The organism is Paractinoplanes polyasparticus, from assembly GCF_019710575.1.
In the GTDB taxonomy this organism is placed as follows: Bacteria; Actinomycetota; Actinomycetes; order Mycobacteriales; family Micromonosporaceae; genus Actinoplanes; species Actinoplanes polyasparticus.
In genome coordinates, this window is sequence record NZ_JAHWFK010000031.1 from 169,530 (window position 1) to 225,530 (window position 56,001).

The 56,001-nt window shown below is 71.3% G+C and carries 54 protein-coding genes (2 of these 54 running past the window's edge); 39 read left to right on the forward strand and 15 right to left on the reverse strand.

What is annotated here, in order from left to right; translation table 11 throughout:
- The 4 genes from KXC43_RS27800 to KXC43_RS27815 form a co-directional block, all read left to right on the forward strand.
- Positions 1 to 601: the 3' portion of a carbohydrate ABC transporter permease gene (locus KXC43_RS27800; protein ID WP_221379104.1), read on the forward strand. The gene continues 293 nt to the left of window position 1, outside the view; the window shows 601 of its 894 coding nt (coding positions 294-894); its start codon lies off the left edge, out of view; the stop codon is at positions 599 to 601.
- Positions 598 to 2,682 (forward strand): alpha-galactosidase, encoded by a 2,085-nt coding sequence (locus tag KXC43_RS27805; protein ID WP_308129287.1) that lies wholly within the window; start codon positions 598 to 600, stop codon positions 2,680 to 2,682. The genes KXC43_RS27800 and KXC43_RS27805 overlap by 4 nt, the downstream gene beginning before the upstream one ends.
- Before the next feature lie 141 nt (positions 2,683 to 2,823).
- Entirely contained in the window at positions 2,824 to 3,231 is a 408-nt protein-coding gene (locus KXC43_RS27810) for a RidA family protein (protein WP_221379105.1), read from the forward strand.
- A gap of 127 nt (positions 3,232 to 3,358) precedes the next feature.
- The gene (locus tag KXC43_RS27815; RefSeq protein ID WP_221379106.1) at positions 3,359 to 4,837 is read left to right on the forward strand and encodes an alpha/beta hydrolase; all 1,479 of its coding nucleotides are present in this window, start codon (positions 3,359 to 3,361) and stop codon (positions 4,835 to 4,837) included.
- Positions 4,838 to 4,866: 29 nt separating this feature from the next.
- Here the strand turns inward: KXC43_RS27815 and KXC43_RS27820 are convergent, their stop codons facing one another.
- Positions 4,867 to 6,063, reverse strand: a complete 1,197-nt coding sequence (locus KXC43_RS27820; protein WP_221379107.1) for a M20 metallopeptidase family protein — start codon at positions 6,061 to 6,063, stop codon at positions 4,867 to 4,869.
- Between the two features lie 92 nt (positions 6,064 to 6,155).
- Here KXC43_RS27820 and bla point away from each other — a divergent pair, with 92 nt between their 5' ends.
- The 4 genes from bla to KXC43_RS27840 all read left to right on the forward strand — a co-directional run bounded on the left by bla (position 6,156) and on the right by KXC43_RS27840 (position 9,077).
- On the forward strand, positions 6,156 to 7,085 hold the full coding sequence (bla, locus tag KXC43_RS27825) for a class A beta-lactamase (protein WP_221379108.1): 930 nt from the start codon (positions 6,156 to 6,158) through the stop codon (positions 7,083 to 7,085).
- 167 nt (positions 7,086 to 7,252) lie between these two features.
- On the forward strand, positions 7,253 to 7,408 hold the full coding sequence (locus KXC43_RS27830) for a hypothetical protein (protein ID WP_221379109.1): 156 nt from the start codon (positions 7,253 to 7,255) through the stop codon (positions 7,406 to 7,408).
- An 8-nt stretch (positions 7,409 to 7,416) separates the two neighbouring features.
- Positions 7,417 to 8,052 carry a GOLPH3/VPS74 family protein gene (locus KXC43_RS27835; RefSeq protein WP_221379110.1) on the forward strand — a complete coding sequence of 212 codons (636 nt, stop codon included), beginning with the start codon at positions 7,417 to 7,419 and terminating at the stop codon, positions 8,050 to 8,052.
- A gap of 287 nt (positions 8,053 to 8,339) precedes the next feature.
- On the forward strand, positions 8,340 to 9,077 hold the full coding sequence (locus tag KXC43_RS27840; protein ID WP_221379111.1) for a polyamine aminopropyltransferase: 738 nt from the start codon (positions 8,340 to 8,342) through the stop codon (positions 9,075 to 9,077).
- Between the two features lie 56 nt (positions 9,078 to 9,133).
- On the opposite strand, the gene KXC43_RS27845 is transcribed toward KXC43_RS27840, so the two are convergent.
- On the reverse strand, positions 9,134 to 10,153 hold the full coding sequence (locus KXC43_RS27845; RefSeq protein ID WP_221379112.1) for a sigma-70 family RNA polymerase sigma factor: 1,020 nt from the start codon (positions 10,151 to 10,153) through the stop codon (positions 9,134 to 9,136).
- A gap of 68 nt (positions 10,154 to 10,221) precedes the next feature.
- Here KXC43_RS27845 and KXC43_RS27850 point away from each other — a divergent pair, with 68 nt between their 5' ends.
- Positions 10,222 to 11,019, forward strand: a complete 798-nt coding sequence (locus KXC43_RS27850) for an alpha/beta fold hydrolase (RefSeq protein ID WP_221379113.1) — start codon at positions 10,222 to 10,224, stop codon at positions 11,017 to 11,019.
- Between the two features lie 13 nt (positions 11,020 to 11,032).
- Here KXC43_RS27850 and KXC43_RS27855 read toward each other — a convergent pair whose 3' ends face one another.
- Positions 11,033 to 12,895, reverse strand: coding sequence for a substrate-binding and GGDEF domain-containing protein (locus KXC43_RS27855; protein ID WP_221379114.1), 1,863 nt, complete (start codon positions 12,893 to 12,895; stop codon positions 11,033 to 11,035).
- 154 nt (positions 12,896 to 13,049) lie between these two features.
- Here KXC43_RS27855 and KXC43_RS27860 point away from each other — a divergent pair, with 154 nt between their 5' ends.
- On the forward strand, positions 13,050 to 13,868 hold the full coding sequence (locus KXC43_RS27860) for a hypothetical protein (RefSeq protein WP_221379115.1): 819 nt from the start codon (positions 13,050 to 13,052) through the stop codon (positions 13,866 to 13,868).
- A gap of 32 nt (positions 13,869 to 13,900) precedes the next feature.
- Here KXC43_RS27860 and KXC43_RS27865 read toward each other — a convergent pair whose 3' ends face one another.
- Together KXC43_RS27865 and KXC43_RS27870 are read right to left on the reverse strand one after the other, a co-directional pair.
- Entirely contained in the window at positions 13,901 to 14,737 is an 837-nt protein-coding gene (locus KXC43_RS27865) for a molybdate ABC transporter substrate-binding protein (RefSeq protein WP_221379116.1), read from the reverse strand.
- Between the two features lie 89 nt (positions 14,738 to 14,826).
- A complete protein-coding gene (locus KXC43_RS27870) occupies positions 14,827 to 15,543 on the reverse strand; it encodes a lytic polysaccharide monooxygenase (RefSeq protein ID WP_221379117.1) in 717 nt (238 codons plus the stop codon).
- Between the two features lie 260 nt (positions 15,544 to 15,803).
- Here KXC43_RS27870 and KXC43_RS27875 point away from each other — a divergent pair, with 260 nt between their 5' ends.
- The 6 genes from KXC43_RS27875 (at position 15,804) to KXC43_RS27900 (ending at position 20,438) form a co-directional block, all read left to right on the forward strand.
- Positions 15,804 to 16,565 carry a methyltransferase domain-containing protein gene (locus tag KXC43_RS27875; protein ID WP_221379118.1) on the forward strand — a complete coding sequence of 254 codons (762 nt, stop codon included), beginning with the start codon at positions 15,804 to 15,806 and terminating at the stop codon, positions 16,563 to 16,565.
- Positions 16,566 to 16,706: 141 nt separating this feature from the next.
- A complete protein-coding gene (locus KXC43_RS27880; protein ID WP_221379119.1) occupies positions 16,707 to 17,696 on the forward strand; it encodes a metal ABC transporter substrate-binding protein in 990 nt (329 codons plus the stop codon).
- 1 nt (position 17,697) lies between these two features.
- Positions 17,698 to 18,450: a metal ABC transporter ATP-binding protein gene (locus tag KXC43_RS27885; protein WP_221379120.1), complete on the forward strand. Its 753-nt coding sequence runs from the start codon at positions 17,698 to 17,700 to the stop codon at positions 18,448 to 18,450.
- Positions 18,447 to 19,328 (forward strand): metal ABC transporter permease, encoded by an 882-nt coding sequence (locus KXC43_RS27890; RefSeq protein WP_221379121.1) that lies wholly within the window; start codon positions 18,447 to 18,449, stop codon positions 19,326 to 19,328. The genes KXC43_RS27885 and KXC43_RS27890 overlap by 4 nt, the downstream gene beginning before the upstream one ends.
- Complete coding sequence (locus KXC43_RS27895) at positions 19,312 to 20,151, forward strand: metal ABC transporter permease (protein WP_221379122.1); 840 nt, start codon at positions 19,312 to 19,314, stop codon at positions 20,149 to 20,151. Before KXC43_RS27890 ends, KXC43_RS27895 begins: the two co-directional genes overlap by 17 nt.
- Complete coding sequence (locus KXC43_RS27900) at positions 20,148 to 20,438, forward strand: ArsR/SmtB family transcription factor (protein ID WP_221379305.1); 291 nt, start codon at positions 20,148 to 20,150, stop codon at positions 20,436 to 20,438. Before KXC43_RS27895 ends, KXC43_RS27900 begins: the two co-directional genes overlap by 4 nt.
- 7 nt (positions 20,439 to 20,445) lie before the next feature.
- Here the strand turns inward: KXC43_RS27900 and KXC43_RS27905 are convergent, their stop codons facing one another.
- Together KXC43_RS27905 and KXC43_RS27910 are read right to left on the reverse strand one after the other, a co-directional pair.
- A complete protein-coding gene (locus tag KXC43_RS27905; RefSeq protein WP_221379123.1) occupies positions 20,446 to 21,477 on the reverse strand; it encodes a GTP-binding protein in 1,032 nt (343 codons plus the stop codon).
- Entirely contained in the window at positions 21,474 to 22,703 is a 1,230-nt protein-coding gene (locus KXC43_RS27910) for a CobW family GTP-binding protein (RefSeq protein WP_221379124.1), read from the reverse strand. Before KXC43_RS27910 ends, KXC43_RS27905 begins: the two co-directional genes overlap by 4 nt.
- Before the next feature lie 143 nt (positions 22,704 to 22,846).
- Between KXC43_RS27910 and KXC43_RS27915 the strand changes: the two genes are divergently transcribed.
- The 4 genes from KXC43_RS27915 (at position 22,847) to KXC43_RS27930 (ending at position 26,082) form a co-directional block, all read left to right on the forward strand.
- Positions 22,847 to 23,719, forward strand: a complete 873-nt coding sequence (locus KXC43_RS27915) for an endo alpha-1,4 polygalactosaminidase (RefSeq protein WP_221379125.1) — start codon at positions 22,847 to 22,849, stop codon at positions 23,717 to 23,719.
- 12 nt (positions 23,720 to 23,731) lie between these two features.
- The gene (locus tag KXC43_RS27920; RefSeq protein ID WP_221379126.1) at positions 23,732 to 24,298 is read left to right on the forward strand and encodes a SigE family RNA polymerase sigma factor; all 567 of its coding nucleotides are present in this window, start codon (positions 23,732 to 23,734) and stop codon (positions 24,296 to 24,298) included.
- Positions 24,291 to 25,241 (forward strand): hypothetical protein, encoded by a 951-nt coding sequence (locus tag KXC43_RS27925; protein ID WP_221379127.1) that lies wholly within the window; start codon positions 24,291 to 24,293, stop codon positions 25,239 to 25,241. Before KXC43_RS27920 ends, KXC43_RS27925 begins: the two co-directional genes overlap by 8 nt.
- Positions 25,242 to 25,302: 61 nt before the next feature.
- Positions 25,303 to 26,082, forward strand: a complete 780-nt coding sequence (locus KXC43_RS27930; RefSeq protein WP_221379128.1) for an SAM-dependent methyltransferase — start codon at positions 25,303 to 25,305, stop codon at positions 26,080 to 26,082.
- 6 nt (positions 26,083 to 26,088) lie between these two features.
- Here the strand turns inward: KXC43_RS27930 and KXC43_RS27935 are convergent, their stop codons facing one another.
- On the reverse strand, positions 26,089 to 26,625 hold the full coding sequence (locus tag KXC43_RS27935) for a GNAT family N-acetyltransferase (protein ID WP_221379129.1): 537 nt from the start codon (positions 26,623 to 26,625) through the stop codon (positions 26,089 to 26,091).
- Positions 26,626 to 26,918: 293 nt separating this feature from the next.
- Between KXC43_RS27935 and KXC43_RS27940 the strand changes: the two genes are divergently transcribed.
- Complete coding sequence (locus tag KXC43_RS27940) at positions 26,919 to 28,568, forward strand: hypothetical protein (RefSeq protein WP_221379130.1); 1,650 nt, start codon at positions 26,919 to 26,921, stop codon at positions 28,566 to 28,568.
- A 180-nt stretch (positions 28,569 to 28,748) separates the two neighbouring features.
- Here KXC43_RS27940 and KXC43_RS27945 read toward each other — a convergent pair whose 3' ends face one another.
- Positions 28,749 to 30,389, reverse strand: a complete 1,641-nt coding sequence (locus KXC43_RS27945) for a GGDEF domain-containing protein (RefSeq protein ID WP_255644925.1) — start codon at positions 30,387 to 30,389, stop codon at positions 28,749 to 28,751.
- Between the two features lie 29 nt (positions 30,390 to 30,418).
- Between KXC43_RS27945 and KXC43_RS27950 the strand changes: the two genes are divergently transcribed.
- Positions 30,419 to 31,090 (forward strand): hypothetical protein, encoded by a 672-nt coding sequence (locus KXC43_RS27950; RefSeq protein ID WP_221379131.1) that lies wholly within the window; start codon positions 30,419 to 30,421, stop codon positions 31,088 to 31,090.
- A 54-nt stretch (positions 31,091 to 31,144) separates the two neighbouring features.
- Here KXC43_RS27950 and KXC43_RS27955 read toward each other — a convergent pair whose 3' ends face one another.
- Positions 31,145 to 32,587, reverse strand: coding sequence for a family 43 glycosylhydrolase (locus KXC43_RS27955; protein ID WP_255644926.1), 1,443 nt, complete (start codon positions 32,585 to 32,587; stop codon positions 31,145 to 31,147).
- A 190-nt stretch (positions 32,588 to 32,777) separates the two neighbouring features.
- Here KXC43_RS27955 and KXC43_RS27960 point away from each other — a divergent pair, with 190 nt between their 5' ends.
- From KXC43_RS27960 to KXC43_RS27990, 7 genes are all read left to right on the forward strand, one after another.
- Entirely contained in the window at positions 32,778 to 33,134 is a 357-nt protein-coding gene (locus tag KXC43_RS27960; RefSeq protein WP_308129288.1) for a PadR family transcriptional regulator, read from the forward strand.
- Positions 33,131 to 33,595 (forward strand): hypothetical protein, encoded by a 465-nt coding sequence (locus KXC43_RS51335; protein WP_255644927.1) that lies wholly within the window; start codon positions 33,131 to 33,133, stop codon positions 33,593 to 33,595. Before KXC43_RS27960 ends, KXC43_RS51335 begins: the two co-directional genes overlap by 4 nt.
- 49 nt (positions 33,596 to 33,644) lie before the next feature.
- Positions 33,645 to 34,751 (forward strand): DICT sensory domain-containing protein, encoded by a 1,107-nt coding sequence (locus KXC43_RS27970; protein ID WP_221379133.1) that lies wholly within the window; start codon positions 33,645 to 33,647, stop codon positions 34,749 to 34,751.
- Between the two features lie 116 nt (positions 34,752 to 34,867).
- Positions 34,868 to 35,842, forward strand: coding sequence for a glycosyltransferase family 2 protein (locus KXC43_RS27975; protein WP_221379134.1), 975 nt, complete (start codon positions 34,868 to 34,870; stop codon positions 35,840 to 35,842).
- Positions 35,839 to 37,038, forward strand: coding sequence for a mannosyltransferase family protein (locus KXC43_RS27980; protein ID WP_221379135.1), 1,200 nt, complete (start codon positions 35,839 to 35,841; stop codon positions 37,036 to 37,038). The genes KXC43_RS27975 and KXC43_RS27980 overlap by 4 nt, the downstream gene beginning before the upstream one ends.
- Before the next feature lie 48 nt (positions 37,039 to 37,086).
- Positions 37,087 to 37,749: a response regulator transcription factor gene (locus tag KXC43_RS27985; RefSeq protein ID WP_221379293.1), complete on the forward strand. Its 663-nt coding sequence runs from the start codon at positions 37,087 to 37,089 to the stop codon at positions 37,747 to 37,749.
- Positions 37,746 to 38,798 carry a sensor histidine kinase gene (locus KXC43_RS27990; protein WP_221379136.1) on the forward strand — a complete coding sequence of 351 codons (1,053 nt, stop codon included), beginning with the start codon at positions 37,746 to 37,748 and terminating at the stop codon, positions 38,796 to 38,798. The genes KXC43_RS27985 and KXC43_RS27990 overlap by 4 nt, the downstream gene beginning before the upstream one ends.
- 16 nt (positions 38,799 to 38,814) lie before the next feature.
- Here the strand turns inward: KXC43_RS27990 and KXC43_RS27995 are convergent, their stop codons facing one another.
- A complete protein-coding gene (locus tag KXC43_RS27995; RefSeq protein ID WP_221379137.1) occupies positions 38,815 to 39,891 on the reverse strand; it encodes a zinc-dependent alcohol dehydrogenase in 1,077 nt (358 codons plus the stop codon).
- Complete coding sequence (locus KXC43_RS28000) at positions 39,884 to 40,843, reverse strand: Gfo/Idh/MocA family protein (protein WP_221379138.1); 960 nt, start codon at positions 40,841 to 40,843, stop codon at positions 39,884 to 39,886. Before KXC43_RS28000 ends, KXC43_RS27995 begins: the two co-directional genes overlap by 8 nt.
- Before the next feature lie 261 nt (positions 40,844 to 41,104).
- Between KXC43_RS28000 and KXC43_RS28005 the strand changes: the two genes are divergently transcribed.
- The 4 genes from KXC43_RS28005 to KXC43_RS28020 all read left to right on the forward strand — a co-directional run bounded on the left by KXC43_RS28005 (position 41,105) and on the right by KXC43_RS28020 (position 44,758).
- Complete coding sequence (locus tag KXC43_RS28005; RefSeq protein WP_438870917.1) at positions 41,105 to 42,019, forward strand: glucosyl-3-phosphoglycerate synthase; 915 nt, start codon at positions 41,105 to 41,107, stop codon at positions 42,017 to 42,019.
- Positions 42,016 to 43,122, forward strand: coding sequence for a glycosyltransferase (locus tag KXC43_RS28010; protein ID WP_221379140.1), 1,107 nt, complete (start codon positions 42,016 to 42,018; stop codon positions 43,120 to 43,122). The genes KXC43_RS28005 and KXC43_RS28010 overlap by 4 nt, the downstream gene beginning before the upstream one ends.
- Before the next feature lie 204 nt (positions 43,123 to 43,326).
- The gene (locus tag KXC43_RS28015) at positions 43,327 to 44,034 is read left to right on the forward strand and encodes an alpha/beta fold hydrolase (RefSeq protein WP_221379141.1); all 708 of its coding nucleotides are present in this window, start codon (positions 43,327 to 43,329) and stop codon (positions 44,032 to 44,034) included.
- A 76-nt stretch (positions 44,035 to 44,110) separates the two neighbouring features.
- The gene (locus KXC43_RS28020; protein WP_221379142.1) at positions 44,111 to 44,758 is read left to right on the forward strand and encodes a trimeric intracellular cation channel family protein; all 648 of its coding nucleotides are present in this window, start codon (positions 44,111 to 44,113) and stop codon (positions 44,756 to 44,758) included.
- Between the two features lie 17 nt (positions 44,759 to 44,775).
- Here KXC43_RS28020 and KXC43_RS28025 read toward each other — a convergent pair whose 3' ends face one another.
- Entirely contained in the window at positions 44,776 to 45,258 is a 483-nt protein-coding gene (locus KXC43_RS28025; RefSeq protein WP_221379143.1) for a sigma-70 family RNA polymerase sigma factor, read from the reverse strand.
- An 809-nt stretch (positions 45,259 to 46,067) separates the two neighbouring features.
- Between KXC43_RS28025 and KXC43_RS28030 the strand changes: the two genes are divergently transcribed.
- Complete coding sequence (locus tag KXC43_RS28030) at positions 46,068 to 46,313, forward strand: alpha/beta fold hydrolase (RefSeq protein WP_221379144.1); 246 nt, start codon at positions 46,068 to 46,070, stop codon at positions 46,311 to 46,313.
- Between the two features lie 394 nt (positions 46,314 to 46,707).
- A complete protein-coding gene (locus tag KXC43_RS28035; protein WP_221379145.1) occupies positions 46,708 to 48,537 on the forward strand; it encodes a carboxylesterase/lipase family protein in 1,830 nt (609 codons plus the stop codon).
- A 27-nt stretch (positions 48,538 to 48,564) separates the two neighbouring features.
- Here the strand turns inward: KXC43_RS28035 and KXC43_RS28040 are convergent, their stop codons facing one another.
- Positions 48,565 to 48,939: a nuclear transport factor 2 family protein gene (locus KXC43_RS28040; RefSeq protein WP_221379146.1), complete on the reverse strand. Its 375-nt coding sequence runs from the start codon at positions 48,937 to 48,939 to the stop codon at positions 48,565 to 48,567.
- A 204-nt stretch (positions 48,940 to 49,143) separates the two neighbouring features.
- Here KXC43_RS28040 and KXC43_RS28045 point away from each other — a divergent pair, with 204 nt between their 5' ends.
- Positions 49,144 to 51,966: an AfsR/SARP family transcriptional regulator gene (locus tag KXC43_RS28045; protein WP_221379147.1), complete on the forward strand. Its 2,823-nt coding sequence runs from the start codon at positions 49,144 to 49,146 to the stop codon at positions 51,964 to 51,966.
- 3 nt (positions 51,967 to 51,969) lie between these two features.
- On the opposite strand, the gene KXC43_RS28050 is transcribed toward KXC43_RS28045, so the two are convergent.
- Entirely contained in the window at positions 51,970 to 52,323 is a 354-nt protein-coding gene (locus tag KXC43_RS28050; protein WP_221379148.1) for a winged helix-turn-helix transcriptional regulator, read from the reverse strand.
- Positions 52,324 to 52,407: 84 nt separating this feature from the next.
- Here KXC43_RS28050 and KXC43_RS28055 point away from each other — a divergent pair, with 84 nt between their 5' ends.
- From KXC43_RS28055 to KXC43_RS28065, 3 genes are all read left to right on the forward strand, one after another.
- Positions 52,408 to 53,298, forward strand: coding sequence for a pirin family protein (locus KXC43_RS28055; RefSeq protein ID WP_221379149.1), 891 nt, complete (start codon positions 52,408 to 52,410; stop codon positions 53,296 to 53,298).
- A gap of 43 nt (positions 53,299 to 53,341) precedes the next feature.
- Complete coding sequence (locus tag KXC43_RS28060) at positions 53,342 to 54,019, forward strand: GntR family transcriptional regulator (RefSeq protein WP_221379150.1); 678 nt, start codon at positions 53,342 to 53,344, stop codon at positions 54,017 to 54,019.
- Positions 54,020 to 54,126: 107 nt separating this feature from the next.
- Positions 54,127 to 56,001, forward strand: partial view of an ATP-binding protein gene (locus tag KXC43_RS28065; protein ID WP_221379151.1) — the 5' portion only. The gene runs 276 nt beyond the window's last position; 1,875 of the gene's 2,151 nt are visible here — the first part of the coding sequence; its start codon is at positions 54,127 to 54,129; its stop codon lies beyond the right edge, outside the window.

The window sequence follows — 56,001 nt, forward strand, 5'->3', positions numbered from 1 at the left end:
CACCGTCGGCGCGGTCGTCCTGACCCTGCTGACCAACTCGATGGTCGCCTACGCCATCGCCCGCAACATGAACCGGCGCCTCTTCAAGGGCCTCTACTTTTACTTCGTCTCCGCGCTGTTCGTGCCGTTCCCGATCATCATGCTGCCCGTCGCCAAGGAGACGGCGATTCTGCAGCTGGACAACCGGGTCGGACTGATCCTGCTGTACGTGGTGTACGGCCTGGCCTTCAACATCTTCATCTTCACCGCCTACATCAACAGCATCCCGCGGGCGCTCGAGGAGGCCGCCGCCATCGACGGCGCGTCCACCTGGGCGATCTTCTGGCGGGTCATCTTCCCGCTGCTCGCGCCGATGAACGCCACCGTCGGCATCCTGACCTGCCTGTGGGCCTGGAACGACTTCCTGCTGCCGCTGGTCATCCTCTCCGATCCCGGGTCGGCGACGTTGCCGCTGGTGCAGTACGTCTTCCAGAGCCAGTTCCAGACCAACTATCCGGCCGCGTTCGCCAGCTACCTGATGGCGATGGCCCCCCTGCTCATCGTGTACGTGTTCGCCCAGCGCTGGGTCATCTCCGGAGTCACCCGCGGGGCGGTCAAGTGAAGGCGCACCTCATCGGGATGGCCGGCGGCACCGGCATGGTGCTGACCGAGCAACCCGGCCGGCTGCCGGCCGTCGTCTGGTGCGGCGTGGTCGATCCGGCGGTCACCGCCGACGACCTGGCCGCGCTGGCTCCGGCCGGCCTGCCGCTGCTGCCGGAAGGCTCGCACGTCTGGTACGGACGCGCGGGCCTGTCCGGCCACCGCGGCAACGCCGAACCGGGAGCGTGGTCCAGCTGGTTCGTGCCGGTGTCGATGCGTGTCACCGCGGACAGCGCGACGATCGAAGCCACCGACGAGAACGCCGGCCTCGCTCTGGTCACCGCGGTGCAGTCGGTGCCCGGCGGCCTTCTCAGGATCCGGCACACTCTCACCAACACCGGCTCCACCGACTACCTGCTCGAGGACCTCGACGTGGTCGTGCCCGTGCCGGATCACGCCGTCGAGTCCCTCGACTTCACCGGCCGCTGGGCCCGCGAACGGATCCCCCAGCGACGGCCCGTCACGGACGGGCTGTGGCTGCGGGAGAACCGTCGCGGCAAGACGGGCTTCGACGCGGCGACCGTGCTCATCGCCGGCACACCGGGATTCGGCTTCGGGCACGGCCAGGTGTGGGGCGTCCACGTGGCCTGGAGCGGCAACCACCGGCACCGGCTGGAACGCGTCCCGCTCGCCAAGAACAGCCCGACCGTCACCGCCGTCGGCGGGGGAGAACTGCTGCTTCCGGGCGAGATGACGCTCGGCCCGGGCGAGAGTTACTCGACGCCGTGGGTGTACGTCGGAGCCGCCGGCGACGGGCTCGACGGGCTCGCCGCCCGGTTCCACGGCTGTCTGCGGTCGGCACCCGCTCACCCGCGGACCGAACGACCGGTGACCCTGAACGTGTGGGAAGCGGTCTACTTCGACCACCGCCTCCCGGTGCTGCGCGACCTGGCGGACCGGGCGGCAGCGATCGGTGTGGAACGCTTCGTCCTCGACGACGGCTGGTTCGGCGGGCGCCGCCACGACCGCGCCGGACTCGGCGACTGGACGGTGGCGCCCGAGATCTGGCCGGACGGCCTCACCCCGATCGCCGACCACGTCCGCGCCCTCGGCATGCAGTTCGGGCTGTGGTTCGAGCCCGAGATGGTCAACGCCGACTCCGAGTTGTTCCGGGCCCACCCCGACTGGATCCTGGCCACCGGCGGCCGCATCCCGGTGGAGGAGCGGCACCAGCAGATCCTCGACCTCACCCGGCCCGGCGCCTATCGGCACGTCCTCGACCAGATGACCGCCGTGCTGAGCGAATATCCGATCGACTACGTCAAGTGGGACCACAACCGTGACGCTGTCGACGCCGGCTCCCTCTCCGTGGGCGGCCGGCCCGCCGTGCACGCCCAGACCGCGGCGTTCTATCGACTGCTCGACGAGTTGCGTGCCCGCTTCCCCGCCGTCGAGTGGGAGAGCTGCGCCTCCGGAGGCGGCCGCATCGATCTCGAGGTGCTGCAACGCGCGCAACGGGTGTGGACGTCCGACCAGAACGACGCCCTGGCCCGCCAGGCCATCCAGCGGTGGACCGCCCAACTGGTGCCGCCCGAGTATCTGGGCGCGCACGTCAGCTCGCCCCGGTCCCACCAGACCGGTCGTACCCTGCCGTTGGCCTTCCGCGCGGGCACCGCCCTGTTCGGTCACTTCGGCATCGAGTGGGACCTCACCGCGGCCACCGACGACGACCTCGCCGGCCTTGCCGGCTGGATCGACGTCTACAAGACGAACCGTGGCCTGCTGCACACCGGACGAACCGTCCGGCTCGACGCCGTCGTCGAGGACGCGTGGACGTACGGCGTGGTCGCGCCGGACGGATCGGCCGCCATCATGGCGTACGCCCAGCTCGACGAGCTCCCGCACGAGCCGCCGCGATTCCGGATCCCGGGCCTGAGCCGGTCGGCGCGGTACTCGATCGAACGGATCGACCCGGCCGCGTGGCCCTCCTACGAACCGCCGGCGGCCTCCGTCAGCGGTGCGGCCCTGGCCGATGTCGGCCTTCCCGGGCCACCCCCGGCGCCGCTGTCCATCGTCGTCCTCCGGCTCGTGGCCCAGAGCTGAGGCGGCGGCCCTGGCTTGACTGTGTTCCTAGGACAGGGGTTGCACTCGGAGCGGCGTCGGCAGCGACGCCGCGATCACCGCAGCGAAGGCCGTCAGCCGGCGCACCGGTGATTGCCCGTAACCCAGCTCCAGGGGGATCGCATGAGCGTGGAATTCCTGCATCCGGAAGGGTTGCTCAAGCAGACCGACTACTCGCCGGTGGCGGTGGGAACCGGATCCCGGTTGGTCCTGCTCGCAGGCCAGGCCGGCGTCACCCCGGACTTCAAGCCCGCGGCACCGGATCTGGCCGGACAGGTGCACGCCGCCCTGCGCAACGTCATCATCGGCGTCCGAGGCGCGGGCGGGGACGTCGGTGACCTCGCCCGGCTGACCTTCTACATTGTGGACTGGGCGCCGGAGAAGTGGGACGCGGTGCTGTCCGGCATCACCCGTGCGCAGGGGGACGAGGGGCTGCCCGCCCCGGCTCCGCCCATCTCCATCATCGGCGTCCAGGCTCTGTTCACGCCCGAGTTCTTTGTGGAGATCGAGGCCACCGCCGTCCTCGACTGAGGCCGGGCTGCTCGCCGCTCGACCGAGACACAGCGGTGTGCGTACGCCGGTCGGCTCTTGACTGTGTTCCGGCGACACGGTGTCGCATCTCTACCGAATGCTGACGAACGACTGCAGGAGGTTGGACATGTACCGAAAACGTGGCGCCGTTCTGGTCGGGGTGGTCGCCCTGCTGGGCGCGTTTGTCGCGGTCGGGCCGTCGGCGCTGGCGCGGGAAGCCGCACCCGAGCTGACGTGGGAGGCGTGCCCGGCCGATGTCGTGATGCCGGCGCCGGTTCCGGTGCAATGCGCGAAAGTGCCGGTGCCGCTGGATCACCGCGACCCGGACGGCGAGCAGATCGAGATCATGATCTCGAAGATCGCCAGCACGAACCCGGCCAAGCGGCGCGGCATCCTGCTGCTCAACCCGGGCGGGCCGGGCGGCATCGGGATCGACCAGGGCGCCTTCCTGGTCAGCCGGGGCCTGCCGACCACCGTGTCGGACGCGTACGACCTGATCGGCATGGACACCCGCGGCGTCGGGCATTCGACGCGGGTGAGCTGCGGCTTCGCTATCGAGGACCCTTACTGGGCCAACATTCCGCCGTACGCGGTGAACGACGCCGCCGTGACCCGGCAGGCCGTGATCGCCAGGCAGGTGGCCGACAAGTGCGCCGCCAACGACAAGGACGGCCGGCTGCGCCACATCAGCACGGCCAATACTGCGCGCGACCTGGACCGGGTGCGTGCCGCGCTCGGTGAGAAGAAGGCCAGCTTCTACGGAGCGTCCTGGGGCTCGGCGCTCGGCGCGGCGTACGTCTCGCTGTTCCCGAAGACCACCGACCGGATCGTTCTCGACAGCATTGTCGGCGACACCCACCTCGACCAGGCGGGCTTGCGCCGCTACGGGCTCGGCTTCGAGGAGACGTTCCCCCATTTCGCCCGGTGGGTGGCGGCCCGGCACGACGCGTACGGCCTGGGCCGGACGCCGCAACAGGTCCGCCGGAACTTCCTGCAGACCGCCGAACGGCTCGATCAGACGCCCGCGCCCGACGGGGCTGACGGTGCCGTCTTCCGGTACCTGATCTTCGCCCGCATCTTCAGCGAGCTGCAGTACGGGCAGGCCGCACGCTTCTGGCAGACGTATGCCAACCCCGCCACCGGCCCGGCCACGAAGGCGGCGGAGACGCCGAACCCCCAGGACAACAACTACACGGCGTATCTGGCGACCACCTGCAACGACGTCGACTGGCCCGAGGACGTGGCGACCTACCGCCGGGCCGTCGCCGAGGACCGCAAGCGGTACCCGCTGTACGGCGCCGCGACCGCCAACATCATGCCCTGCGCCTACTGGAAGTACGAGCCGTACGAGCCCCCGGTGAAAATCGACAACAACGGCCCCGCCAACATCCTGATCCTGCAGAACCGCCTCGACCCGGTCACCCCGTGGGCGGGCGGAAAGCTGCTGCGCGACAAGTTCGGCCCGCGCGCCAAGCTGGTGACCGCGCAGGAGAGTGGACACGGCGTCTTCATGACCCACACCAACGCCTGCGCCCTCAACATCACCTCAGACTGGCTGGTCGAAGGGAAGATGCCGGCCCGGGACCTGTCCTGCCGAGCCGGCTGAGCACTCGTACGGGGGCCGCCTCCCGGTCGTCAGCTCGACGGCCGGGAGGCGGCGAGCCGGTGGGTCAGCAGGCCGGCCATGGCCCGTACGCCGTGACCGATCGCGCGTTCGTCGGCGGCGAAGTCGGGGGCGTGCGGCGCGCCGTTGATCCCCGTTTCGGTGTCGGCGACGCCGAGATAGAGCATCGCGCCCGGCGCCTCGTTGAGGAACAGGGCGAAATCCTCGCAGTTGAAGGGCCACGATGCCCGGGCCCAGACGACGGACTCCGGACCCAGCGCCGTCGTCAGGTACCGGCCGGCCGCCGTGCTGAGCTCGGCCGAGTTCACCATGGCGGGAAACGGGTCGACCGGGTGCTCGACGTGCCCGCCTGCTGCCACCGCGATCCGCTCGATCCGCGCGCGCAGCTCCGGAAGCCGTTCCTGCGGCCAGACCCGCAGCAGAATCTCGGCGGCGGGATGCCCATCGGCTGTCCGCGCGGTCCAGTGGGCGACGCACACGGATCCCTGGTCGGTCGCGGCGATCTGTGGCGCCACCAACGTTCGGAAGCGCGCGTGGTATTCGTCGATGCTGCGGGGGAACTCGACGGTGCCGAGCGCGGCCACCTCGGACGCGACGGCGGCGGCAATCGAGTCGTCACCACCCGGCAGCACTATCCGGACGTGGTCGAGCCCGGGCAGGCCGTATCCCGGCGAGACCGCGATGGTGCCGGCGGGGAAGGGGCTGCAGTGGACCGCGTAGAACTCGCGCGGCGCGAGTCGTTGCACCAGGCCGGTTTCGAGCATCGCGCGTGCGCCCCGCAGGGGTTCCTCGGCCGGCTGGAAGACGAACACCAACCGGCCCCGTACGGGCTCGGATCCCCGAGCCAGCGTCCGGGCGACGCCGACGCCGATCGCGGTGTGCAGGTCGTGTCCGCACAGGTGCTCGACGCCGGGGACGCGCGAGGCGAAGCCCTCGTCGAAGACCCGGCCCGACCGCGGGATGGGCAGCACGTTCGTACGCGCGTCGACGGCGTCCATGTCCGCCCGGTACGCCACCGCCGGACCGTCCGCGGAACCGTCGAGCACCGCGACGACTCCGTGCCCGCCGACGCCGGTCGTCACCTCGAGCCCGGCCGCGCGCAACTGCTCCGCGACCAGCCCGGCCGTCTCCCGCTCGGCGCCCGCCAGCTCGGGGTGACGATGGATCTGGCGGCGGAGTGCGATCAGTTCCTCGTCGAGTTCCGTCACCGGCAGATCATGCCCTCCACCGTTGATCGGCCGCATCACCAATTCGCGGGCCGGCCGGCCACGCGTTCTGCCGAAGCGGCATGCTCGAAGACATGAACCATGACAACCGGCGCCCGGTCGTCGGCGTTCTTCTTCTCGTTCTGGCCGGCGCGCTGCTGAGCGCCTGCGGCGTGGAGGCGGCGGATTCCCCGCCCATGCCGTCGAGCTCCCCGTCGCCGCCCGCGGTGGCAGCCTCCGACACCCGGCCCTTCCGGGAGCTCGAACGGCGATTCGGCGCGCGCCTGGGCGTTTACGCGATCGACACGGGAACCGGCCGCACGGCCGGCTATCGCGCGGACGAGCGCTTCGCGCACGCGTCGACCTTCAAGGCACTGCTGGCCGGGGTGTTGCTTCGCCGCCTGTCCGGCGCCGACCTGCGACGCGTCGTGAGATACACCGAAGCCGACCTGCTGGAGTGGGCGCCCATCACCTCGAAGCACGTGGCCACCGGGATGACGGTCGACGCCCTGATCGCCGCCGCGGTGCAGCACAGCGACAACACGGCCGCCAATCTGCTGCTGGAGCGGGTCGGTGGACCCAAGGGACTGCAGCGTGAACTGCGAAAGATCGGCGACGACACCACCGATGTGAGCCGGAACGAGCCGGCGCTGAACGAGGCTGTCCCGGGCGACAAGCGGGACACGAGCACGCCGCGGGCGCTCGGCGCCGACCTGCAGCGGCTCGTCCTCGGCGACGTGCTGCCCGAGCCGCGGCGGCGGAAGATGACCGACCTGCTGGTCGGTAACACGACCGGTGACCCGTACATCCGTGCCGGCGTGCCGTCCGGGTGGAAGGTCGGCGACAAGACCGGCAGCGGGGGATACGGCACCCGGAACGACATCGCCGTGGTCTGGCCCACCAACGGTAGTCCCCTCGTCATCGCCATCCAGTCGGACCGCGGCGCGCCCGACGCGTCCTCGGCCGACACCCTGATCGCCGAGGCGACCAAGGCCGTCATCACGACCCTGAAAGGCCCTCGATAGGTTGGTTCCGCCGCTCGCGGCGAAGCTGTTCCCGGGCCGGGGCGCCGTCGCGCAGGATGACGGCGGTGTCGGTGCGCCTGTGCGAACTCCCCGGCCGGCTTGACCCTGTTCCGGGGACACAGTGTCGACTGGGTTGACTCGCGTATCCCGCCCATCGAGGAACTGCCGTGGATCTCCTGACCCAGACATTCGACACCGTCGCGCTGCTCTCGGGTCTGCTCGGCGCTGGGTACCCGCTCATCGCCGGCATCGCCGCCGCTTCGAGCAGATTTCCCCTGATCGCGCCCCTGCTCGGGGCCCTGCTCGTGACCGTGCTCGCCTGATGCCGCCCATGCCGTTGCCGCATCAGCTCTACCTGCTGAGTCATCAGCCCGCGAAGGGCCGGCTCGACGATGACAGCGACGCCGTCCGGGGATCGCTGCTCTGCGGGGCCGCGGTCGCCGAGCTGTGTCTGGGAGGGTGGCTGCGCGACCGCGGCGGCAAGGCCGAGCGGACGGCCAAGACAGTGCCGGCGAACCTCGACCCCTTCCTGGCCGGGGTGCTCGGCGACGTTCCGCCGGATCGCCCCCGCCGCTGGTTCGACCTGCTGGAACAGCGATGGGTGACGGCCCCGGAAGCCGTCCAGGACGGGCTTGTCGCGGCCGGAGTCATCACTGTCGGGCACCACCAGATCGTGGGACCTTTCCGTACGAAGCGAATCGCCCTGACCGACCCCGAGCCGGCACAGGCGCTGCGCGACCGGGTACGCCAGGCAGCCCGCCGTGCCGCCGGCTCGGTGCCGCCGCCCATCGAAGAGGCCGTGCTGGCCGTCCTGGCGATCGAGGGCAACGTGAGCACGGTGTTCGGATGGCGTGACCTGTGGCGGCACAAGCTCGCGGTGCGCGAGCTGAAGAACCGGGTCGACCACGAGCTGCCGGGCCTGCGCTCGGCTCTGATCCCGTCGATCGCTCTGCGCCGGGCCGGGTGAAAGGCCGACGTTCGCGAGCGCTTCGGCGTGCTCGAGTCGACCGTCGACGCGCCGGCCCGGGTCAACATCGTCCTGGTGGTCAGCGGCACGCTCGGGTAGCTCGGAGCGCGCCCTACGCCCGCGGTACAACCGCTGGCTGGACACGGGGGCAGGCTGAGGTCGGCATGTTGGGGGCGGCTGGTCCGAGCATGCTCGGGCGGCGCGACTATGGTCGGACATGTCGCGTTCACCGAACATCCGGCCGTTTCCGCCGGCGCGATTCCACGACGCGCCGAGAGGACACCCCGATGCACCCACGATTCGCGGAACTGGGGTGGGCGCCCACCAGCATCGGCGAGATCAGCCTGCGCCGGCGGCTCGACCCGATCACCAGAACCGAGGTGTACGAGGTCAAGCTCGACGACGAGTACCTGATGTCGAGCCTGTTCACCGTGGCCGAGGAGGAACTGGCCCGGCTCACCCTGGCGGCCCTGCCCGACGCCCCGCTGGAGGTCGTCGTCGGCGGTCTGGGCCTCGGCTACACCGCCCGCGCCGCTCTCGCCGACGACCGGGTCCGGTCGCTGACGGTGGTCGAGGCGCTGGCCCCGGTGATCGACTGGCACCGCCGGGAGTTGCTGCCGGAGGCCCGCAGCCTCACCACCGACCGGCGCACCACGCTGCTCGAAGGCGACTTCTTCGCTCTGCTGCGCGACGGCACGGGATTCGACCCCGCCACCCCCGGCCGCCGGTTCGACGCGATCCTGGTCGACATCGACCATTCCCCGGTCAACGTGCTGAACCCGGCCCATGCCGACCTCTACACTCCCGCCGGCCTGGCCCGGCTCGGCCAGCGCCTGCGTCCGGGCGGCGCCTTCGGCCTGTGGTCGGACGACGCCCCCGACGACGCGTTCCTCGCCGTCCTGCACGAGTCGTTCGCCACGGCAACCGCTCATGTGGTGCCGTTCGACAATCCGCTGACCGCCGGCACGTCCGCCAACACCGTCTACGTCGCCACGGGACCTGCCGACACCGGCCCGCTCGGCTGAACGGGGTCGTCGCCGGGGCGGCGGAGCAGGCCGGAACCGGTAGCGACGGGCCGACCTCACGCCGGCGGGGGCAGGGTGAGCGGCAGTCCGAGAGCCACGAAATGCTCGGGCCCGATGAACGAGGTGACCGCGCAGACCTGCGGGCCGCGCAGCGTGAGGACGTCGATCGACCAGGCCTGGAACGTTCCCGCCGACTCCTGCCGGAGGTAGCCGCCGACTGCCGGCTGGCCGTTGGCGCTGATCGGTTCCGAGTGGCGCCACTCGCCGCAACCGGTGAGCGGCACGCGGACGGCGAAGTCGGTGACCGCCGGCAGACCCGCGTACCAGTGCGGCAGCGGTGGCATCGACCAGGTGACGTCCTCGGTGAGCAGGGAGACCAGCAGGTCCGTGTCGCCCGACTCGAGGGCCCGGACGAAGGTCACCACCGTCTCGCGCAGCTGTGCGTCACCGACCTGCCGCAACGTCCGTTGCTGGCTCACCGGCGGCACGCGCGCCGACACCACCGCGCGGGCCCGGGCCAGCGCCGAGTTCACCGACGAGGGCGACGTGTCCATCATCGTGGCGATCTCGCCGGCCGAGAACCCGAGCACGTCGAAGAGCACCAGCGCGGCCCGCTGATTGCCCGGCAGGTGCTGGAGCATCGCGACGAACGCGAGCTCGACCGCTTCGCGCTGTTCGTAGCGCGCCTCCGGCGCTGCGGTTCCCTCGGTCAGACCCAGGTCCCCGTACGGTCCCAGCCAGGCCGTCTCGACCGAGGGCGCATCGTCGACGACCGTACGGGTGCTGGCCGGTCCCAGGTCCATCGGGAGCGCCCGCCGCGAGCGCGACTCGGCAGCGTCCAGGCAGACCCGGGTCGCCACCGTGTACAGCCAGGATCGCAACGAGCTGCGCCCTTCGAAGCCGGTCAGCCCGCGCCAGGCCCGCAGCAGCGCCTCCTGCAGGGCGTCGTCGGCGTCGTGGGCCGAGCCGAGCATCCGGTAGCAGTGCGCGTGCAGCTCGCGGCGGAGCGGCTGGACCAGAGCCGCGAAGGCGTCGTCGTCGCCCGTCCGGGCCTGCTCGAGAAAATCTTGGCTCACACCGACGATTCTGCCCGGTCGCGGCCGTCACTACCTCCGACGATGGTTCCGACCAGGGAGGACTCCCCATGACCGAGCTCAGCCGCCCCGACGCCGACCTCTACTACGAGCTGCGCGGCGACGGCCCGCTCGTGGTGCTGGCGGGCGCGCCGATGACCGCCGAGGCCTTCACCGGCCTGGCCGGCCTGCTCGCGGTCGACCACAGCGTGCTGACCACCGACCCGCGCGGCATCGGCCGCAGCTCGGTCCACGACCGCGAGGCGCCGTCGACACCGCAGGAGCGCGCGGCCGACCTGGCCGCCCTGATCGACCACGTGGGACGGGGCCCGGCGACGCTGGTGCTGGGCTCCAGCGGCGGGGCCGTGAGCGTGCTCGCGCTGGCCGAGGCGTACCCGGAAAGCGCGGTCACGATGGTCGCGCACGAACCGCCCCTGCTGGAGATCCTGCCCGACCGCGACGCCCTGTGGGCCGGCACCGAACAGATGCTGGCGACCTTCGAGACCGGCGACCGGCGGGCCACCTTCCGCAAGTTCATGGAGGTCGCGAACCTGCAATTGCCGGACGAGGTGGTCGAGATGATGGCCGGCGGCGAGCCAGGCGGCAAGGAGCTGGCCGACGAGGCGTTCCAGTACCGGAACATGTATCGCGGCACGGTCGGCTTCCGGCCCGACATCGAGCGGCTGACCTCGGCGCCCACGCGGGTGCTGATCGGCCTGGGCGAGGACTCGGCGGGCGAACTCTGTGACCGCACCTCGCGGGCCCTCGCCACAATGCTCGGCAGCGAGCCGGTGATGTTCCCGGGCGGCCATGTCGGCTTCGCCGAGAACCCGGCCGCCTTCGAGCCGCAGCTGCGCAAGCTCTTGTGACGCGGAGACGACGTCAGCGCCGGGGCGTGCCCGACCCCGCCTCGACGCCGGTGCGCCGGGCCTTCGCGCGGTACATGGCCGTGTCCGCCTCGCGAACCAGGGCCGCCGCGTCGGCGAGGGGGGTGCGGTGTGCCCGGGCCACGCCGATGCTCGCCGTGACCACCAGCTGCCGTCCGTCCGGCCGGTGCGGGCGGTTCAGCGCGGACAGCAGCCGCCGGGCGGTCGCCTCCGGCGTGTGGTCGTCGTCGAGCGCGTCCAGCAGGACGAGGAACTCGTCGCCCCCGAAACGGCCCGCGGTGCCGTGACGGCCGAGCTCGGCCCGCAGCCGGCCGGCGACCTCGACCAGGATCTGGTCGCCGACGTCGTGCCCGTACGTGTCGTTGATCTGTTTGAAGTCGTTCAGATCCACGAAGAGCACGGCCACCTCGGGGCCGCGCTCGATCGCGGCCGCCAGCAGCTGCAGGAAGTGGGTGCGGTTGGGCAGGCCGGTGAGGTGGTCGTGGAGGGCGCTGGCCCGCAACTTCTCCTCCTGATCGCGGAGGGTGTGCAGCACGGCCTGGTAGTCCAGCGCGACCGTCAGCAGCGCCGCCCACTGGTTGATCGGCTCGCGCCCGGTGGCCGCCTGCAGGTCTACCCGGTCGACCGTGGCGAGCAGTCCCCAGTCACGGTTGCCCACCCGGACCGGCACGACGAAGGTCAGCGAGCCGGGCTCGGCGCGCGCCTCGTCCAGGATCTCCACCGGGGGGAATCCACTGGCCGTGACCGGCGGCAGCGGCGTGGAGGACGCCGGGGAGGACGCGGAACGATCGAAGTGACCGGCAATCTCGAGACCGGGTTCGCCGGGGGTCCACAGCCCGAGACAACCGGCCCGGGCCGAGGTGCGGCGCAGCCAGCCCAGCTGCCGGGGATCCTCCTCGTGACTGCGCAACAGGTCGAGGCTGATGTCGTACTGACTGCTGAGCGAGCGCTGCAGCCGGGTGCGCTCCCGGTACTGCGACTTCCCCTCGGCCCGCAGCGCGGCCGCACCGACCGACGAGGGACAGCCGCAGGACTCCCGCACCACGAGCTCCGTCGCGACCTCGTGGCGCACCGGTGGCTCCCCGGCGCCCTCGATCGCCGCCAGCAGCACCCGTGCGGCGGTGGCGCCGACGTCGAACAGCGGCTGCCGCACGGTGGTCAGGCGGGGCTCGGTGAACGACGCGTCCGAGAGGTCGTCGAAGCCGACGACGGCCTGGTCCTCGGGCAGCCGGCAGCCGGCGTCGGTGAGCACCCGGAGGATGCCTATCGCGTTCAGGTCGGTGCCGGCAACGACCGCGGTGGACGGCAACCCGGCGCCGAGCATCGTGCGGGCCGCCCCGGCGCCGCCGGCCTCCTGATTGTCGGCGGCCTCGAAGATGAGGTCCGGATCCGGCTCGATGCCGTGGGCCCGCAGCGTCCGGCGGTAGGTCTCGCACCGCTCCTGCTGGTCCAGCGCGCCCAGGAAGCCGGCGAACGCGATCCGCCGGTGCCCGTGCCGGATCAGGTGCTCGACTGCGGCCTGCACCCCGACCCGGTTGTCGGGGAAGACGGTCGGGCAGTCCAGCTCGGGGAACTCATGGCTGATGACGACGATCGGGCGGCCGCCGGCCTGGATCTCCCGCAGGTACTTGGCGCTCGCCGCGTTCACGATGACGACGAAGCCGGCGGCGTGGTCACAGGCCAGCGGGTGCGGCGGGTGGGGCGGCTCGGTCAACTCCAGCTGGTCGGTGCCCGCGTCCAGGGTCTGCACGGCGACCACCGCGGCGCCGGCGTCGGCCGCGGCCCGCGCGATCCCCTCGATCAGGCCGCCGAAATACCATCCGCCCAGGAACGGGGAAAGAACACCCAGGACGGCCATCGTGCCCCCTCCGCGCCATCGCGTCGATAGATGACCATACCGTCGCCCGCCCACGCGGTTGCAGGCTGTGCTCCACCGAAAGCCTCAAGCCCCGGCATCGGTCGCCGAACAATTGTTCGCCCGGCGCGAGTGAGGCGTGGGACGCTCCTATGTGATGCAGAACCTTCCGTACGAATCCGCGTGGCCGGACGAGTGGACCGGCCGGCCACGCTCCGGGCTGCTGCTGTTCAGCGCCGTCTTCATGGGCCTGCTCACGGTGGGCGCCGCGGCCGGCGTCGTCTCGGAGCTGAGGCGCGGCAACGCGGCAGGCGCTCTCATCTTCGTCGCGATGACCGTCTACCTCGGCCACCTCGCGGCGATCGGCCTCCACTCGTACGGCGGAGGCCGCCATCGCCGTGACACGAGCGGCGTACGCCAGGGGGCCGAAGGCCTGATTTTCCGCTACGGCGCTCTGCCCACCTACCTGATCGGCGCCTTCCTCGCGTTGACCACCGTCGCGCTCGCGGGCATGGCCGTCGTCTCCGCTGCCCAAGCGTCCGCGTCGGGCGTCGTCATCTGCGTCGTGCTCACCGTCCTGGCGATCCTCATGCTCGTCTTCCTGGTCGTGTTCCTCCGGCTGGCACCGGGCCAGGTAGTCATCGGCCCGGACGGCTTCCATCACCGCGGCCTCACCTTCACGCACTTCGTGCCGTGGGAAGCCGTGAACGACGTGGCGGCGCTCTGGGCGCACTCGCCGGTCGTCTTCGTCCGTACGATCGGCTCGTCGGCGACGGTCACCCGCAACTACCTGGGCCGCGACACGGCCGGTCCGCAAGCCCTGTCGCCGTTCGACACCATCAGCGGCCGCTGGCTCGCCGCCGATCCCGCGCTGCTGCTCCGGGCGCTGGCCTACTACATCGTCCACCCGGCCGACCGCCCGGAACTGAGCACCCCAGCCGCACTGCACCGCATCGTGGGCGACCTGCAGGTCTGACCCGGCCGGCGGCGAATCGGTGGCCGGCGGTCTCAGGCGGGGGACAGGCCGGCGTCGGCGAAGATGTGGCGGGCCAGGGCGGAGCTCAGGAACGACACCAGGGCGTCCGCGCCCACGGTGTTGACGCCGGTGCTGGGCCGGACAGCGGTGTACACGTCGGCCAGGAGGACTGCCTGCTCGAAGTCGACCGTCCGCAGGTCGTGGCCCGCCGCTACGACTTCCGTGCGGTAGGCCAGAGCCGCGTCGGCGGCGCCCGAACTGACCCGGGCCAGGGCGGTGGCCGCGTCGGGTTCGACGCTCGCCGGCCGTACGTCGACGGCGGCCGCGGCGAGGGCCGCGCGGCTGCCGCGGCCGCACGGGGTGGCCTCGGCGCACAGCGCCACCTTCGCGTTCCGCAGGTCGCCGATCGCGCCGATCCGGTCGCGGGTGCGAGGCACGGCGATGACGATCGGGTTGCGGGCCACGACGGCGGGGGTGCCGCGATCGTGCGCGGCGGTGACCATGCCGGTGGCGGCTGCGTCGGCGGAGAGGAAGACGTCGACGGGCATGCCGTGCAGGACGTGCTGGGCGTGTTCCAGGCCGGCGCCGTATTCGACGGTCACCCGGGCGCCGGGGAACGCCTCCTCGAACTTCGGAATGAGCCGGGTCAGCGTGTCGCGCAACGGATCGGCGGCGTGCACGACGATGACGCCGGCGGGTGCGCCCGACGGTGGTGGGCCGGCGCTGTGCTGGTGATGGTGCGCCGCCGGGGTGGACGGCGGTGTCGATGCGGGGCCGGGCGCGGACGCCAGGGGCGCGGCGGGACCGGAGCACGCCGACAGACCGAACGTGACAGCGACGGCGGCGAGGGTGAGGCTGCGAGGTGTCATCGGACTCCGCTCGGCCGGTGCCGTCCGGCCCGGACGAATCCGGGCCGGACGGCGGCTTGCGTGCTGATCAGCGCGGGCGCCCGTACTGATCAGCAGGCGCCCTTGTCCTGCCAGGCGCCCCACTCGCCGGTGGTTCCGGGCTCCTCGCCCTGGCTCCAGTAGCGCGCGGTCCAGGCGCGGCCGCGGTGTGAGACGTTCATGCCGCCGGTGTAGACCGCCGACGCGCTCCAGGCCGCCCCGCAACTGGTGGGCGGGTTAGTCGGCGGGGTGGTGGGCGGGTTGGCGCCGCCCCCGCCGACGTTGACGTCGACGCAGGCGTAGAACGCCATCGGGGTGTCGAAGATGTTCCAGACGGCGAGGATCTTGTGCCGTCCGCCCGGCAGACCGGTCAGCTGGTGGCTGAGCACCTGTGGCGGCTGGGCGTTGCCGTTGGTGAACGTCTGGTGGAGCCGGCCGTCCACGTAGTACTGCCAGTTCTGGGTGCGGTGCATGGCGGTGTTGCGCCAGGTGAACGCCGTCGAGCTGCCGATCGAGGTGACCCGCCAGCCCTTGTTGTCGTCGTTGAGCACGGTGTACGAGCTGCCGCCACTGCAGCTCAGCGAACCCTTGGTCGCTTCGACGCTCTGCGGCTCGTACTGGATGGAACCGCAGTTGGCGACCGCGCCGGTGGCGCACTGGTCCTGACGGCTCGGGGGACTGGTGATCCAGCCATGGGCGCTGGCCGGGCTCGCGGGGGCAATGACGGCGACGAGTGGGGCGATGAGGACGGCGGCCGCAAGCGCGGCCAGTCTTCGCTTCAGGCTCATGTCGCTCCCTTCGGGGGATACGCGGAGCATCGTCCCATCAGCGAACGTCAATACAGTTAACTTTGTCAACAGTTTCACTACACGGTGTTCACCAGCCTCGACAAATGCTGCCAGGGTCAGATCGCCAGCCGCGACGGGCGCTCACCGAGACGCGCGGTCGCGCGGCGATCCGGAGGCCCTAACGAAAACGACTTCCGTTACAGTGGCGCGTACGGTGACCGCGCCGGCGGCTCCGCCCGACACCATCACCGAGGTTGCCGATGACGTCCACGTCCCAGGACTCCACTGTTGCCACCCCGCTCGCGGTCCAGCGTGCCCAGTACTGGCGCCGCTCCTGGGACGAGGTCATGAGCGCCTGCCTACCCGGTCTGGGCAGCTTCGAGGAGACGCTGATCGCGGCGGCCGAGGCGGCTCTCGGCGGTGCGCCGCGTGGCGTCCTCGACCTCGGGGGCGGGCCCGGGCTGCTGGCTGAGCGTCTGGCGGCGCGGTGGCCCCGGGCCGAGGTGCGCCTGCTCGACCTCGACCCGGTGCTGTTGCTGCTCGCCCGGGCGGCCGCTCCGGCCGGTGTCACGGTCCACCGCGGCGACCTGACGGGCGCGGACTGGCCGGGCGACGTGACCGGCGACGCTCCGGTCGATCTGGTCACCGTCGTCATGACGATCCACTATCTGCCCGAGGACCAGGCCCGAGCGCTCTACCGCCGGGCCCGGGCGGTGCTGCGTCCCGGCGGGGTGCTGGTGGTGGCCGATCTCATGCCGATCGAAGAGCTGCCGTCGGTCAATCCGGTGGCCGACGAGGCCGCGGCCGGTCTGGCCTGGACCCGGTGGTGGGAAAGGCTGCGCGCCGAGCCGATCTTCGGACCGTGGATGCGGCAGCGGGAGGCGTTGTTCGCAGGCCGGGCGCCGGCCGAGTTCACGCCGGGGCAGGCGTGGCACTGCGAGGCGGCGCGCGAAGCGGGCTTTCGCGAGGCCGGCGTCGTCTGGCGTCGCGGCCCGCACGCGGCGGTGTGCGCAATCGTCTGAGGCGGTCGCGGGGAATGGCATGCAAGCAGATATGCGAAATTGATGATACGTCGCGGTGATGCACAGATTGTCATCTCGCTATTAGACGATCATTTCTGAAAACGATTATCGTTCTGCTCCTCAGCGACAGGAGTCGAATCGATGAAACACCGCCCACGCATATTCTGGATCGCGGCCGCCGCGGCGACCGCCACCGTCCTCGCCGGCTGCGGATCCGGCGACGGCGACGCAGTTCAGGCGAGTTCGGCGGCGTCCGGCAGCACACCGCTGGCGGTGGTCGCCACGACCCCCGAGGTGGCCGATTTCGTCCGTAACATCGGCGGTTCCGACGTATCCGTGACGCAGATCATCAAGCCGAATGTCGACCCGCACGATTTCGAGCCGACGCCGGCCGACATTCAGGCCATCGCCTCGGCCAAGGTCGTCGTCAAGAGCGGCGCCGGGCTCGAGGAATGGCTCGACCGCACGATCGAGGCCGCCGGATTCCAAGGCGCCGTCGTCGATTCGAGCCAGGGCGTGAAACTGCGCGAGGGCGGTCACCACGAGGGGGAGGAGCACGCCGAGGAGGAAGGCGAGGAGCACGCCGAGGAGCACGACCCGCACATCTGGCACAACCCGCAGAACGCCAAGATCATGGTGACCAACATCGAGAAGGGTCTCGCGGCCGCCGACGCGGCCAAGGCCGGCGCGTTCGCCAAGAACCTCAGCACGTACGCGGCCCAGATCGACAAGCTGGACGCCGACAACGAGGCGGCGTTCGCCGAGCTGCCCGCCGCGGACCGCAAGCTCGTCACCAACCACGACGCTTTCGGCTACTACGTCGACCGGTACAAGCTGGAGTTCGTCGGCTCGGTCATCCCCAGCCTCGACACCTCGGCCGAGCTCTCGGCCAAGCAGCTGAGCGACCTCGTCGCGCGGATCAGGTCGACCGGCACGAAGGCGATCTTCACGGAGAGCTCGCTGCCGCCCAGGACCGCCGAGGCCATCGCCAAGCAGGCCGGCGTCAAGGTGATCGGTGGTGAGGACGCGTTGTTCGGCGACAGCCTGGGCGAGCCGGGCACCCCCGAGGGCACCTATCTGGGGGCCGAGCGGCACAACACCGAGGTCATCGTCTCGGCCCTGGGCGGCTGACATGCAGACCGCTCTGCGGTACGCGGCGGTGAGTGTCGGCTACGACCGTACGCCGGTGCTCACCGACGTCGACCTCGACCTGCGGCCGGGGCAGCGCCTGGCGCTGGTCGGCCCGAACGGCGCGGGCAAGTCCACGCTGATCAAGTCGGTGCTCGGTCTGGCGCCGATCCTGGCCGGGCAGGCCTCCGTGCTGGGCGCCGATCCCGCCGCGGCTCGCGGCCGGGCCGGATACGTGCCGCAGACCGACACGCTCGACGCCGACTTCCCGGTCAGCGTCCGGCAGGTCGTCATGATGGGTCGTTACCGGCGCATCGGCTGGTGGCGGCCCGCCCGGGCCGCCGACCGTCGCGCAGTCGCCGAAGCTCTGGAGCGGGTGGGACTGGCCGACCGGGCCGGGCATCGCTTCGGCACCCTGTCCGGCGGTCAGCGGCAGCGGGTGCTGCTCGCCCGTGCCATCGCCGCCGAGCCCCGGCTGCTGCTGCTCGACGAGCCGTTCAACGGTGTCGACGCGGTCAGCCAGGAGGCGATCGTCGCCGTGCTGCGGCAGCTGAGCGCCGAGGGCGCCGCCCTGGTGCTCAGCACCCACGATCTCGGTGTGGCCCGCGACCTGGCCGACCTGGTGTGCCTGATCAACGGGCGGCAGTGGGCGGTCGGCCCACCGGCCGGGACGCTCACCGCGGACAAGCTGCGGATGACGTACGGCGGCCACGCGGTGGACCTGCCCGACGGCCGGATGATGCTGGTCGAGCCGTGATCGAACCGTTCACGCTGCCGTTCATGGGCCGGGCTCTGATCGAGATCGTGCTGCTCGCCCTGATCTGCGGTCCGGTCAGCGTGTTTGTCTACGCCCGTCGCCTGGCCTTCGTCTCCGACGCGCTGACGCACACCGTATTCCCGGGCGTGGTCATCGGTTTCGTCGCGGGCGGGCTGGACGGGCTCTTCGTCGGCGCGCTGGTCGCCGGGCTCCTGACGGCGGTGGTGCTGACCGTCCTCACCCGGGGCAACCGGGTGTCCGACGACGCGGCGACCGCGGTCGTGCTCACCGCGATGTTCTCGGTCGGCGTCGTACTGGTCTCGCGCCGCACCTCGTACACCTCCGATCTCACCGCCTTCCTGTTCGGGCGCCTGCTCACCGTGACGCCGCGGCAGATCGCCGAGACCGCGGTCGTCGCCGTCGTGGTCCTGGTCGCCCTGCTCATCGGCGCCCGGGCTCTGCTGTTCCGCACGTTCGACCCGGCCGGGTCCGCGGCCGCCGGTTTCCGCGTCGGGTGGCTCGACCTGTGGCTCAACGTCGTCGTGGCCCTGGTCGTGGTGGCCGCCGTCCGCGCCGTCGGCACGATCCTGGTGGTCGCCCTGCTGATCGTTCCGGCTGCGGCGGCCCGGATGGTGACCGACCGGCTGGTGGCGATGGCCGTCATCGGGACGCTCCTGATCGCCGGGGCGGGTTGTGCGGGACTCCTGGCCAGCTGGACCGCCTCGCTGCACTACGGCGTCGCCCTGACCTCCGCCTCCTCGATCGTCCTGTTGCTGGTCGCCGTTTACCTGCTGCTGATTCCCGTACGTCTGCTGCGCACCCGGCGTGGCGGGCCGCCCGTTCCGGAGAGGAACTCCGCTCATGAGCTGGTGGGATGACGCCCTGCACCGGGCCACCGCCGAGGTGGTCCTGGCCGGAGCCCTGGCCGGCCTGGTCGGCGTGCAGGTCGTCCTGCGCCGGTTGTCGTTCTTCACGATGGCGCTCACCCACGCCACCTTTCCCGGTGTCGTGCTCGCCTCCATCATCGGCGTCAACATCCTGCTCGGCGGCGTCGTGGCCGGCGGCATCGTCGCGCTCGGCGTGGCGGCGCTGACCCGTCGCCGCGGTCAGGACGCCTCGGCCGCCACCGGGGTCCTGCTGTCGGCCGGGTTCGCACTCGGCGCGGCGCTCGTGGCCACGCAGAGCGGCTTCAGTCGCGACCTGTCCTCCTTCCTGGTCGGATCGATCCTGACCGTCGGCCCGCCGGACCTGGTCACCACCGCCGTCGCGCTGATCGTCGTCGCCGGGGTGCTCGCCGTCGGCGCTCGTCCACTCATGAGCATCGGTTTCGACCGCACCGGAGCTCAGGCGGCCGGGATGCGCGTCGGCGCATGGGACATTGTTCTGCTGCTCACCATCCAGATCGCGGTGGTCACCATGGTTCCGGCGGTGGGCACGATCCTCGCCGTGTCGCTGATCGTCGCGCCCGCCGCGGCGGCCCGGTTGTGGTCGGACCGCCTGCCGATCGTCGCCGGGCTGTCCGTGGGTTTCGCCGTGGGCAGCGGGCTGGCCGGTCTGTGGGCCTCGAGCCGATGGGACGTCGCGGCCGGCGCGAGCATCTCGCTCACCGCGACGGCCGTGCTGGCGGTCTCCTGGCTGCTCGCCCGGGTGCGGACCGCTCCTGGCCGGCTTGCTGTCGACGGCGCCGGAGCGCACCCGTGACGGGCATCAACCGAGTCGCGCTCGCCAAGGCCGTCGAGGCCCTGCAGGGCATGGCCTACGAGCACCGCCTGCACATCCTCATCCTGCTGCGGGCCGGTGAGGCCACGCCCACGGAACTGGCCGTGGCTGTCCCGGCGCACTCCACCGCTGTGTCGCATCATCTGCGCCACCTGATCCACGCCGGCCTGGTTCGCCGCCGCCGCGAGGGTCGGCAGGTGTTCTATTCACTGCCGGACGAGGCCACCGGCCGGCTCGTCGACGACGTCCTGCGGTACGCCGCCGAATAGGGCCTCGTCACTGCGGCTTCTCCTCGGTGGCGACGAGCCGGAAGCACCGTGCGAACGGGTCCGGCAGGCCGGTCCAGGAGTCCCAGCCGTCGGCCAGTTCGGCGTCGGTGAGCAGGCAGCGGGTGAGCGCGCGGTGAATGCCGACCGGGTCGATGTCGATGCCGACGAAGGCCAGGTGCTGACCGCGGTCGTCGTAGTAGGGGTCCCAGTCGACGGCGGCCGCCAGCCACCGCTCCTCCTCGACGTCGTCCCGGAACTCGTCCGGGGCGGCGGCGAGCCACCCGCTGTGCGCGCCGATGCTCAGGCTGTCGGCCGACTCCCAGGTCATCACGACGTCCGGACGGCCGGCGAGCCAGAAGGTGCCGCGCGACCGCAGGACCCCCTCGGTGATCTCGTCCAGCGCGTCGTGCAGCCGGCCGGGATGAAACGGCCGGCGGGCCTGGAACACGAACGACACCACGCCGTATTCGGCCGGAGGGTGGTGAACTCCCGGCGCCCGCCCGCGAAGGCCTCTCGTGACCGCGGCGACCGGCTCCGTGCGTCCGGCCGTGGACAGGCGTCCGGCCGTGGACAGGCAGAGGTCCTCGACGCTCGAGTGCCCCGACCACGGAGCGATCCGGCGCAGGAGCGTCCGCAGCTGCTCGGTCTCCCATTCGTCGTCCCCTTCGAGCCGCCCCGCGAGTACGACGGTGTCGGCCTGCTCGATCTGCCGGGCCACCAGCGCGCCGATGCTGCGCTCGTCGTCGTCCGCTCGGTGCAGGCCCACGGCTCGCAGGGCCCGGTCGTCGGTGAGTCCGTCGAGCAGCAGGTCGGCCGGCACGACGGTGACGATGTGCGGGGCGCTGCCGGCTCCACCGGCGGTGCGGATCTGATCCGGCTCGTATCCCTCCGGCGCCACCGTCAGCAGAATCCGGCCCGACGCGGCGAGCGGGTGATCGGCGAGCAGGCGGTCGGCCACCTCGGTGGTGGCATGGGCCCAGAAGCCGCACAGCACGACCGCCGGCACAGCACGCTTCCCAGTGCTGATCCGCCAGGTCACGACGCGGCTCCCCGGGAGGCCACCGCCGGCTCCGGCTCGCTGCCGGCCGGGAAGAACCCGGCGAAGGGATCGGGCAGGGCGTGCCAACTGTCTGCCCCGTCGGCGATCTCGGCGTCGGTGAGCAGGCAGCGCCGGAGCGTCGCGGTCATCGCATCCACGTCGAGGTCGAACCCGACGAAGGACAGCGCGGTGGTGCGATCGCCGTAGTAGGGATCCCAGTTCGCGTCGGCGGCCAGCCGGCGCATGTCGCTCGCCTCGCCCCAGCGTTCGCGGGGCAGGCACGCCAGCCACCGGCCGAGGTTGCCGAGCCGCAGCCCGCTGCCGGACGACTCCCAGCCGATGGCCGCATCGGGCTGGGTGGCGATCCACAGATGGCCGCGGCCGCGCAGGGCTTCGCTCGTCAGATCGTCCAGGGCGTCGTGCAGGCGCCGCGGGTGGAACGGCCGCCGGCTGTGGAACAGCATCGCGTTCACGCTGTGCTCGCCGGCCGGGTCGTGGATGCCGATCGGATAGCCCTCCAGTGCCCGCCCGAGCATGCCGGGCACGGTGGAATCGTGCCGGCCGGTGCGCAACAGGCGGGCGGCGAGGGCGGTGCAGTCGACCATGGGGGAGTCCCCGATGCGGACGTGCGCCGCCCAGGGGGCGAGCCGATGCAGCAGAGCGGTGAGGCGGTCACGCTCCAGGACGTCGATCTCCGGGCTGCTCCAGACGACGATCGTGTCGGCGAACTCGAGCTGGCGGCCGACCACGTCGGCGACCGCGCGATCGTCGTTGGCGGCGGCGTGCCGGTCGCGGTCTCGCAGACCGTGGGTGCTGGTCAGGTCGTCGAGCAGGCCGGCCGCCTCGACCACGGTGACGAAGGAGTCGAGACGCACCGCGCCGGACATCGCACACGCCGCGGCGACCGCTTCGGGCTCGACGGCCGGGGGCAGCGCCAGGAGCAGATCGCTGCCGGGGCGCCGGCGGCTCAGCCGCGCCAGTGTCGGTATGACGTCCTCCCGCAGCGTGCAGGACACGCAACCGTGCACCAGCTCGGTGCTGTCGTCCTCGAGGATCTGATCCGAGGTGCGCACGGTGCGGCGGACGACTCCGTCGCGGACGCCGGTGAGGTCGTGGGCGACGAGGATCAGCGTGGGATCGGTGACCAGCAGGCTGCGGGCCACAGCGTCAGTGGCCGCGGGTGAGAACCCGGCGAGCACCGTGACGCGGGGTCGGGAGTCGGTCATGCCTCCATCTTGTTGGAAATGGTTTTCATTGTAAAGTCACCGGGGCGAGGCGAACGTCAGGAAAAGATCGCGGTCGGCGGCAGCAGCAGCGGAGGCCCACCACGTTGAGGTAGTGGAGTTGTCGCCGAAATGAGGAGTCGTCCATGTCTGTCCCCCACGGACGCCATCGGGTCAAGGCGCTGGCCGTCGCGGCCGTCGCGGTCGTCCTCGCCGGTATCGGCATCGGCGCCGCCCATGCGGCCACCGACCGGGCCCGGCCCGAGCCCGGAAAGGCCGCGGCGCCCGGCTGGACGGCGCCACCCCCGAACGCGACCTTCGACTATCAGATCGGCTCGCCGTACACCCCGCCCGCCGGCGTCACCGTGGTGAGCCGCGACTACACCGCGGCCGCCGCGCCGGGCATCTACAACATCTGCTACATCAACGCCTTCCAGACCCAGGGCGCAGGCAGCGGCGAGGCCTCCCAGGGCTGGTGGGAGTCGAAGGGCCTGGTGCTCAAGGACCGCAACGGCAACCCGGTCGAGGACGAGGACTGGGGCGAGTACCTGCTCGACTTCTCGACGGCGGCCAAGCGGACGGCGCTGACCACGGCCGTCGGCGGATTCATGGACAAGTGCGCCGGTAAGGGATTCAAGGCCGTCGAGCTCGACAACCTGGACTCGTTCTCGCGCTCGAACGGCCTCCTGAAGCAGGCCGACGCGATCACCTACGCCAAGCTGCTGGCCGACGCCGCGCACAGCCGGGGCCTGGCCACCGGCCAGAAGAACTTCGTCGAGCTGAGCGCGGCGAACATCAGGACGATCGGCTTCGACTTCGCCGTGGTCGAGCAGTGCGGCGAGTACGACGAGTGCGACGTGGTCACCGCCCGGTACGGCGCCCGGGTCATCGTGATCGAATACTCCAGCGCGGGCTTCCGCACGGCGTGCTCGGAGTTCGGCAGTAAGTTGTCCATCGTCCTGCGCGACGTCAACGTGACCGCCCCCGGTTCGAGCTCGTACAAGTACAAGACCTGCTGAGCAATCATCCTCATGCCGCTACCCCGTCAGATCCCCGGAGCCCCGGCGCGGGCTCCGGTGATCTCCGACGCCCGTACCGGCTCGCCCGACAGCTTCGACGAGTTCGTGCAGACGCGGGGGTGGGCCCTGCTGCGGTTCGCCTACGTGCTGTCCGGTGACTCGTACCTCGGCGAGGATCTCGTTCAGGAGGTGCTCGCCCGGATGCACCGGCGCTGGCCCAAGGTCGCCGCGATGGACAGCCCCGAGGCGTACGTGCGGACGGCGATCGTGCGGCAGTTCCTGTCCTGGCGGCGCCGGCGATCCGCGGGGGAGTCGATTCTCGCCGAGGTGCCCGAGCCGTCCGCCGCCGACGAGCCGCAGCATCACGTTGTCGTCCGGGACCAGATGTGGCGGCTGCTGGCCGGTCTGCCACGCTCGCAACGGGCCGTCCTCGTCCTGCGGTTCTACTGCGACCTTCCCGACGACGAGATCGCCGCCCTGCTGAACTGCGGCGAGTCCACCGTACGGTCGCAGGCCTCCCGGGCGCTCGCGAAGATGCGCATCATGTTGGCCGGGAAGGGGGCGCGGGGCGATGGATGACCTGGACCGGATGCTCGCCGGCTCGCTGCACGACGCGGCCGGCCGCGCGCCGTCGCCGGAAGGCCTGTTGAACGCCGTACGCCGCCGGTCCGACCGCTATCGCCGCCGCCGGGTCGCCGCCCAGTTGTCCGCGCTGGCGGCCGTGGCCGCGCTCGGCATCCCGGCCGGAATCGTGCTCGCGAACCGGCCCGCCCCCCTGCCGGCGACGGCGACCCGTGAAGTCGTGCGGCTGGCCGCCGGGTTCCAGCCACCGGCGTTCCCCTACACGCTGCCACCGACCGTCGGCATGAAGGCGCCCATCGTCACGCTGCGGGACGGTGACCTGGTGGCCTCGTTCGAAGCGACCGATCAGCGCGACCACGCCGACACCACGGTCACCGTCACGAGCGGGAAACCGGCATTCGGCACGGCCGCCGCCGAGACGCCGGTTCAGGTGCGGGGGCGCAACGGCCGATTGCGTACGGTCGACGTCCGGCCGGCCGCGCAGCTCACCCTGTACTGGCAGGAGTCCGGACGGTGGATCCAGCTCGCCACCGACGACACCTACACCCCGCAGGAGGTCGTGGCCCGGGCCGACGCGCTGTCCTCCGCGTCCATCGCCGTGCCGCCCCCGTTCCGGCTCGACTACAGCCCGGCCGGCATGGTGGCGGACACGATCTCCCCGTCGACGATGAGCTTCCGCCCGGCCGGCGCGCCACCGGGCTCCGCCGCCTTCACGGTGGTGCTGCGCAAACCCCGCCCGCTCACCGGCGCCGATCGTACCGTCGCCGGGCACGACGCACGGCTCACCCGCGACGCCGGCGCCGTACGCCTGGCCGTCGACGTGACCGACTGGGAAGCGACCCTGGAGATCACCGTCGGTGCGGAACTGACCATCAGCGACGACGACCTGGTGCGCTTCGCCGCCGGCGTACACATTCTGAATCGGTCCGATCCGGAGTGAGCCCGGCCCGGCCGGCGGTGCCTATGATCTCTGTCTGACGGCCACCCCATCGAAGGGCTTCATGATGACCGAACCGAGCATCGACACGAGCCGGCCGAGCAGCGCGAGGGTGTGGAACTACCTGCTGAACGGCAAGGACAACTTCGCCGTCGACCGCGAGCTGGGCGAGGCGCTGCGCTCGGCGAACCCGGCGATCGCCGCCGTCGCCCAGGCCCAGCGCAGGTTCCTCGTGGAGGCGGTCACGCTCTTCGCCGGTGAGGCGGGCATCCGTCAATTTCTGGACATCGGCACCGGCCTGCCGACGGCCAACAACACTCACGAGGTCGCGCAGCGGGTGGCGCCCGAATCCCGGGTCGTGTACGTCGACAACGATCCCCTCGTGCTGGTGCACGCCCGCGCGCTCCTGACGAGTTCCCCCGAGGGCGAGACGGCCTACGTCGACTCCGATGTGGAGGACCCCGAGCGGATCCTCCGCGAGGCGGCCGGCACGCTGGACTTCAGCCGGCCGGTGGCGCTGACCATGATCGGCATCCTGGGCAACGTCGCCGACTATGCGCAGGCGCGCTCCATCGTCGCCCGCCTCCTCGAGGCCGTGCCGTCGGGCAGCTACCTGGCCGTGAGCGACGGCACGAGCACCAGCGCGCAGAGCGTGGAGAGTCAGCGCGTGGCCAAGCAGAGCGGCCATCCGTACAACCTGCGCACCCCGGAGGAGATCGGCGGCTACTTCGAGGGCCTGGAACTGCTGGAGCCGGGCGTGGTGCCGACCTCGCTGTGGCGGCCACAGCCGGGAACGGAACCGGAGGCCCTCGACGTGTACTGCGCGGTCGGCCGCAAGCCCTGACGGTCGCTACGGGCGCCAGATCCAATTCCGCCGTACGTACATGGGCTTCAGCCCGGCCCGCAGCATGTTCTCGTAGGACGGGTTGAACTGCCCCTCGGCCGGCTGCCCGGTCTCGCCGACGACGAACCGGCAGCCGAGTTCGCGCGCCTTCCTGAGCCGGGCTGCGACGAGCGCCCGCTGCCCGCCGCGCCGCTGGAAGTCCGGCAGAACGGCACCGGAGTTGAGCGAGCACACCTCGCCGTCGACGTAGAGGGCGGCGCCACCGACCACGGTGTCGCCGGCCAGAGCGGCGTACGCGAGGAACTGGGGGTGACCGGCACTCGCCTGCATTATGCCGGCGGTGACCGGCTCGGCGAAGCCGAAACCCAGCGCCTTGTTCCAGTAACCGGTCACGTCGTTGCGCATCGACAGCACCACGCCGCCGCCCACCCGGTGGGTGGTGATCCCGAGCAATTCGCGGTCGGCGGCCGGGGCGCCGGCTTCGTACAGGTACATGAACTCGGCTTCGATGCCTTCGGCGCGAGCGGTCGACAGGGTGTCCATGCTGACCAATACGTGCGCCGGCGGCGATTTTTCGAAGCCGTGCCTGTGGAATCGGTCACCACTGTTCCCCGGCGGACGAGTACCAGCACGAGCGCGCCGGCCGGCTCCTCGCCGGGGCAGCCGCGACACAGGTCGGATTGATACCCTCCGACTCCAGGTGGTTACCGGAGAAAACCTCACGATCGCTCCGGTGGTCGTCATCATCAATGGAATCATCGCCGGCCTGAGCCGGCTCGCACAGCCGACGAGTTGGCATAGGGCGATCGGCCCGACAAAACGACCGAAAGCGCCTCATGAATACGGTGTACGGGGGAACGGCACGGACGCTGGGTGCGGTGGCGGCCGTGCTCGCGGCGCTGGCCACGATCGTCGTGGCCAGCCTGTCGAACCTGAACGGCGACGTCCGGTACGTCCTCGGCGGGCTCGAGACGGCCGGCAAGGGCGGCGTCGGCATCTGGGATGTCTTCGTCTCGCGGCCGCTCGCCTACAAACTGGTGATGGCGGCGCTCGACAAGCCCGTCGCGGGGCCCTCGTCGGACTCGACGCACCTGGTGATCCGGCTCGAGACGTATGCCGTGGTCATCCTCGTCACCGCGGTGCTGTTCCTGGGTGTGCGGCGGGTCGCCGGACGGGCGGCGGCGGCCGGGATCGCGGGCGCCACGGGCCTGGCACTGCTCATCGCTCCGCCCTGGCATTTCCTCGAGCCCGACTGGGTCGCCGTGCTCCTCGCGGTGCTGGCGGTCGGTGCGGCCTGCGTGCCCAAGTGGCCGTGGCTCGGGGCGCTGTTGGCCGGTCCGGCCGCGATGCTGGTCGTGGCGGTCAAGGCTTCCACCTTCCCCATCGCGCTGGTGGCGCTGATCGTCATCGGCGTGTTCGACCGGCGCCGTGCCGCCTGGGCGACGCTGTCCACGGTGGTCTGGGTGGCGGTCTGGTACGTGGTGAGCAGGCACTTCCTGCCGTGGGAATGGACCTGGCTGGAGGACTTGGCGTACCTCGTGCACGCCGAGCCGCAGCGGATCTACTGGGACGAACTGGTCAAGCTGCAAGTCGCGATCGGCGACGCGGCGGTGCTCAGCCCGGTCCTGGCGCTGTTCCCGGCGGCCGCGGCGGCGCTCATCCAGCGCGAGACCGGCCGCCGGCGGTGGGCCGGAGCGGTGGTCGCGGTGGTCGCGTTCCTGCTGACGCTGGCGCCCGCGTACGGGCAGGGCGAGTTCTTCATGTACCACTTCGCCGCGACCGTCGTGCTCGCGGCGGGGGTATCAGGCGCTGCCTTCGCGCTCTGCCCCGGTTTCCGGCTGCCGCTGGCCGTCATAGCGGTCGTCGTCAGCGGCATCAGCCTCTTTCTGGTCCGCCAGCCCGACTCGTGGCGACTGGAGAACGCCACGCCGGTGATCTGGGCGTACGAGATCGGCGCGCTGGTCCTGGCCGTCGTCGCCTGGTTCCTCGCCGGCCGGGCGCGGTTGTCGCTGCCGTGGTCCGCCGGCGTGGTCGTCCTCTGCTTCGCGCTGCTTCCGCCCGTGCTGCAGGGCTCCCCGTACGCGTTCAGCACCTACAACCACAGCGCCCTCAACGGCCGATCGCCCGATGCGGCGCTGGTCGAACTCGGCCGGCGGCTCGGCCCGGACACCCCGGTGCTGTACCTGACGTACGGCACCGTGAACCACGCCATGGGCAACCCGACGACCTGCCGGTACCCGTCGCCGATCTGGTTGCAGCGCGGGGCCGGGGACGACCGGATGCGCGCCCGCCCCAGCTACGCCGACAATCTGCGCTGCCTGACCGAGGACAGCAACGCCCGGTACCTGGTCGTGCAGACCAACTGGTACAGCCGCCCGAAGGCGGCCCCCGACGTGCAGGCGCTGCTCAACGAGCGGTTCGACTGCTCCGCGGCGGCTCAGATTCCGGCCCCGCCGCCGGTCATCGTCTGCCCGGCCCGGCGCTGACTCCTCAGGCGGTGCGGTCGGCAGCCGGGCGGGGCCAGCGGGCGGCTCGGCCCATATCACGTCGAGCGTCAGGGCGGCGGGGTTGGCGCCGGTGGTGACCTGCACGGTGGACCGGCTGGGAGTGGCGGTGCCTGCCATGGCGGTCAACATTCAGTTGATCGGGCTATCGGTAACCTGCCGTCAGGACGTGGCCGGGCTCAGTTCGCCCGATGCGGCCGACGGCTCCCGGCCCGGGCGGTCGTCGCTGCTGAGCACCCAGGTGCCCCGGCCTCGACGCTTGGCCTCGTACATCGCCGCATCGGCCTCGCGCAGCAGGCCGGCCGTGCTCTGCGGGCCGGTTCCGCGATGCGCGGCGATGCCGACACTGGCCCCGACGGCCAGGTCCGTGCCGTGAAAGGCGACCGGCATGGCCATGTCCCGCAGCACCCGCCCGGCCAACTGGGTCGCTTCCCCGGCCGGCAGGCCCGGGCACAACAGCACGAACTCGTCGCCACCGAGCCGGGCCACCACGTCGGTGTCGCGGACGACGCCCGACAGACGGTCGGCCACGGTGGTCAGGACCGCGTCGCCGGCTTCGTGCCCGTACCTGTCGTTGATCTCCTTGAAGCCGTCGAGATCGAGATAGAGAACCGCCACCGGAGCGCCCGGAGCCGACAGCACCCGGTCGAGGCGTTCGCCCAGCACCGCCCGGTTCGCCAGCCCGGTCAGCGGGTCGTGCTGCGCCTGGTACGCCATCCGGGCCTGAGCGCGCTCCTGCTCGCGCACAGCGATCGTGAACCGGGCCAGCACGAAGGCCGCACACAGGGTCGTGGCCAGCAGCGCGGCGATCTCGGCCCGGCCGAAACCGGCGTGCATCAGCGTGAGCGTGGGCGCGGTCATCAGCGCCAGGCCGAGGAACAGCACCCGGGCCGGGTGCAGGCTCGCCGTGGCGTCGCCGGGAGTCGTCAGCTCGGCGCGCCGGGGATGCAGACAGGCGGCGACCAGCCCGGCGTTGCCCAGCAGGATGAGGGGGCCGATCCGCTCGACGACGCTGTAGTCGAGCACGTACGGCAGGGCGTTGTAGCCGATGTCGATGGCCAGGTAGAGCAGCACGGCGCCGAGCAGCAGGCGGGTCGGTGCGGCGCGCGTGCCCGGCGAGAGCGCGACGAAGAGGATCCCGGCCAGCAGCACGACGTCGCAGACCGGATACAGGACCGGCACGACCGTCTCCAGGACCGGGTAGCCCAGCCCGAGCGTCGGCTCGATGAGGAACTGCCATGCCGCCGCCGCGGCCGCGATCGTCATGGCCAGCGCGTCGAGCACCCCGCCTCGCAGCCGGCCGGGTGCGCGGCGGCGGGCCATCAGCGTCAGCGCCACCGCCATCAGCGGATATCCGGCCAGCCAGAAGGCGTCAGCGAGCCCGACGCTCGGCACGGCTGCGAAGACGTAGTAGTACACCAGCTCGATCGCGTCACCGGTGAACCACAACGTCTGGGCCAGCGCGATCAGCAACCAGGGCCGGCGGGCCGGGCCCGGCGGCAACCGCAGGGCCGCCCACCATGCCACCGAGCAGACGCCGAGATAGACCGCGGCGTAGAACAGGTCGCCGGGCTTGCTGCCGTAGCCGGCCACACTCGCCGCCACGGCGGCGATGACACCGGTCAGGAAAATCCATGTCGCACGTACGCCCATGGCCGGTCCGTCGGCGTCCGGCCCACGCACCTGAGGCGATGTGATCCGGACGTCGCCACCGCGGAGCCCGGTGAACGGAAGCACGGTCTCGACGGCGCAACCGACCGGCACCCACGGCGCAACTGTGCTGCACCGGTGGAACCCGAACATGGGTTTCTCCACGACCCAGGAGTTCTGTCATGCGCATGCGCCGCCTCGCAGTCGTCGTTGCCCTGGCGACGGCCGCCACCGTTCCCGCCGCCTTGCCCGCGCTCGCCGCGTCCGCGAAACAAGGCTCGGCAGCCGCCGCTTCCAAGCCGACGGCCAAGCCGACCGCCAAGCCCACGGCCAAGCCCACCGCTAAGCCTTCCAAGCCCAGTGCCAAGCCGACCGCCAAGCCTTCCAAGCCGACTGCCAAGCCTTCCAAGCCTTCCAAGCCGACTGCCAAGCCGACGGTCAAGCCGACGGTCAAGCCGACGGTCAAGCCGGCCAAGGTCGCCTTCGCCGCCAACGGCATCGTCACCGCCGTGGCCGGCGACAAGGTCACGATCGCCGTCAAGGGCGGCACCAGCGACGTCAAGGGACGCACCGTCACGGTCACCGTGCCGGCCAGTGCCCGGGTGATCGTCAAGGGTGGCCGCAAGAGTGTCGTCGCCATCGCCGTCGGATTCAAGATCACCGTGACTGGCGTCCGGACCGGCGCTGTCTACACCGCCGTCAAGGTCCAGACCTCGGGCAAGGCGGCCAAGCCGGCTCCCGTTGTCACGCCGAGCCCCGTCGTCACGCCGAGTCCGTCGGACGCGCCCGGCTCGGACGACGCCCCGGCCGACCAGCCGGCCCCCGAGCCCACCGACGTGCCGGTGGCATCCTGACGTACCCCCGGACCTGACCAGCAACGCGATGCGTCACCGGGCGGGAGGGAAGCCTCACCGCCCGGTGATCGCGAAGCCGTCGAAAGCGGCGGCGGCGTTGTAGACGCGCACTCCGGATGAGCCGGCGGCGTAGGTGCCGTCGGTGACCGTGATTCTCGGGTTGGTCATGTCGTTGACGAAGACCTTCAGCGACGTGCCCACCGCCTCGACACGCAGGTGGTACCGCGTGCCGGGGGTGACGGTCAGGGACGCGGCGCCCAGCCGGGTCCAGTTGTTGTTCGCCTTGCCCAGGACGACCTGGCCCGCCGGCGAGATGCCCGCGTAGTAGCCGCGGTAGCTGTCGGCGCCGACGGCGGGGGAGGTCGCCCGGAAGACCAGGCCGGCGTCGCCACCGGTCGAGGTGACCGTGACGTCGGCGTCGTAGACCGCGTTCGCGTGATTGTCGGTCAGCAGCGACTTGCCGCCGTAGGAGTGCTGGGCCCGGTACTGCCCGCCGGTGGCCGTCCAGGAGCCGCCGTAGGTCTTCCAGCCGATCGCGTTGTTGTCGTCGAAGTTGTCCTTGACGAGCATGGCGACCCGTTGAATGGTGCCGTCGGCGTTGAAGTTCATCCGGTCGTACGCCAGGTAGCGCGCGTTGCCGTCGGTCTCGCCCAGCGGACGGCGGTGGTAGAAGGTGTACCAGGTCCCGGTGCCCGGAATGTTGAGGACCGAGTTGTGGCCCGCGCCGCGCGCGACCGTGGCGTCCTGCGCGAGGATCCGGTCGAGGCGCTGGAACGGGCCGATCGGGGAGTCGGACATCGCGTACGCGACGGAGTAGTCCGGACCGGTCCAGCCGCCCTCGGACCACATCAGGTAGTATTTGCCGTTGCGCTTGAGCATCTGCGGTCCCTCGACGTACCCGGCCGGGGTGATCTCCTTGTAGACGCTGCCGTCCGCGAATGTGCCGAGGCTCGTCATGTCGCTGTTCAGCCGGGCGACGTTGGCGTGGCCGTGGCCGCCGTAGTAGATGTACGCCTGCCCGTCGTCGTCGATGAACACGTCCTGGTCGATCGGCTGCGCGCCGTTGACGAACCGGTCGATGAGCGGCCGGCCGATGGCATCCACGTACGGACCCTCCGGCCGGTCCGCGACCGCGACGCCGATGCCACCGAGCTCGGCGTTGTTCTGGATGTCGTTCGCCGCGAAGTAGAGGTAGTACCGGCCGTCGCGCTGGATCGGCGCGGGCGCCCAGACCGCCTCCTTCGCCCACGAGACGTTCGCGGTGGTCAACACGTTCGGGTGCCGGGTCCACGTGACGAGGTCGGCGGAGGAGAAGGCGTCCAGGTACGTCTGCTCGGCGTAGCTGCGCGAGGCGGTGGGGAAGACCCAGTACCGATCGTTGTAGATCGCCACGTCCGGGTCGGCGTACCGGCCGTCGACGAAGGGATTGCCCGCCTCGGCCGTCGTGTAGGTGGGCGGGGCCGCCACGGGGGCGGGCGCGACGAGCAGGGCGACCAAGACTGCGGCGACTGTGTGCACGGCTATCCCATCGACGTATCCCGATGAATGGTGAGGATTGTTTACTTGTGTTCGGCCGTGTGGTCAAGGGATCCGGCACGAACTTTGGTCTCTGCCGTCAAAAGAACGTCACCTGTCGGCGAAAGTGCCCGTTCTTGACGTTGGGAAGATATCTTCCTAATCTCAGGAGGTGCCGCCACGCAAACCGGGAACCCTGCTGCCGCTCGAGGCAGACGTCCTCACCGCCGCGATGTCGAATCACCGTGCCGGGCAGGCGGCGTTCCATGGCTTCGGTCTCGCGCGGATGATCCAGGAACAGAGCGGGGCCCGCTCGCTCACCGCGCACGGCACGTTGTACAAGGCCCTGAACCGGCTCGAGGAGCTCGGCCTGCTGACTTCCGACTGGGAGGATCCGGCCGGGGCTCCCACCGGTCGCCCGCGGCGGCGGCTGTACCAGCTCACCGCTCAGGGCATGCACGTCGCCGACCGGGTCGTCGCCGACCGGACGGCGGGACGAATCCCGCGGTTCGCGCCGGGGCCGGCATGACGACGCGCCTGGCTGATCGCGCCGCTCACCTGGTGGTCCGGTGGGTGCGGTGCTACACGCGGCAGCTGCCGGTCGCGGTCGCCGAGCGCCGGCTCGACGAGATCCGTTGCGACCTGCACGACCACCTCGCGTACGAACAGGCCCGCGGCGCACGGGACGGGCGCATCGCCCTCAGTGTCCTGTCCCGCATGGCTCGTGGCCTGCCCGCCGACGCCATCTGGCGCGGCCGCATCCGACCCTGGACAGGAGACATCGTGAAATCCTTCGCCGCCGTCCTCGCCGCCGGTCTCGCTCTCGCCGCCGTCGGTGTGCTCGCCATCCTGTACGGCAGCGGTGACGACTCGCCAGGACTCGTGCTCATCGGCGTCCTGCTCATCGTCGGAGCCTTCGCCATCGGCGTGCGCACCGGTCATCGGCGCGGGCAGGGCGTCAGCCGCCGCCGAAACGCTGAGCACTCCTGAGCCGAACGGTCGGGATGCGGTGACGGGTCAGTGACCCTAGGCTGCTGCCGTGCCCGATGCCCCGGCCCCGCAGCGGCTGACCAAGAGAACCCTCGTCACCATCTCCCACGCGCTGGAACGGGCGGCGCTCGCGGCCGCCGAGGACGGGCCGATGGTGGTGTTCGCGTTGTTCCAGCGGCTGCCGTACTTCGAACGCGAACGCCAGGTCTACGAGCGGATCGCGAGCCGGGCCGCGGCGACGGTGGTGGGCCTGGTCGCGGCGCAGGCGCCACAGCTGCCCGCCGGCACGTATCCGGTGCTGCTCGACGAGAAGGAAGAACTGGCGCGGGAGTGGTCTGTCGTCGTGCTGACGCCCAGGTTCGGCGCGGTGCTGGTGGCCCGCGACCTCGAGGAGTTCCAGGCGGGCGCCGCGACGCTCGAAAGTGGACGGCTCTTCGAGGGTCGTTCGAGCTTCCGCCGGGACGAGGCGTTGCACGAGGCGCTCCGGCTGCGGCATCAGCTCGGCGACCGGCTGTCGCCACAGGCTCTGTTCGCAGTGGACGGTGTGGTCGCCCGGGTGCGTGACCTGCCGGCGACGCCGGGCGAGAGCCGGACCGATGCGGCCCTCCAGCTGTTCGCCGCCCGGGCCGAGCAGGACCACACCCGCCTGCGGTCCGGTGCGCACCGTGCCGGGCCGGACGCACAGCGGGAGTCCGGCGGGCACGTCGACCCGGCGGACAGCCCGGCGATGCGGCAGTGGACGGGCGCGACCGGTGTCACGGCCTCCGGTGTGCTCGCGGTGGCGGTGCTGGCCGTCCGGGTCAGGCACGCGGAAAGCCAGGAAGGCCCGATCGGGCGTACGGCCACCCGGCAGCAGCAGGCTGCCATCGAGCTGCTGCTGGCCCGGTTGCGGCCGGCGGACAGGGCGACCAGGACCGGCCCGGACGACTTCCGGCTGTACCTGCCGGCGCTCGGGACCGAGGAGGCGGTGGCCTTCGCGTACGGGCTCATCGCCGATTTCCAAGCCGCCGAAGCGCGCAGCGCGTTTCTCTCCGCAACGGTGACCGTCGCACTGACCGTCACCCGCCGTCGGCCACTGCCCGAGGACGAGCTGCAGCAGGCCCTGGAGTGGGCCGTTACCCGCAAGGCTCCGGTGGTGACCGTCGCGGAGGAGTGAGCACGGCCCCTAGCTGCGTGAACTCCCGGATTCGTGCCACCCGGCCCGGCCTTATCCCGGCCTTATCGCCCCTCGATCACCGTGTTTGTCGTGAACTTCGCGACCGAGGGAGCCGCATGAGCGTCGATGTCACACCGTTGCTGTCGGTAGTTGTCCCCGTCTTCAACGAGCAGGATGTGCTGCCGCTGTTCGCCCAGCGGCTGCGTCCCGTGCTCGACGGCCTCGACGGGTCCTACGAGGTGCTGACCGTCGACGACGGCAGTCATGACGCCACGCCGGCCGTGCTGGAACGGATGCGCCGCGTCTGGCCGCAGCTGCGGATCGTGCGGCTGCGTCGCAACGCGGGCCACCAGAACGCGCTCACCGCGGGCCTGCACTGCGCCCGCGGCCGGTACGTGGTCAGCATCGACGTCGACCTGCAGGACCCGCCCGAGGTCATCGCCGACATGCTGACGCTGGCCCGTACCTCGAATCTCGATGTCGTGCACGGTGTGCGGACCGATCGCAGCACCGACAGCCTGTTCAAGCGGGGGACGGCGGGGTTGTACTACCGGCTGGTCCGGCGGGTGGTCGGAGCCTCTGTGCCGCACAACGCCGGGGACTTCCGCCTGCTCAGCCGCACCGCCGTGGACGCCCTGACCGAGCTGCCGGAGCATCGGCCGGTCTACCGTCTGCTCGTGCCGTGGCTGGGCCTGCCGAGCGGCGAGGTGCCGTACGCCCGGGAGAAGCGCGCGGCCGGCCGCTCCAAGTATCCGCTGGCCAAGATGGTCCGCCTGGCGCTCGACAGCATCACCGGGTTCTCGGCCGCTCCGCTGCGGGTCGCGACCTGGCTGGGCTGTGCGGGCATCGCCCTCTGCGTCGTGCTGGGCGCGGCTGTTCTCGCGGCGTACCTGTGGGGCAGCGTCGTGCCCGGGTGGACGTCGATGTTTGTCGCCCTGGTCTTCCTCGGCGCCCTGCAGCTGCTGTGCCTGGGGCTGCTCGGGGAGTACGTGGCTCGCATCTTCACGTCGATCCAGGGCCGGCCCGCGTACGTCGTGACCTTCGATTCCGCCGTGACGGGCGCCCGCCGCCCGGCCGGGATGCCGTCGTGACCCTCCTCGCCGTCGCCGCCGATCCGGAGCTGGATCTACCGGCGAATGTCCGTGTCCGCCGTCCGTGGCGTTCGGCGTGGCTGGCCGCGCTCGCGGTGTGGTCGACCTCGGTCGTGGTGCATCTGGCGGTGAGCGCCCTCGCGTGGCTGACCTACCGGGGAAACGGCCCGGCTCCCGACCTGTGGTCGATCGCTCTGAGCTGGAACGGGTGGGACGCCGGCCACTACGTGCGGATCGCCGAGAACGGCTACCACCTGGGCCCCGGATTTCGGGCGTTCTTCCCGCTGTACCCGATGCTGATCCACGTGCTCGACCCGTTGCTGCCGGGCGGCGGCGTGGTCAGCGCCCTGGTGGTGGCCCACGCCGCCGCGTTCGGCGCCCTCGCCGTGCTGTACCGGCTGGCCGACTACGAGTTCGGGCCGCGAGTCGCCCAGCGGGCCGCCTGGTACCTGGCCGCCTTTCCGATGGGGTTCTTCCTGTTCCTCGGCTACAACGAGTCGCTGTTCCTGCTGCTGATGGTGGGTGCGCTGTATGCCGGGCGTCGCGGGCACTGGTGGCTGGCCGGCACGCTGGGCGCCCTGTCGTCGGCCACCCGGCTGTTCGGTGTCCTGCTGATCGCCCCGCTGGCCGTGGAGTACCTGCGCCAGGCCGGCTGGCGGCCGGGCCGAATTCGGCCGGACGTGCTGGGACTGGCCCTGGTGCCGCTCGGGGTGGCCGGCTACAGCCTCTACTGCCTGGTCGAACTGGGCAATCCGCTCCAGTTCAGCGTCGCCCAGGACCAGTGGGGGCGCCGATACACGTTTCCGGGCGAGGCGTGGCTGATCTCGGTCCGGCAGGTCGCCGGGCACGGGCCGCTCGACAAGGCCACCCTCGGCGCGGTTCTGGAGGCCGGCACGATCCTGATCGCCGTGGTGCTGCTGATCCTGTGCGTCAAGGGCCCGTTCAAGTTCCGGCCCGACCAGAGGTATCTGGTGGCGCAGGCCGGGACCACCCTCGTCATGCTGATGTCGACCGAGGTCGGGGGCCGCTCGATGCAGTCGTCGGCGCGCTACGCGATGGAGGCCGTGGCGATCTTCCTGGTGCTGGCCCGCATGGGCGCCAACCAGATGGCCGACCGGGCGATCCTCATGACCGGGGCGGCCCTGCAGGCCGTCTTCCTGGTCGTCTTCATGGCCGGCACCTTCCTGGTGGCTTAGCGGGTGACCTTATCGCCGCCTTATCCCGATCATGGCAGCATGGCCCGCGTGCGAGTACTGGTGGCGGACGACGAGCGGCTGCTGGCCGACACGATCGCGGTCGGTCTGCGGCGCGTGGCCATGGCGGTCGACGTGGCCTACGACGGCGGGCAGGCGATCGAGAAGATCCAGGTCAATCGGTACGACGTCGCGGTGCTCGACCGGGACATGCCCGCGGAGACCGGCGACGACGTCTGCCGCTGGATAACCGAGCACCGGCCGGCGACGCGGGTGCTGCTGCTCACCGCGGCGTGCGGCGTCTACGACCGGGTCGAGGGGCTCGGACTGGGCGCGGACGACTACCTGACCAAGCCGTTCGCCTTCGCCGAGCTGGTCGCCCGGGTGCAGGCGCTGGCCCGCCGCACGGCCCCGGCCCTGCCGCCCGTCCTCGAACGCGACGGGATCGTGCTGGACGTGGCGACCCGCACCGCGAGCCGCGACGGCCACCCGCTGGCGCTGACCAACAAGGAATTCGGCGTGCTGCACACGCTGATGCGCGCGCAGGGGCAGGCGGTCACCACCGAGGACCTGCTCGAGCAGGTGTGGGACGAGCATGCCGATCCGTTCTCCAACGTCGTCCGGGTGACCGTCTCCACGCTGCGCCGCAAGCTCGGCGAACCGTCGGTCGTGCAGACCGTCCCGCGGGCCGGCTACCGCATCGGGCTGCAATGACGGGACTGCGTGCTCGTCTGGCCGGTGCGGTGTTCGCCACGGTCACCTTCGTTTTCGTGGCCGATTTCCTCTACTGGAAGTTGCCCTGGCAGCCGCCGAGCTACGACCCGTGCGGCACCGACATCAACGGCCTGGCCTGCCGGATCACCCGCAAGATCCCGGTGTTGGACCTGAGCCGGTACGGCATCGTGCTGGCGGTGTCGATCCTGCTGGTGCCCCTGCTGGTCTGGTGGGTGCTGGCGCCCCTGCGCCGGATGCTGCCGGCCATCGCCCAGGCGGGCCCGCAGAACCTCGGCCACCGGATCCGCCCGGGCCGCGGGCGGGACGAGGTCAAGCGGCTGGGCCGGGCGCTCGACACGATGATGGACGGCATCGCCGCCGGGTACGAGGGCCAGCGCAGCTTCGCCGCGAACGCCTCCCACGAGCTGCGCACCCCGCTGGCCCTGCAGCGCACGCTGATCGAGGTCGGCATGGCCGAGCCGCTCACACCGGAGCAGTCGGCCCTGCTCGCGAGTCAGCTGCTGGAGACCAACGCCCGCAACGAGCGCCTCATCGAGGGCCTGCTGGTGCTGAGCCAGGCCGATCAGGGCCTCTCCGCGCGGACTCCGCAGCCCCTCGACCGCATCGTTGCCGACGTGGTCGACGCGCACGCCCGGGCCGCCGCGGACGCCGACGTGAAGATCACCTCCGAGATCGGCCGGTACGAGGTCTTCGGCGACGGTGTGCTGCTGGAGCGCCTGGTCCGCAACCTCGTCCACAACGCGATCAAGTACAACCGTCCCGGCGGCACGGTGATCGTCACGGTCGGCGCGCCCGGCGTCGCGCTCACCGTGGAGAACAGCGGCCCGCTGGTCCCGGCCGAGGACGTGGCCCGGCTGTTCGAGCCGTTCACCCGCCTCGCCACCGGGCGCATCGATCACAGCGGCGGCAGCGGGCTCGGGCTGGCGATAGCCCGTTCGATCGTCCGGGCCCACGGCGGCACGATCACGGCGACGGCGCAGGCTGACGGCGGTCTGAGCGTCCGCGTCAGCCTGCACCGGGCAGCGTGACGGCCGACCCCTCCGATCAGAACTCCAACACGGCCTGAAGCTCCTGCCGCTTGCGTGCGGCGAGGTCGGTGAGCAGCTGGGGTCCCTCGTCGAACGGCACCACCGCGGTGACCAGATGCTTCCGGATCACTCCGCCGTAGGCGTCCAGGAGGTCGATCGTCTCGGCCGACAGGCGTTCCCGGTCCCACGACGCCGCAAGCCCGCGGGGGACCCGGCCGATCTGGGCGCAGCGCACGGCCAGGCCGTTGTGGTGGAACTCCTCGCCGAGCCGGAGCTCGTCGGCTCCGCCCTGATAGAAGGCCAGATCGATCACGGTGCCTTGCGGGCGCAGCAGCCGCAGAGCCAGCTGCAGGGACGCTGCCTGTCCCCGGCACTGGAAGACCACGTCGGCCCCGCGGTCGTCGGCGGTGTGCCGCCAGGCGGTCTTCAGCGTCACCGCCGGGTCGCCGGCCTCCGGGTCCAGCGTCTCGAGCCCCAGCGCCGCCGCGACCTCGCGTCGCGCCGGCGTCGGGTCGATCACGACCACCGACGCGGCGCCGTGCCGGCGGGCGAACAGCGCCGTCAGCAGGCCGACCACGCCGGCGCCGGTCACCACGACACGCCGGCCGGCGACCCCGTCGCCGAGTCCGCGTACCGCCGGTCCGTGCACCTCGGCCGCCGCATGCAGCAGTCCGTTGGCGCAGATCGGGCCCATGTGGGCCACGTAGATGCCCAGCAGCGGGTCCAGGCCGGAGGGCAGCGGGACGACGCGGTCCCGCAGCGGGTCACCGGTCCAGCCGGTTCGATGCCCGTACGTCATCGCCACGACGGCGCCCTCGGTGACCGCCGGGGTGTGGCTCTCGACGACCTGACCGACCTCCATGTAGCCCAGCCGCCGCACCGGATAGGCCGACGCCGGTGAGCCGCCGAACAACCCCAGCACCGGGTCGAAGCCCTCGTGCAGCGCCGGATTGGTGCCCTTCACGAAACTCAGCTCGGTGCCCGCCGAGATGCCGCTGTAGAGCGTGCGTACCCGGAAGGGCCCGTCCGCCACGGGCTCGTCGACGATCTCGAGCCGGCCCGGCCCGGCGACGATCAGGTTGCGGTCAGACATCGACGCTCCGGCCCGAGGCGGCCGACGCGGCCACGGCCAGCGCCAGCTCATGGGTGCGCAGCGCCTCGGCGTACGGCACGCGGATGTCCTGCTCCTCGCCGCGGACGGCACGGATGAATGCCGCGTCGACCGCCACCCGGGCCGACTCCGGGTCACTGTCGACGGTGGTGATGTCGTCGCCGGAACGGATCGTCAGCTTGTCCTCGGCCACGGAGAGTGCGAGGCCGTCGGCGTAGATCTCCAGCCCGGCGCGTTCCTTCCAGCCGAGCACACAGGTCGCGGCGAGTGTGCCGATCGCGCCGCCGGCGAAGCGCAGGGTGGCCACGGTCGAGCCGTCGATGTCGGCACCCGGCACGGACGGGGGAGTGCCGCTGCCCACGGCGCTGACCTGGGTGACCTCGCCGACCAGGTACCTCGCCAGATCGAGCACGTGGGCGGCCTGCTCCACCACCGGTCCGCCGGAACGGTCGCGGTGGGGCCACCAGCCGACCGGCGGCACCTTGTCGAGCCACGCGCCGGTGACCAGGCGTACGTCGCGGTCGGCGAGCAAAGTGCGAGCCTTGTCGACAATGGCCAGATATCGCCAATGGTGACCAACGGCTGTGAGGACATTACTTTCCGCGATTTGCTTGGCCAGACTGACCGCAATGTCGTGATCAAGGGAAATGGGCTTTTCCACGAAGAGAGGAATTCCGGCCGCGATCACGGCTTGTTCGGCCGGCCCGTGCGCGAACGGCGGCACACACACGTAGACCGCGTCGACCCCCTCCGACAGCAGCGCTTCGACGTCCGGGAAGACCTTCGTCCCGTACGTCGAAGCCAGGCTCTCGGCCGCGGCCGGCACGACGTCAGTCACGCCGGTCACCTGCGCATCCGGCAATTGTGAGAGCACTCGCGCGTGACGCTGCGCGACCCCGCCCGCGCCGACCAGTCCAACCCGTGCCACCGCCATTGATCCTCCAGTTGTGGAAAGGCACCCGACGTGCCGACAACTCCCCGATCGGCCCCCGCCGAAACCTCAGACCGAATTCGTGCACACAGCCGTCGCCTGATCGCCATCTTCGATCAAGGTTGAGCGCGCCCGGACCGGGAAATTCCGGATCTCCATTCACGGACCTTCGGGGGTTTCATGCAGCAGGTGAGCGCGTTGCCCGTGGTCGAGGCCTGGGCGACCTACCGCACCAGCAGTGCGGCACAGTGGACGGCAGGACAGCTGGCCCGTCGTAAGAACGGCACCAAGGTCAGCGTCGTCATCCCGGCTCGCAACGAGCAGGCGACCGTCGGCGACATCGTCGGTGTCATCCGGCGTGCCCTGGTCGAGCGGGTGACACTGGTCGACGAGATCATCGTGGTCGATTCCCGTTCGACCGACGGCACCGCCGAGGTCGCCCGCGCGGCCGGCGCCCGCGTGGTCGCTCAGGACGAGATCACCCGCGACCTGCCGCGGATGGAGGGCAAGGGCGACGCGCTCTGGGCCGGGCTGGCCGCCAGCTCCGGCGACGTCGTCGCGTTCGTCGACGGAGACCTGCGCGACTTCTCCCCGGACTTCGTGACCGGGCTGCTCGGCCCGCTGCTCTCCGACCGTACGGTCGAATTCGTCAAGGGCTTCTACCATCGGCCGCTGGTCAGGTCCGAAGGCGTCGAGGTGGACGGCGGCGGCCGGGTCACCGAACTCAGCGCCCGCCCGCTGATCAACCTGTTCTGGCCGGAGCTGGCCGGTTTCGTCCAGCCCCTGGCGGGCGAGTACGCGGGCCGCCGCGCCACTCTCGAGCGCATTCCGTTCGTCTCCGGCTACGGCGTCGAGATCGCCATGCTCATCGACCTGCTCGACCTCATCGGCCTGGACGCGCTGGCCCAGGTCGACCTGGGCGAGCGGCACCACCGGCATCAGAGCATCGACGCCCTGGGGCGGATGTCCGCGCAGATCATGGTGACCGCCTGGAGCCGGCTGCACCGCCGCGGCCTGGTCACCGAGCCGCTGCCGCCGACCACCCTGCTCACCCAGTTCCAGCGCGGCGCCGGCGAAGGGCTGCCGCACCTGAACCGCGACATCGTGGTGACCGACGTGGGCGTCGACGAGAGGCCGCCTCTGGTCTCCCTGCCGCGACATGCGGTGCGCGCCGCATGAGGGTTCTGGTCAACGCCGGGCCGTGGCTTCCCGTGCCGCCGCGCGGTTACGGGGGAATCGAGAACGTGGTCGCCACGCTCGTGCCGGAGCTGCGCGAGCTCGGCGTCGAGGTGGTCCTGGCGACGGTCGCCGACAGCGAGCTGGCGGTCGACGAGCGGCTCGCGGTCTTCCCACGCGGGCAGTTCCCGCTGCTGCAACGGCCGTACAACCAGGTCTGTGGTGTCGTGCCGGCGCATCAGAACGCTGTTCTGCGCCGGGTCGCGGCCGGCGACATCGACCTGGTGCACGACCATGTCGAGGCGGCCGGCCTGACCACCCTCGCCGCTCTGGGGCTCCCCTCCCTGCACACGCTCCACTGGGACCTGCAGAAGCACCCCGCGCTGTACGGGACGTTCGACAGTCACGTCCGGGTCAACGGCGTCTCCGCCGATCAGTTGAGCCACGCCCCGGAGGCGCTGCGGCGGCACTCGGTCGGGCACGTGCACCTGGCCACCCCGCTCGCCGTCGGGGCGGACCGCAGGCAAGCGGTGCCCAAGGAGGCGTACGCGGTGGTTCTGGGTCGCATCACCGCGGGCAAGGGTCAGGATCTCGCCGCCCGGCTGGCCCACGAGCACCGGTTCGATCTGGTGCTCGCCGGCCCGGTCGGCCCCTGCCACAACCCGGAGGACCTGGCCGCCGCCGACCAGCAGAACCCGGACGTCGTGTTCTGGCGGGAGAAGGTCGCGCCGTACGTGGACGGCACTCGGGTCCGCTGGATCGGCTCGGTCATGGGCAAAGCCCGCGACGAGCTGGTAGCCGGCGCGCGGGTGGCGTTGTTCCCGTTGCGCTGGAACGAGCCGGGCGGGACGGCCGTGGTCGAATCGCTCGCCCTGGGTACGCCGGTGGTCGGCATCGCCCGCGGCTGCCTGCCGGAACTGGTCGAGCACGGCCGCACCGGTCTGCTCACCGCCGACGAGGACCAACTCGGCGAGCTGATCGAGGCCGCGGACGCTCTCGACGAGCGCGAGTGCCGCGAGGAAGCGGCCCGCCGCTTCACCCCGGCGGTGATGGCGGCCCAGTATCTGGGGATCTACGAGCGCTTGATCGAGCGGCGACCCGTGTAAGTCGCGGGCCCGGTCCGGCTCGAACGGATCCTCGAGAGAGGTGAACTTCGAGCCGCCGGGCCCGTCGACCATGGTGTGACCCCGTGACCGCTGCTGGGACCTTGTTCGGTCGTGCAGCGTGAAATATATTGCATATCGGAGGGGACACTTTCGGATCGCTCGGTCCGCACCGCGAGGCGGCGCGGCAACGAAGGGACGAGTCTCATGAGCACCACCGGGCAAGAGATCAAGAACGTCGTGCTCGTGCACGGCGCGTTCGCGGACGGTTCGGGCTGGCGCGGGGTGTACGACAATCTGACGGCTCGGGGCTACCGGGTCACGATCGTGCAGAACCCGCTCACCTCGCTCGAGGACGACGTCGCGGCGACCACGCGGGTGCTCGACCGGCTGGACGGCCCGGCGATTCTCGTCGGCCACTCCTGGGGCGGCACCGTCATCACCGAGGCGGGCGTCCACCCCAAGGTCGTCGGCCTGGTCTACGTGTCGGCGCTCGCGCCTGACGCCGGTGAGACCACCGCCCAGCAGTACGAGGGATTCGCGGCGACGCCCGACTTCGTCATCGACGTGGCCGAGGACGGGTACGGCTTCCTCAACCCCGACAAGTTCAAGGCCGGCTTCGCCGCGGACGCGAGCGACGTCGACGCGGCCTTCCTCCGCGACTCGCAGGTGCCCGTCAACATGGCGGCGTTCGGCACAGCGGTGAAGAACGCCGCCTGGCACGACAAGCCGAGCTGGGCTGCCATCGCGACCGACGACCGGGCGTTCGACCAGGCGATGCTGCAGCACATGGCCAAGCGCATCGGCGCGCAGGTCACCAGCGTCCCGGCCAGTCACGCCCTGTTCCTGACCCAGTCCGGGGCTGTCTCCGACGTGATCGTGACCGCCGCGCAGAACGCGGCCGGCGCTCGCTGACACACCGACCACCCGACCCGGGCCGGCTCGCACATGCCCCGTGAGCCGGCCCCGAGCCTTGCCGGAGTGTGACCGCATGTCCATCACGCCGTTCCAGGTGGCGCTGTGGATCGAGCTCCTCGCGGCGGGACTCGGTGGCCTGCAGGGGGCCCTGTTCGCGGCGGGGGAGAGGCACCGCCGCATCGACGTGTTCGGCGTCATGGTGATCGGGCTCGCCGTGTCGCTCGGGGGAAGCCTGCTACGCGACATCGTGCTCGATCAGCGGCCGGTCGTGATCTGGATGAACTGGTACCTGCTGGTGGCGGCGGCCTCAGCGATCATCGGCATGCTGTCGCAGCCGGTGTTCGCGCGAGCGGACTGGCTGATCACCGTGCTCGACGCCGTCGTCATGGGACTGTTCGGCGCGATCGGGGCGTCCAAGGCCTTGTCCCTGGGCGTCGGTGAAGCCGGGGCGCTGGTCGTCGGCGTCATCGGAGCCATCGGAGGCGGCATGCTGCGCGACGTCATCATGAACCTGCCGATCTCGTTCCTGCAGGTCGGCACGCTCTATGCCGTCGCCGCCGGGGCCGGAGCCGGCACGTTCGTCCTGCTCGCCACGTTCGGCACACCGACCCCGATCGCAGGCCTGGTCTGCGTGGCCGTGACCACGGCCGTGCGCCTGGCCGCCGTTCGCTTCGGCTGGACCTTTCCCGAGCAGCGTGCGGTGGGCCCTCGTACCCCGTAGACCGCCCGCGCGGCGGCTCAGCTGTTCATCAGCGCATTGCGCAGATGCCGGACGCCGTAATGCGCGCGAGATTTCACGGTGCCCACGGGAAGGCCGAGCCGGTCGGCCACCTCGTCGACGGAATATCCGTTCACATACAATTCCAGCAGGACGGACCGGTGGCCGGCGCCGAGTTGGCCGACGGCGTGCCGCAGAGTGAGTGAGGCGATTGCCGTTTCCGCCGCGGCATTCGTCGAGGCGGTCAGTTCCGTCTCGGCCAGGCCGACCTCCACGGGCCGCGTCTGCGTTTTCCGGTACGCGTCGATCGCGAGGCGCCGGGCAACCGTGAACAGCCAGCGACGCTGCCGCTCCGGGTCGGTGGGCACCTGATCCAGGTTGCGCCAGGCCCTCAGCATCGTCTCCTGCACCAGGTCCTCGGCAGTGCAGGGGGCGCCCGGCGGGGTCAGCCGGCGGAGGTAGCGGAGAAGCGCGCTCACGTTGTCCCGGTGCAGATCCCGCATGTGCGCCTCGGCGGCGATGGATGTCGGCATCGTGTCTCCCCGTCAATTCCCAGCAAGTCGGGGAAGCGTACGGGGATGCCTGTTAATTCCTACTCTATTGCCTGTGAATCAGCAGGTGAATGAGACGTCCGGCGATACCACGGAATGCGCCGGAAAGAAAAGGTGATCTGTTTGTCGCCGGGTCGCCGGCGGCCCGGACGCCCCGCGATGGCTCTTCATCGTGCACTACGTGTCCGGATGGGCCGGGTTCACTCGCCATCGGCCTCACCTAAACGGCAGACTAATTAACTCCACGCCCATCTCGGCGTCATCCGCGGGCAGCTCTTCCAGACTGGCCCTCGAGAGGGGCTGATCCGAGACGATCGCGACTCGAAGCACGACGGCTCCTTCCGGGAGTGGGCCACGGTCACGGCAATCCGGCGTTGGAACGTTCAATCTCGGTGCCCCGCGCTGTGTGGTCGCCGGCTGGTCCGGCGGCGGCCCGCACGCCCTGGCGACGGCCGCGCGGCTGCCGGAGCGAGTGGCCGGGGCGCTGGTGATCGCTGGGGCCGCGCCGTATCGGGCCGATGGCCTGGACTTCCTGGCCGGCATGGGCGCCGACAATGTCACGGAGTTCGGCCTGGCCGCGCGCGGAGAGCGCGAACTGCGCCCGTTCCTCGAGAAGGAGGCCGAGGCGATGCGCCAGACCGACGCGGCCAGCCTGGTCGCCGGGTTGTCGAGCCTGCTGCCCCCGGTAGACCGTGCCGTGCTGACCGACGAGTTCGGCGCCGATCTGACTGCCAACATCGCGGAGGCGCTGCGCCTGGGTGATGACGGATGGGTCGACGACGACCTGGCCCCTGACCCGCGACTGGGGGTTCGAACTGGGCGAGATCAGGGTGCCGACCTTCCTGTGGCAGGGCAGCGAGGACCTGATGGTGCCGTACGCCCATGGCCGTTGGCTCGCCGCCCATATGCCGGGGGTGACCGCCCAGCTGGAACAGGGCGAGGGGCACCTGTCGGTGTTCCTCGGCGCCGCGGCCCGCATGGTCGACGAACTCGTCACCGTGCTGTGAATCCGGGCCGGGCGCGGAGCTGCGGCGAGGTCAGTGTTGGGCCAGGTGGAAGAAGTGGATCGGCGAGTTGGGGGTGCAACCGATCCCGAGGGGCCGTCACCGTGTCGACGCGGTTGCCGACCCGGACGGCCTGGTGGTAGTGCAATGCGTTGAGCTGGGTGTCGCCGTATCCCGGTGTAGCGAAGAACGCGGGCTCACTCATGCCGGCCTGGTTCTTTCCCGTTGTTGTTGCTGCCGTGTCGACTCGCCATCCGACACCCTGTGGTGGGAACAAGCTCAAGAGCGGCGTCGTCACGGCCCGCACCAACGCGTGGTTGACCGTGTTCCTGGAACAAGGTGTCGACTGGCGGGGAAGGAAGCAGTCCGAGCCGATCGTCGGGAGGCGGGCCGATTCGTGAGCCAGGAACGCCGATGGCGGTGGTGGCACTGGGCGCCGCTGATCCCGTTGACCCTCGTGGCCGTGGTTCTGGCCTGGCTCAACCGGAATCCCTGGTGGGGCTGGGCGCTGCCGGCGGTGCTGCTGGCCGGGCTCGGGCTCACTGCCCGGCGGTGGGTGCGCGGGCGGTTCGTGATCCGAGCCGGGGCGTGGTTGCTGGCCGCCGTTCTGGTCTCGGCGTTGGTGGTCGTCGCGCATCCGCCGCCGCGGAACCGGGTCGCGGGCGGAGAGGAACGTCGGGTGACGGCCGAGGTGCCGACGGGGCAGGGCCCGGTCACCGGTGTGCTCAACGACGAGCGGTCGGTCGAGATCTTCGCCGGCATCCCGTACGCCCGGCCGCCGGTGGGCGACCTGCGCTGGCGCCCGCCGGAACCGCCGGCGAGCCGGGCCGGCGTCCTCGCGGCCGACCGTTTCTCCGACGTACCGGTTCAGGGAACTTCGACGTTCTTCACCCGGGCGTTGTCCCGGATGGTCCAGGTGCCGCTGGAGGAGACGCTTCTCAACCCCTACCCGGCCGGTGAGGACAGCCTGACGCTGAACATCTGGCGCAGCTCGAAGCCCGCCGCGAGTCCGCGGCCGGTTCTGGTCTACATCGCGGGCGGCGGCTTCGCGACGGGTTCCGGCGCCCTTCCGCTCTACGACGGCGAAAGCCTCGCCGCGCGGGGCGAGACCATCACGGTCACGTTCAATTACCGGCTGGGCGTGCTCGGCTTCCTGTCCCACCCCGAACTGGCCGCCGAGTCCGCGCAGCAGGTGTCGGGCAACTACGGGATTCTCGACCAGATCGCGGCGCTGACCTGGGTGCGCGACAACATCGCGGCGTTCGGCGGTAACCCGGGCCGGGTGACGATCGCCGGGGAGTCGGCCGGCGGCGAGAGTGTCTGCCTGCTGGGTGCGTCGCCGCTGGCCCGGGGGCTGGTGCACAGCATCATCGGGAGCAGCGGCGCCTGCATGGGCACCACCGGCGACGCCGGCCACGGCGACCAGGCCGACACTCGTACTGTCGCTCTGGACGTGGGGAGGCGATTGAGCGAGGAGCTCGGGGGCGCGTCGGTGCGAGAGATGCGGGCGATGCCGGCCGAGCGGATCCAGTCGGCCGCCGAGTCGCTGGCCGCGCATTGGCGGCCCTCGGTCGACGGTCATGTGCTGCCGAAGCCACCAGCCGAGATCTACGCCGCCGGTGAGCAGCTCGACGTCCCGATCCTGGTCGGCAGCAACGCCGACGAGTCGTCGCTCATCCGGGCCGACCCGCCGGAGACCGGGGTGGAGGACTACGCGGCATCGGTCCGGGAGACGTACGGGCCGGACGCCGGCGCGTTCCTGCGGTTGTATCCGGGCGGCTCGCCGGACGAGGTGCTCGAGTCGACGCTGCAGGCGAGCACGGACAGAGTCATGACCCGGGCCATGCACCGCTGGGGTCTCCTGCAGACCAGGACCGGCGACGCCCCGGCGTACGTCTATTTCTTCACTCGCGTCCCGCCGGAGCCCGGGCTGGAGAAGTTCGGGGCTTACCACGGGGCGGAGGTGATGTACGCGTACGACAACCTCGGCCACGACGGTCAGCCCGACTACGAGCCGGCCGACTACCGGCTGCGCGACCACATGAGCGCGTACTGGATCAACTTCGTGCGCCGGGGCGATCCCAACGGGCCCGGGCTGCCGCGCTGGCCGACCGTGGAGCACGCGCCCGCTCAGGTGATGGGCTTCGGCGACAGCACCGCGCTCCAACCGCGCCCGCGAGCCGAGGCGGTCGATTTCTGGATGGACTACCGGGGGCCGATCGCGTGAGCAGGGGTCCGGATCCCTGTATGGCGGTCAACCGGGCCGGCGGGTGAATGTGTTGCGCAGCTCGACGATGCGCCCGTCCGGCCCGATGACCGCGTGCTCGATGCCGGCGACGGTGATGACGGCTCCGTCTATCGTGCGGGCCGCGCACACCCACTCCACCCGTTGACGGCCGTCGGGCAGCACCATGGTGTTCCAGTAGAGCTTGGTCGCGGTGTGGAAGGTGATGAACCCCTGGTTGAACTCGCGGATGGCCGCCGCTCCCGGCACCGGGGCGTCGTCGATCTGCACCACGGCATCCGGATCGAACAGGTCCAGCAGGTCGTCCAGGGCTACCTTGTCGGCGACCGCGCGATCGGTCGCGGCGAGGTAGCGGTCGAGCGTCAGGGGCGGTGCCTCAGTCATGTAACAAGGTCCTTCCGGGGGCGAGAGGGGTCAGCTGCAGCTTCCACAGCTCGTCGTCGATGATTCACGCCTTGCTCACGACGGCCGAACGAGACTGATCTTCACCTCGACACGCTGATCAACATCGATTCAGCAGATCGTATTAAGGGCTTCTAAGCTGTGGCCGGTGACCATTGTCCGTCGACGCTGGTGGGGGCCGCTTTCGTGACCGGGCCGGAGGGCGACGTGCGCTTCGCCGTGCTGGGGCCGGTGGAGGTGTGGCGTGGCGGGCAGCCGGTCGATCCCGGTTCCCGCCAGCAGCGTCTGGTTCTGGCTCTGCTCCTCGCGCGGGCCGGCCGGCCGGTCGGCATCGCGGATTTTGTCGCGCTGTTGTGGGACGAGCGGCCGCCGCGCAGCGCCGCGAACATCGTGCACCTTTATCTGGGCCGGCTGCGGCGGCTGTTCGAGCCCGGCCTGCGCCCGCGTGCGTCCGGCCGCTGGGTGGCGGGTGACGCGGCCGGCTATCGCCTGGTGGTCGACGCGGACGGGCTGGATCTGCTGAGGTTCCGGAGCTTGGCGCAAAGGGCGCGCGCGGCTGACGACCCCGCTGCGGCGCTGGCCGCCTACGTCGAAGCGCTGGAGTTGTCGCGTGGGCCGTGCGCCGGCGCGCCGGAGCTGGTCAGCCGTCCGGTCGCCGAGTTCGAGGCGGTGGACAACGAGTACGCCGATCTGGTGCGGGAGGCCGCCGACCGGGCCCTGCGCGCCGGCGCGGCCCGTGTCGTGCTTCCGATGCTGCGACGGGTGGCCCAGCAACGTCCGCTGGATGAGGCCGTTCAGGCCAGGTTGCTGCTGACGTTGTCCGCGACCGGGCAGCAGGCCGAGGCCATCGCTCTGTACCAGGAACTTCGCGGCCGGCTCGCCGGCGACCTCGGCATCGATCCGGGCCCGGAGCTGCAGGAGGCGTACCGGAGCGTCCTGCGCAACGGCCCGCCGGAGGATCCGCCGGCGGGCGGGTTGCACATCCGCCCGGGCCAGCTGCTGCCGGACCTGCCCCACTTCACGGGCCGGGGCGAGACCCTGCGCCGGGCGCTGGCGCTCATCCATGGCCGCGCCGCCGAGGGCGCCTTGCGGATCGTGGCCGTCGAAGGCATTCCCGGCGTCGGCAAGACCAGCCTCGCGACCCACCTCGCGTATCGGGTGGCCGGCGAGTTCCCGGACGGCCAGCTCTACGCCGACCTGAGAGGTCTGGACCCGGACGCCGCGCCGGCTCCGGGCGAGGTGCTGCAAGCTTTCCTGCACGCGCTGGGTGTCCGTGGCCCGGACATCCCGGAGAGCGACCTGGCCCGGTCCGGGCACTACCGCAGTGTCCTGGCGGAGCGCCGGGTGCTCATCGTGCTGGACAACGTCCGCGATGCCGAGCAGGTCCGGCCCCTGCTGCCCGGCGCCCCCGGCAGCCTCGTCCTGGTCACGAGCCGCTACAGCCTGGCCGGTCTCGTCGCGACCCACGGGGCCCACGTGCTGGCCCTCGACGTTCTGCCGGTCGACGAGGCGCGCGAGCTCCTGGTCTCCCGCGTGGGTCCCGCGCGAGCTCTGGCCGACCGGCAGGCGCTGGACGAGATCGTCGACCGGTGCGGAGGCCTTCCGCTGGCCCTCGCCGTGGTGGCCGCCCGTGCCCTGGCCCGTCCCGGACCTGGGCTGGCGGCTGTCGCGCGCGAGCTGCACGACGCTCAGGGCAGCCTCGACGGGTTCGATTCCGACGATCCGGACAGCGACCTGCGGGCCATCTTCTCCTGGTCCTACCGTGGCCTCAGTCCGGCGGCAGCGCGTCTCTTCCGTCTGTCGGCCCTGCATCCTGGTCCGGATCTCACCCTCCCGGCGGCGGCGAGCCTCGGCGGCCTGTCCACACGCGACGCTCGCGGCGTGTTCGGCGAACTGGTACGCAGCAGGCTGATCACGGAACGCCGGCCCGGCCGTTACGGCGCCCACGACCTGATCGCCGCGTACGCGCGTGAGCTGATGCTCGGCGCCGATTCCGGCGCCGAGCGCGACGCCGCCGCGGACAGGTTGCTCCTCCACTACCGGCGTGCCGCCTACGCGGCCAACCTCTTCATCAATGCCGAGATCGACGCGGACCCGCCCGCCGCGCGGGACGGGGTCGTCGACGAGAGCCCGGGCGACGGCAAGGAGGCCGCCGACTGGTTCGCCGCCGAACGTGAGGTGCTCAAGGCCGTCGTGCGTCAGGCCAACGACAGGGGCCGGGTGTACGACGCCTGGCAGCTGGAGCTCACGGTGCAGGGTTTCTATCAGCGCGAGGGCTGGTGGCAGGAGTGGGCGACCGTGGTGCGCGAGTGCCTGAACGCGGCCGACAGCGCCGCCGACCCGGCCGGGTCGGCGAACATGCTGCGCAGTCTGGCCGGCGCCCAGTTCTACCTGGGCAACAGCGCCCTCGCGCTGGTCCTGCTCGAACGGGCGCTGGTGATCTTCACCGAGCTCGGCAACGCGTCCCGGGAGGCGCTGACGCTGCGCAATCTCGGCGAGGTGAGCTTCGCGGTGGGTGACCACGACCGCTCCGTCGCCTGCCACCATCAGGCCCTGCGCATGGCGGAGGCGCTCGGTGACCGGACGGCGCAGGCGGATGTGCTGTGCCGTCTCGCCGACGCGCAGTACGAACTCGGCCGCCGCACACTGAGTTTCGAGACCATCGGCCGCGCCCTGACCCTGAGCGAGCAGCTCGCCGACGACGTCCGGCGCAGCGAGTGCCGTCTCCGGCGCGCCCAGCTGTATCTGCGCGAACGGCAGTTCACCGAATCGCTCGCCGACTGGACCGCGGCCCGGGACCTCTCCCAGGCGGTCGGCCATCGGGTGCACATGGTCCGCGCGAGGCTGGGCCTCGGCGACATCGCCTGTGCGATGAACGACCGCCCCGCTGCCCGGGCGGCGTGGCTGGAGGCGCTCGCCCTGGGCAACGACTCGGATCCGCAGCAGGCGGAACAGATCCGGCGACGCCTGGCCCAACTCGGCGAGAGTGCCGACGGCGCGGCGGCGTAGGCCCTAGCTTGGCGCATCATCGCCGTGCGGGAGATAGCGCTCGCTCCACCGCGACAGCGGCTGGAGCGTGGCGATCAGCTCCTCGGCCTCGACCGTGAGCGCATAGGTGATCTGGACCGGTGTGCTGGGAACGACGGTGCGCTCGATGAGGCGGCGCTCCTGCAACTGCTTGAGGCGCAGCGTGAGCTGAGGGTCGGAGATGCCCGGGACCAGGGCGCGGTACTCCTTGAAGCGGCGCGCGCCGCGGGCCCCCGCGAGCAGGATGGGGCCGGTCCAGCGGGTGCCGATGATGTCGATCGCCCGCAGGATGCGAAAGCAGCTTTCCTCGTCGACCCGAGGCTCGTCCGGCTTGTTCACTTCTCAAAAGTAAGTAACTTGGGGGGCGTTTGCCACTCCCGGCGGGCGGCAGGACGCTTCTCACAACCGAAGAGAGAAGGCGTCATGACGCAGCAAGCGGCACCTACGGCCCGGACAGTGCAACGGGTTCTCGACAAGACCGATCTCGGTCCGACCCCCATGTCGGCCCGGAGCTCGCTGATCATCGCTCCCGGCCGCGACGCCTGGACCGACCCGTTCCTGGTGATGGGCGAGGAGCTGGTCAACCAGCCCGGATTCGACTGGCATCCGCACCGCGGCATGGAGACCGTCACCCTGATCCTGGACGGAGCGCTCGAGCACGGCGACAGCATGGGCCACGCCGGGGTGCTCGGGCCCGGGGACGTGCAGTGGATGACCGCAGGCCGCGGCATCATCCACCGGGAGGTCGCCGCCCGGTCGGAGCACGCGCACATCATCCAGATGTGGGTCAACCTGCCGGCCGATCAGAAGCTGGTGCCCACCCGCTACCAGGACCTGCGCGCCGGCATGCACGCCGTGCACACCGAGCCGGGGGTGCTGGTTCAGCTGATCTCGGGCGAGACCGGCTCGCTGCGCGGCCCGGCGGTCAACCAGTGGCCGATCCTCGGCATGCTGATCACGCTGGATCCCAGGACCGGCTACCGGCAGCTGCTCGACGGCGATCAGCGCGCGTTCGCGTACGTGATCTCGGGCCGGCTCACCGTGGCCGGCCGCAGTGTGCGCGCCGGGCAGGTCGCCTGGTCCGATCCGGCAGCGCAGCCGGGCGGCCCGACCGCGCTGGCGCTGGCCACCGGCGACGGGGACGAGCAGACCCAGGTGCTGCTCTTCGCCGGACGCCCCATCGGCGAATCCGTGTACGCCAGCGGCCCGTTCGTGATGAACTCGCGCGACGAGATCGAGCAGGCGTACCGCGACTTCCACTCCGGCAAGTTCGGCAGCATCCCGCGCCACACCCGCCTCCCCGCCGGCGCCTGAGGCTCTTTTGACTCGCGTGCGTCGGCGGTGTGGAATATGTTGCATGCCGGTCCCTGCGCGTATGGGTGTCATCTCGCGGTCGTTGCTGCGGGAGAACGCCTATCAGTCGATCCGCGATGCGATCGTCGACGGCACGCTGGCCCCGGGGGAGCGGCTCAACGACGCCGAGCTCGCCCAGTGGCTGGGGGTGAGCCGCACCCCGGTGCGCGAGGCGCTGACCCGGCTCGAGGAATCGGGGCTGGTGCGGACCAAGCCCGGCCGCTACACGATGGTGAGCCCGCTGGACGCTCGCGCCGCGCGAGCCGCGCAGACGGTCACCGCGGCGATGCATGAGCTGGCCGTACGCGAGGCGGTGCCGCACCTGTCGGCCGGTGAGATGGAGGCGATGCGCGCGGCCAACGCCCGGTTCGCGGCGGCCCTGCAGGCGGACGACGTCGATGCGGCCATCGCCGCGGACGACGAGTTCCACGGTGTCGCGGTGACGGCCTCGGCCAATCCCGCGATCCGCGCGGTCGTCGAGCAGTTCACCCCGGTTCTGCGGCGGCTGGAACGGCTGCGGTTCTCGTCGCTCAACGGCCGGGCCTCGGTGGCGCTGCACGAGCGCATCGTGACCCTGTGCGAAGCGCGCGATGTGGAGGGCGCGGCCGTGGCCGCCCGGGAGAACTGGCTGAGTCTCGACGAGGTCTTCGACCTGGCCGTTGACGACGAACGGCCCGCGTGACCGGCGGTGCGAAAGCACACCCTCGGCATCGACGGCCCGGTCCACGAGACCTACCTGGCCGGCCTTCCGGATGACCCCGGCCTGATGGCCGCGCCTACGCTCGCAAGATGATCGGACGCCGTCGTGAGCTGGCCGTCGTGCAACGGCTGCTGGACCGTGCGGTCGCCGGCTCGGGTGAGCTTCTCACCGTCGTGGGCCCGGCCGGATCGGGAAGGACGGTGCTCGCCGAGGGGGCAGCGGAGCTGGCCCGGCAGCGTGGACTGCCGGTTCTGCGGTCGGTGGCGGCCGGCGGAACGGGCGCCCGGCTGGTGATCCTCGATGATCTCGACCCGGCCGCGGATACGGCGGATCTCGATCGGCTGGTTCTCGGCGGCGCCGCTGTGCTGGCCACCACCGACGCGGCCACGGGGTCGGGCCGGCATCTCTTTCTCGCCCCGTTCACCGAAGCCGAACTGGCCGTGCTGCTGCCCGGGCGGCCGCCCGGAACGGTGCACGCGATGTGGTTGCTCACCGCGGGCTGGCCCGGTCCGGTACTCGACCTCGCGGCGGCCGTGCCCCGGGACGCCGGCGCGGACGCCGTCGTGGAGATCGCACTCTCGACGCCGTCCCGGGGCGAGTTCCTCGTGCTCGACACGGCGCTGATCCGGCTGCTGGAGGAGGCCGCGTCGCGGGCGTCACCGCCGGCCACCCGGGCCCGGGTGCTGGTGCGGCTGGCCGGCGAGCTGCTGGGTGACCCGTCCGCGGCGGCGCGGCGACGGGAACTGGTCGACGAGGCAGTCCGGCTCGCCCGGGCCACCGACGACCCCCGGACCCTGGCCGCCGTGCTGGACGGGCGGCTGCACGGGTTGTGGGACCCGGCCGCGGCCGGCGAGCGGCTGTCCACCGCGTCCCGGATCGTCGACCTCGCGCGCCGGGCCGGGGACGCGGTTCTCGAGCGGCGTGGGCTGTTCTGGCGGTTCACCGCTCTGGCCGAGCTCGGCGACCTCGACGCGGCGGAGGCCGCCCTGGTGGCGTACGCGCGGGCGGGGGAGCGGGACGGTGACCCCGAGGCGGCGGTCGTCGCGCTGTCCCGCCAAGCGGTGCTGGCGTTGGTCCGCGGCCGTCTGGAACTCGCGGAGGAGCTGGCCGCCGAGGTGACCGAGGCCGGGCGACGGGCCGGGCTGGCCGACACCGACCGGTTGACGGCGTCGCTCCGGGGCCGGCTGGCGCTGCTGCGCGGCGAAGCGGCCGGTCAGGTCGAACCGCTGCGGGCGCTCGCACGGCGACTGCCCGGGCACTTCTTCGAGGTGACGGCAGCTCGGGCGCTGGCCGAGTCGGGTCAGGTCGCGCCGGCGTTGCTCGAGGTGGACCGCCTGCTGCCGGCGGTGCTGGCCGGGGCCGGTCCCCGCTGGATCGGCGCCGTGGCCGACCTGGCGCTGGTCGCCTCGCTCGGCGCCGCCCCCGCTGCCGCGCAGGCCCTCTACGACGCGCTGGTTCCCTGTGCCGGCCGCCTGGTCGTCTGGGGCGGGGCGAACACGATCACGGGACCGGTCGACGACTATCTCGGCCGGCTCGCCGCCCACCTGGGGCGGCCGGACGAGGCACGTGCTCATTTCGACCGGGCAGTGGAACTGGAGGAACGGCTGGGCGCGCTGCCCTGGCTGGCGGCCACCCTCGCGGCTCGCGGCGACCGGGCGCGGGCCGCGAGGATCGCCGGCGAGCTCGGCCTGTCCGCTGCCGACGTCTGGCGGCTGGTGCGCGACGGCGACGACTGGGTCTTCGACGCGGGCCCGGAACACGCCCGCCTGCGCGACGTGCGAGGGCTGCACTATCTGCGTACGCTCCTGGCCCGTCCCGCTCAGGAGGTCGCCGCCCTGGATCTGGTGGCGGGCGGCGCCGGACTCGTGACGTCCCCGCCCGAACCCGTGCTGGACGCCGCGGGTCGGTCCGCGTACCGCCGGCGGCTCGACGACCTGGCCGGGCAGTTGGATGCCGCGGACCGC

Coding starts and splice junctions, on each gene's coding strand:
- KXC43_RS28020 (WP_221379142.1), top strand. CDS start 44,111: ATGTCCATCACGCCGTTCCAGGTGGCGCTGTGGATCGAGCTCCTCGCG.
- KXC43_RS28025 (WP_221379143.1), bottom strand. CDS start 45,258: ATGCGGGATCTGCACCGGGACAACGTGAGCGCGCTTCTCCGCTACCTC.
- KXC43_RS27910 (WP_221379124.1), bottom strand. CDS start 22,703: ATGACCGACTCCCGACCCCGCGTCACGGTGCTCGCCGGGTTCTCACCC.
- KXC43_RS27995 (WP_221379137.1), bottom strand. CDS start 39,891: ATGTCTGACCGCAACCTGATCGTCGCCGGGCCGGGCCGGCTCGAGATC.
- KXC43_RS27935 (WP_221379129.1), bottom strand. CDS start 26,625: ATGGACACCCTGTCGACCGCTCGCGCCGAAGGCATCGAAGCCGAGTTC.
- KXC43_RS28055 (WP_221379149.1), top strand. CDS start 52,408: ATGACGCAGCAAGCGGCACCTACGGCCCGGACAGTGCAACGGGTTCTC.
- KXC43_RS27885 (WP_221379120.1), top strand. CDS start 17,698: ATGCAGACCGCTCTGCGGTACGCGGCGGTGAGTGTCGGCTACGACCGT.
- KXC43_RS28000 (WP_221379138.1), bottom strand. CDS start 40,843: ATGGCGGTGGCACGGGTTGGACTGGTCGGCGCGGGCGGGGTCGCGCAG.
- KXC43_RS27875 (WP_221379118.1), top strand. CDS start 15,804: ATGACGTCCACGTCCCAGGACTCCACTGTTGCCACCCCGCTCGCGGTC.
- KXC43_RS27835 (WP_221379110.1), top strand. CDS start 7,417: ATGCCGTTGCCGCATCAGCTCTACCTGCTGAGTCATCAGCCCGCGAAG.
- KXC43_RS27975 (WP_221379134.1), top strand. CDS start 34,868: ATGAGCGTCGATGTCACACCGTTGCTGTCGGTAGTTGTCCCCGTCTTC.
- KXC43_RS27950 (WP_221379131.1), top strand. CDS start 30,419: ATGCGCATGCGCCGCCTCGCAGTCGTCGTTGCCCTGGCGACGGCCGCC.
- KXC43_RS28015 (WP_221379141.1), top strand. CDS start 43,327: ATGAGCACCACCGGGCAAGAGATCAAGAACGTCGTGCTCGTGCACGGC.
- KXC43_RS28030 (WP_221379144.1), top strand. CDS start 46,068: ATGACGGATGGGTCGACGACGACCTGGCCCCTGACCCGCGACTGGGGG.
- KXC43_RS27915 (WP_221379125.1), top strand. CDS start 22,847: ATGTCTGTCCCCCACGGACGCCATCGGGTCAAGGCGCTGGCCGTCGCG.
- KXC43_RS27810 (WP_221379105.1), top strand. CDS start 2,824: ATGAGCGTGGAATTCCTGCATCCGGAAGGGTTGCTCAAGCAGACCGAC.
- KXC43_RS28060 (WP_221379150.1), top strand. CDS start 53,342: ATGCCGGTCCCTGCGCGTATGGGTGTCATCTCGCGGTCGTTGCTGCGG.
- KXC43_RS27840 (WP_221379111.1), top strand. CDS start 8,340: ATGCACCCACGATTCGCGGAACTGGGGTGGGCGCCCACCAGCATCGGC.
- KXC43_RS28010 (WP_221379140.1), top strand. CDS start 42,016: ATGAGGGTTCTGGTCAACGCCGGGCCGTGGCTTCCCGTGCCGCCGCGC.
- KXC43_RS27930 (WP_221379128.1), top strand. CDS start 25,303: ATGATGACCGAACCGAGCATCGACACGAGCCGGCCGAGCAGCGCGAGG.
- KXC43_RS27860 (WP_221379115.1), top strand. CDS start 13,050: ATGCAGAACCTTCCGTACGAATCCGCGTGGCCGGACGAGTGGACCGGC.
- KXC43_RS27870 (WP_221379117.1), bottom strand. CDS start 15,543: ATGAGCCTGAAGCGAAGACTGGCCGCGCTTGCGGCCGCCGTCCTCATC.
- KXC43_RS27990 (WP_221379136.1), top strand. CDS start 37,746: ATGACGGGACTGCGTGCTCGTCTGGCCGGTGCGGTGTTCGCCACGGTC.
- KXC43_RS27945 (WP_255644925.1), bottom strand. CDS start 30,389: ATGTTCGGGTTCCACCGGTGCAGCACAGTTGCGCCGTGGGTGCCGGTC.
- KXC43_RS27855 (WP_221379114.1), bottom strand. CDS start 12,895: ATGGCCGTCCTGGGTGTTCTTTCCCCGTTCCTGGGCGGATGGTATTTC.
- KXC43_RS51335 (WP_255644927.1), top strand. CDS start 33,131: ATGACGACGCGCCTGGCTGATCGCGCCGCTCACCTGGTGGTCCGGTGG.
- KXC43_RS27920 (WP_221379126.1), top strand. CDS start 23,732: ATGCCGCTACCCCGTCAGATCCCCGGAGCCCCGGCGCGGGCTCCGGTG.
- KXC43_RS27895 (WP_221379122.1), top strand. CDS start 19,312: ATGAGCTGGTGGGATGACGCCCTGCACCGGGCCACCGCCGAGGTGGTC.
- KXC43_RS27925 (WP_221379127.1), top strand. CDS start 24,291: ATGGATGACCTGGACCGGATGCTCGCCGGCTCGCTGCACGACGCGGCC.
- KXC43_RS27815 (WP_221379106.1), top strand. CDS start 3,359: ATGTACCGAAAACGTGGCGCCGTTCTGGTCGGGGTGGTCGCCCTGCTG.
- KXC43_RS28040 (WP_221379146.1), bottom strand. CDS start 48,939: ATGACTGAGGCACCGCCCCTGACGCTCGACCGCTACCTCGCCGCGACC.
- bla (WP_221379108.1), top strand. CDS start 6,156: ATGAACCATGACAACCGGCGCCCGGTCGTCGGCGTTCTTCTTCTCGTT.
- KXC43_RS27880 (WP_221379119.1), top strand. CDS start 16,707: ATGAAACACCGCCCACGCATATTCTGGATCGCGGCCGCCGCGGCGACC.
- KXC43_RS27865 (WP_221379116.1), bottom strand. CDS start 14,737: ATGACACCTCGCAGCCTCACCCTCGCCGCCGTCGCTGTCACGTTCGGT.
- KXC43_RS27940 (WP_221379130.1), top strand. CDS start 26,919: ATGAATACGGTGTACGGGGGAACGGCACGGACGCTGGGTGCGGTGGCG.
- KXC43_RS27850 (WP_221379113.1), top strand. CDS start 10,222: ATGACCGAGCTCAGCCGCCCCGACGCCGACCTCTACTACGAGCTGCGC.